Source organism: Marinobacterium nitratireducens (assembly GCF_014645375.1).
In the GTDB taxonomy this organism is placed as follows: Bacteria; Pseudomonadota; Gammaproteobacteria; order Pseudomonadales; family Balneatricaceae; genus Marinobacterium_A; species Marinobacterium_A nitratireducens.
Window position 1 is genome coordinate 426506 of record NZ_BMLT01000001.1, and the last position, 57506, is coordinate 484011.

The following is a 57506-nucleotide window of genomic DNA, read 5'->3' on the forward strand; positions in this document are numbered from 1 at the left end:
GCAGGAACGGACCCACGCCGGTAAAACGGTCGGTGCAGACAAAACCCAAACGGGCGTAAAAGGCCTCCGCCTTGGCGGCGTCCGGCACGAAGTAAACCACGTGCGACAGGCTGCGCGGCAGGGCCGGCATCTCGTCGCTGGCGCCCAGCTCATTGACGGGACGGTTGGGTACTTCGCTACCCGGGGCGTTGATCGCCTCGGCAGGCATGTCCAGTGTGCGGCGGGTCGTCAGCTGGAAGCCAAGCGCGAATCCCATGTCGTCGACGGTGCGCAGTACGCCGTCTTCGCCGCGGATGACGTTGCGGTCCTTCGCAAGTTCCGCCTCGATGGCTTCCAGCGCAGCCTCGTCCGCGACGCCGTAGACCGTCTCGCGGAGCGAGTTGGCGGTATCCATGGCCGGCGGCAGTCCGGGGTGCTCGCGGTGCCGGATCAGCACGCCGGTGCCGTCAAGCGCCTGGAGATAGCCGCCGTTTTCGTCGACATCAACCGGCTTCAGGCCGTAATCCGTCAGGTACTGTACGCACGCCGCGACGTCGTCGACGCCGAAAACCAGGTAATCCGGTCCTATGATATTCATTCGGTTCTCCTGCTATCGCTTCAGGCTACGTGGCCGCCGAGGGTTTCGGCGACCCAGTCGGCAATGTACTGGCCGGCATTGATGGAGTTGTCAAAACTGGAATGCTGCACGCCGCCTTCGCGCTCGGTGAAGACCTTGAGCTCGCGCTTCGGGCTGTTGACCAGTTGTTCATAGGTTCGGTGCGCCCACTTCAGCGGGATCTGGGAGTCCTGTTCCCCGTGGGTGACCAGGAAGGGCACCTTGATGCGCTCGACGACGCCGTCGAGGTGGACGTTTTCGGCAATCTGCATGAATTCGTCGATATCCTTGCCGCCCCATACCCAGCGCACGTGCTCCCAGTAGTGCGGTACCGGGAAGCTGCCTTCGCGCTCCAGCCGGCGTTTCTGCACATCGCGCCAGTCGTGGTTGGCGCCCCAGACAACGCCGCAGGCAAAGCGCGGCTCGAAGGCCACTGCGCGCGGACAGTAGTAACCGCCGAGGGACACGCCCTCGCAGCCGATCCGCTTCGGGTCGACGTCGTTGCGGGTTTCCAGGTAGTCCACGACGACACTGGCCCAGTGTTCAGCGTCGTAGCGTGCCTTGAGATCGTGCAGGCGCAGCGCTTCGCCGGTGCCGGGCTGGTCGATGATCAGCGAGGAGACGCCGCGCCTGGCGAGCCAGGCCGGCAGGCCGACGCGGTATTTCATCTCCTTGGTGGAATCCAGGCCGTTGAGCTGAACCAGAACCGGCGCCGGACCTTCGACACCTGCGGCGCGGACGAACAGGCCTGAAATCACTTTGCCTTCGTAGGGAATCTCGACGCGTTCGCAGTTTTCCCGCGACAGGTCGATACCCCGTGCAAAGACTTCGAGGAAGCGCTGATAAAGTTCCAGACGACCGGGGGCATTATGGCCCTGCAGACGTTCACAGGTGATCAGGTAAGTGGCCGCGCGGTTGTATTTCTCACCGGCGGAGAGCAGGCGTCCGCGTGCTTCGTCTTCGCGGGCCAGTTCGCAGAGCTTGTCGGCCATTTTCGACCAGGTTTCGCGAAAGGCCTGGGTGCCGGCAGCATCGGGCTGCTTGGCCGCTTCCTTGAGCGGTTCGCACATTTCCTGGATTTCGCCAATCCGGGCGCCCATCTCGATGGCCAGGTTGACCGAGAGGTCCCAGACATAGTTGGTGGGGAAGTATCGAAACATCGTATTTATTTTTCCTTGAGCGAATTCAGTGAGTTTGCTGCAGAGATACCGTTCGCGACCAAGCCCGTGGTGTAAGCCGGAAGGGGGCGACGACGGGCTTGCAGAACGGCTCTGCGCCAGCCCCCGATTTGCAGGCTAAAGGCGCCAGGAACCACGGTCGCATGCGGTATGGGATTTAACAAATCGATAGTTAAGATGTTTGCCATCGCGCAGCGCGATGCATGCTGTGGTTTACCGGGCCGGCAAGTGACAGAGAGGGCAGCGCTCGGCGATGACGGGCGGGGTCACAGGATGGGGGCCAGTACCCAGGCGGCTGGCGTGTGGTGAATATCAGGCCGTGGGGTGGAGTTTCATTGGGTCGCCGACCTTGTGCACGAGCTCGGTCAGCTTTGCGCGTAGCCACAGCAGCATCGGATCGCCGTCGAGGCTGCGGTGCCAGGTCATGAATTCCCGCATGGCCGGCAGTTCCACCGGCGCCGGCAACAACCGCAGCGGCAATGCCTTCGCCGCCAAAACGGCCAGTCGGCTGTGCATGGTGGCGATGCGTTCGGTGCCGAGCACGAGCTGCGGCAACGTATTGAAATCATGGGTGACGACCTCGACGCGACGCTGGCAACCGTACTGGCTCATGAACCACTCTTCGATGCTGGCGGTGCGGTTGCGACCGAAGCCGACGGACACGTGCCCCATCTCCAGGTACTGTTCGAGCGTAATGCTGTCGCCTACCGCCGTGTTGCCACTCCAGACGACACAGACGTGATGTTCCTCGAACAGCAGGGCGCTGGGGTGGCCCTTGGGCACATAGCGCTCGGGCGCAATCAGCAGGTCGACTTCACCGCGCATCAGCATCTCGGTGGACTCTTCCCCGGGGCTCAGCAATTCGAAGGTGATGCCGGGGGCTTCCCTGTTTATGGTTCGGATGGCCTCGGCGAACAGTACGCTGATCAGGTAGTCCGACGCCATGATGCGGAAATGACGCTTGCTGGTGGACGGGTCCTGCGTGGGCTTGGCCGTAATCGAGGTCTGAATCTTCAGCAGCACTTCCCGTACCGGCAGCTGCAGTTCCTTGGCCAGGGGAGTCAGCGACATTTTGCGTCCTACCTGGACCAGCAGGTCATCTTCGAAGTATTCGCGCAGCCGCCCGAGCACGCCGCTGGTGGCGGACTGGGTCATGTTCAGCCGGCCGGCGGCACGGGTGATATGCTGCTCTTCGAGCAGGATATCCAGTGCTACCAGGAGGTTGAGATCGAGGTGATTGAAACGCATTTTTTTATCCGTTTTAGTATTTATTTTCGCGATACTATTTATCCGAACTAGCAATTAGTCAAATCCTTCCGTGCGCTTTAGTCTGAAGCTCCATCCGTTCTCCATAAATACAAAATGCGGGAAAATCCCATGAATGACGAGAAACCCGTCCTGATCGTAGGTGGCGGCATCGCCGGTCTCTGTGCCGCAATAGCCCTGTGCCGGCAAGGGTTTGAAGTAGAGCTGGTCGAGATTCGCCCGACATGGAATATCCCGGGGGTGGGAATCATCCAGCAGAGCAACGTGGTGCGCGAAATGGCGCGACTTGGCGTGCTGGATGCCTACCTGCGCGCGGGTTTCGCTTTCGACGATGTCGCGCTTTACGACGAACGGGGTGTCCAGACAGTACGCATGCCGGGACGCCGGCTGGCGGGGCCAGACTATCCGGCGAATATCGGCATTTCCAGGCAGGCGCTGCACCGGGTGCTCTACGAAGCCGCCACCGGTCTTGGCGCACGCATTCGGTTGGGCGCGACGGTTGCCGAGTGCGATGAACGCGACGACGGCGTGAACGTGCATTTTACCGATGGTATACGCGCAAACTATGCACTAGTCATCGGTGCCGACGGGATCTACTCGAAGATTCGCGGTCTGCTGTTCCAGGATCGCTACCAGCCGGTTTACACCGGGCAGGCGGTATGGCGATACAACTTCCCGCGGCGGGCGGAAATCGATCACCTGGCGGTCTTTTCCGGGCCCCGGGGCAACGCCGGGCTGGTTCCGATTTCGGAGGATCTGATGTACCTGTTCCTGACCTCGTGCGAAGGGCCCGGTCCGCATATCGATAAAAGCCGCCTGACGGTGCAGATGAGGGATCACCTGGGCGAGTTTGGCGGCGTCGTCGGCGAACTCGCTGATCAGATAACCGATAACTCGAAGGTGGTGTGCCGGCCGCTGGAAACGGTTTTTGTCGACGAAAACTGGTTCCGTGGGCGGCTGGTGCTGATCGGTGATGCCGCCCATGCCACCACGCCGCATCTCGGACAAGGCGCGGGAATGGCGATCGAGGATGCCATCGTGCTGAGCGAGGAACTTGCCGGCGATGGCAGTCTGAATACACGACTGGAGCGATTCATGGCGCGCCGTTTCGAGCGCTGCCGATTTATCAGCGAAGGTTCCGTTCTTGCCGGCGAGCGGGAAATGGCCGGCGACCGGAGTTTTGATCGCGCGGCCCTGACGACTCGGATGCAGCTTGTGACCGCGCAACCTATCTGAGCGCGGGCAGCTGAACCGGCCGGCGCGACCGCGCGTGATAAACCCCTGATATCACGTCGGCGAATGGCTGGGATCGGCAAAGGTGATTTTCCCCTCGGCCGGCAGCCGCTGTACGCTGGGCTCTGCAGACTGAACCCAGCCAAACTTCCTGGTCGCGCAGACGCGAGCATTTCATGCTCGAGACGCTTCATGTTTTGAGGAGATTCATCTTGACCTACCTCTGCCAGCTCAGCGAGCTTCGCCATGACAGTGCCATCGGGCTGGATCCCTGGTGTGACGGCAGGGATACCCTGATCGCGTTGCGGTACGGCGATGGCGTCCGGGTCTTTCGCAACAACTGTCCCCACTACGACGTGCCGATGCACTATCGCAAGAATGGGTTCATGACCGCGGACGGGCAGCATCTTGTGTGTTTTGCCCACGGTGCGCTGTTCCGGCCGGATTCCGGGGAGTGTGTACTGGGCCCCTGTCTCGGACAGTCGCTAAAGGCGCTGGAGGTGAGTATTGATGACAAGGGTAGTGTCTGGCTGGTGGGTTAAGCTGGCGGGGCGTTGCCAGCACGATCTGAACCAGGCTGAGCATGTATCGACTCATCGCTGGGTTGCGCCGCATCAACCTCGCTGAAAGCGTTAAACAGTGTACCAATGCGGCTCCACTCATCCTACTTTGGGCTCCTGGTGTTCCCGAGAATCAGCGAAGAATCTTTTTTCCAGGGCGTGAGCGATACTGCGGCATCAGCGTAGCCCCAGGCGTTTCAAAAGGCGGTAAAAGTTGCCGCGGTCCAGTCCCAGACTGCGTGCGGCGGCGGCCATGTTGTCGTGCTGCTCGTCGAGGCGTTGCGTGATGAAGGCGCGCTGGAAGTCGTCGACCGCGTCTTTCAGTGTGCGGTCGTCCGCGGCGGCAGCGTTCGGCGGCTCGACGTCCGCGCCGGTCCCTGGTGGGGATACATCGGTATCGAGGCCGAGGTGGCGACGCTGCAGCACCACGGTATCGCGGTCGCTGTCGGAGCGTGCCTTCAACGCGGCCCGGCTCAGCAAATGCTCGAGTTCGCGGACGTTTCCCGGCCAGCCGTAGTTCAGCAGTGCCTGACGGGCGTCCGCCGAGAGCCGCAGCGCGCGGATACCGAGTCGGCGCTGGCTGGTTTCCAGCAGGTACCCGGCCAGCAGCAGGATGTCCTGACCGCGCTCGCGTAGCGGCGGCACCAGCACCGGATACACCGACAGGCGATGGTAGAGGTCGGCGCGAAAGCGCCCGTCGCGCACTTCCTGCTGCAGGTCGCGGTTGGTGGCCGCGACGATGCGAACGTCGCTGTGCAGTACCTGGTCGCTGCCGACGCGTTGTATCTCGCCGCTTTGCAGCGCCCGCAGCAGTTTGGCCTGTATCGCCAGCGGCAACTCGCCGATCTCGTCGAGAAAGAGGGTGCCACCGTCGGCGATTTCGAACTTGCCGGCGCGGTCCTCGACGGCGCCGGAAAATGCGCCCTTGCGGTGTCCGAACAGCTCGCTCTCGGCAATGCTTTCCGGCAGCGCCGCGCAGTTGACCTGTACCATCGGCTGTTCGGCCCGATCCGACAGAGCGTGCACCTGTCGCGCCACCAACTCCTTGCCGACCCCGGTTTCCCCCTGCACCAGTACCGCAAGACTGGAGCGGGCGACGATCGCGATCTCGTCGCGCAGTCGCTGCATCGGCACGCTCTCGCCGATGATTTCGCTGCCCCGGCCTTCCTCCTGCAGGGCGCGCGCCACCCGGTGCTCCCGCTCGGCGCGCGCCTCCAGCCGGTCCATGCGCTCGGCGGCCTTTACCGTCGCCTCGGCCAGGCCGATGAAGGTGCGCAGTTCCACGGCGTCGATGCGGTCGAAGGTCGCCGGTTGCAGCGCATCCAGGGTCAGTACGCCCCAGGGCCGTTCGTCGATATACAGCGAGGCGCCCATGCAGTCGTGCACGTGCAGCTGATGATCCTGGGTTTCCACCAGACCGTCGTAGGGGTCCGGCAGCGGGCTGTCGGCGGCGAAACGTACCGGCTCGCGCGAGCGCAGCAGGCGCTCCAGCCGGGGATGCTCGTCGATGCGAAAACGCCGTCCCATGGTGTCGTCGCTCAGGCCCTCGATCGCCAGCGGCTTAAGGCTGTCGCCATCGCGCTGCAGCAGTGCGGCGGCGTCGCAGGGAAAAATCCGCAGCATCGCCTCCAGCAGCCGGCGGTAGCGCCGCGGTGCCGGCAGGTCCCGCGACAGGTCGGCGACGATGCTGATGAGGCTGTCGCTGAATGTTGTCATTTTGATACCAGTGTTGTGATTAACACAACTGTATCACCGTAGTCATTAAAACAACAGAAAATAATTAGTCCTTTAATTTCAATGGTATGAAGACTTGGTACGGCTGTTGCTCCTAACCGGTTACTGAAACTGAAACAGGGGAACACAACCATGAATGCACGGGGATACCACCGCCGGGGAGGTCAGGATGCCTGAACTCTTTACCAAGGGGATGGCCCGCAACATCTACTACGGCGGAGGCTTCTTCTTCCTGCTGCTGTTGCTGGGATTGACGCTGGATACCCTGCGCGCGCTGCCGCAGCGCGATCACCGCGAGAACATCACCGAATCGGTGGCACGGGGCAAGGCGGTCTGGGAGGAAAACAACTGTATCGGCTGCCACAGCCTGATGGGCGAGGGCGCCTATTTCGCCCCCGAGCTGGGCAACGTTTTCGACCGCTACGGCAACGGCAGCGAAGAGGCCTTCGGTCAGTTCATGCAGGCCTGGATGCAGATGCAGCCGATGCCGACCGAAGGTCGGCGCAAGATGCCGCAGTTTCACCTCAGCCAGGAGCAGGTCGACGATCTGTCGGCGTTCCTGATCTGGACTTCGCGAATCAACGACAACGACTGGCCACCCAACCGGGAAGGCTGAGCAGGAGGCTATCCGGATGAAATTCGAATCCCAGGGGGTCGCCAGACCCTACTTCATCTTCGCACTGCTGCTGTTCGTGGGTCAGATCCTGTTCGGTCTGATCATGGGACTGCAGTACATCGTCGGGGACTTCCTGTTCCCCTATATCCCGTTCAACGTCGCGCGGATGGTGCATACCAATCTGCTGATCGTCTGGCTGCTGTTCGGCTTCATGGGCGCCTCCTACTACCTGGTGCCGGAGGAGTGCGACACCGAACTGCACAGCCCCTGGCTGGCGCGCGCCACCTTCTGGGTGTTCGCCGCGGCCGGGGTGCTCACCATCCTCGGCTACCTGCTGGTGCCCTACGCCGAACTGGCGAAGCTGACGCACAACGAGCTGTTGCCGACCATGGGCCGCGAGTTCCTAGAGCAGCCGACCATCACCAAGATCGGCATCGTCATCGTCTGCCTCGCCTTCATCTACAACATCGGCATGACGGTGCTGAAAGGGCGCAAGACGGTGATCAACATGGTCTTGATCACCGGCCTCGTGGGCCTGGCCGTGTTCTTCCTGTTCTCCTTCTACAACCCGGACAACCTGGTGCTGGACAAGTTCTTCTGGTGGTGGGTCGTGCATCTGTGGGTCGAGGGGGTCTGGGAACTGATTCTCGGTGCCATCCTGGCCTTCGTGCTGATCAAGGTCACCGGCGTCGATCGCGAGGTGATCGAGAAGTGGCTCTACGTCATTATCGCGCTGGCACTGATCTCGGGGCTGATCGGCATGGGCCACCACTACTTCTGGATCGGCCCGGGACCCTACTGGCTGTGGCTCGGCTCCATCTTCTCGGCGCTGGAGCCGGTACCCTTCTTCATGATGGTGCTGTTCGCCTTCCGTGTCGTCGGTCAGCGCCGTCACCAGCACGGCAACCGCGCGGCGACCCTCTGGGCGCTCGGCACCGCGGTGATGGCCTTCCTCGGCGCCGGCGTCTGGGGCTTCATCCATACCCTGGCTCCGGTCAACTACTACACCCACGGCAGCCAGATCACCGCGGCCCACGGCCATCTGGCATTCTTCGGCGCCTACGCCATGATCGTGCTCTGCATCATCTCCTACGCCATGCCGATCATGCGCGGCCGGCCCCAGGGGAATGGCGAGCTGTCGCAGAAGCTGGAGATCTTCGCCTTCTGGACCATGTGCGTCAGCATGATCGGCATCACCCTGGCGCTGACCGTGGCCGGCGCCTGGCAGGTGGCGCTGCAGCGCCTGCCCGAGGTCGGTGCGCTGAGCTTCATGAACACCCAGGCCAAGCTGATTCCGATCTTCTGGGTGCGTGAAGCCTTCGGTGTGGTGTTCGCCCTGGGTCTGGTGGCCTATCTGGCCAGCTTTTTCGTCGGCAGCCGGGTGGAAGCCGAAGCCGGCCACCGGGTCCCGGCCGTCAGCTGAGGTATCGGGCAGGGCGGGGGCCTAGCCTCCGTCCTGACAGCCTGCCAAGGAGGTGTGAAATGGAAGAATATGTCGGCTCGCTCTGGCACCGGCTGGTGACCCGCCAGGCGGGCACCGATCACGGCGACGCCCGGGTGGAACTGGCCGAACTGCTGCCGCGTCTGGCGCCGTTCTACCGGGGCCTCGGCGGCGACGCCGGACGAGCGCTCGAGGGCGCCGAGCCGCGGTCGTTTCGCGCGCCGCGCCGGCTGATCCAGCGCATCGCCGGCAGCCATCGGCGCCATACCGTCGCCTGGCAGGACGAGCGCAGCCTGCGGCTGCCGCCGTCGCTGGCGTTCTACCCGGCGCGGGAACTCAACGAAATGCTGTATTTCTGGCTGGTCGCCCTGGCGGCGTCGCAGCCCGACGTCAAACACTGGTTTCGCGACAATCAGCGCGCCTGTCGTCGACTGCTCGAGACCCGTCCCGGACTGGCAGCCGGATACCGCCGGCTCGTGGATGAGACCCTGGCGCTGCATCCGGGGCTCGAGCGGCTGCAGGGCGAGGCCTGGACGCGGGAGCAGGCGATACGCCGGGCCCTGCTGGAGCCCGGCAGCGTCGACCGGTTGCCCTGCGCGCCCGGGGATCCCTGGCCGGTGGCGCTGTGGCTATATCCAGCGCCGCTACGGGGGCTGTCGTGCGCCGCCGACGACCGGCAGGAGGAGGGCGCCGAAGCGAATCGCACGGCCAACGCCGAGGACAGTGATGACCCGGTACGTCATGGCGCGCGCCGGGTCGACGATCGCAAGGAAACCGACGGCCTGCTGATCTTCCAGCTCGAGAGCCTGTTCAGCCGCGTCGAGCAGGTAGAACTGGATCGCTGCCAGGACGAGGACCTGGAGGATGACGGCGATGCGGCGCGGGATCTCGATATCATCAGCCTGTCGCGTCAGCGACGGGCGGGGGCGGCCAGGGTGCGTTTCGACCTCGACCTGCCGGCGGCGCAGAACGACGACCTGCCGGTGGGCGAGGGTATCCGCCTGCCGGAATGGGACTACCGCCGGCAGGCGCTCAAGCCCGACTTCTGCCTGCTGCAGCCGATGCTGGCCGACGATGCGGTGCCGGCGCCGCTGCCGGAGACCCTGCGCCCGGCGGCACGGCTGCTGCGCCAGCGCTTCGGTGGCTTGCAGACCGAGCGCGACTGGCTCAGACGACAGTTGCAGGGCGAGGAGCTGGACCTCGACGCCTGGCTGGGGCGCCTGACCGAGCCGGAGCGCGACTCCGAACCCGGGGCCTGCTTCCGCCAGCGCCGGGCCGCGCAGCGGGACCTGTCCTGTCTGCTGCTGGCGGACCTGTCGATGTCGACCGACGCGGGTCTCAACGCCGATCAGCGCGTGATCGACGTGATTCGCGACAGCATGACGCTGTTCGCCGAAGCGCTCGACGGCGCCCGTGACCGTTTCGCGCTCTACGGTTTTTCGTCGATCCGCAATCGCCAGGTTCGCTACCAGCTGCTGAAGAATTTCAACGAACCCTACAGCGACCGGGTCCGCGGCCGGCTGCAGCTGATCAAACCCGGCTTCTATACCCGGATGGGGGCCGCGATCCGTCAGTCCACCGCCATTCTGGAACGGGAGTGCAGCACACGCCGGCTGCTGCTGATCCTGTCCGACGGCAAGCCCAACGATATCGACCATTACGAGGGCCGCTACGGCATCGAGGATACGCGTCATGCCATCCAGCAGGCCCGTGCACGCGGCCTGCAGCCGTTCTGCATCACCATCGACGACCGCGGCAGCGACTACCTGCCGTATCTGTTCGGCGAGCGCAGCTACGCCCTGGTCAGCGATATCGACCGCCTGCCCTGGCTGCTGCCGCGGCTGTACCTGAACCTGACCGGCGGCTGCTGAACCCACTGGAGACAACAAGATGACAAACCGCATTCATTACCTGCCGCAGCGCAACGAAGTCGAGATTTTCACCCATGCCGCCGGCAACCGGCTGCCGGTGCTGCTGAAGGGACCAACCGGCTGCGGCAAGACCCGTTTCGTCCAGCATATGGCCGAGCGGCTGGCGCGGCCGCTGATCACCATCGCCTGCCACGACGACCTGACCGCGGCGGACCTGGTCGGTCGCCATCTGATCGGTCCCGATGGCACCTACTGGCAGGACGGCCCCCTGACCCGTGCCGTGCGCGAGGGGGCCATCTGCTACCTGGACGAGGTCGTCGAGGCGCGCAAGGACACCACCGTGGTGCTGCATCCGCTGTCGGACCACCGCCGCGAACTGCCGCTGGAGCGGACCGGCGAACTGCTTCCGGCGCACCCGGACTTCATGCTGGTGATCTCCTACAACCCGGGCTATCAGAACCTGATGAAAGGACTCAAGCCCAGCACCCGCCAGCGTTTCGTGGCGCTGGCGTTCGACTATCCGACACCGGAGCGGGAAGTGGTGATTCTGTGCCAGGAAACGGGTATCGGCAAGGAGACCGCAACCCAGCTGGTGGCGTTGGGCAACGATCTGCGCCGGCTCAAGGACCGCGACCTCGAGGAGGCCGCCTCGACCCGGTTGCTGATCTACTGCGCGCTGATGATCGGCTCCGGCGTTCCGGCCGGCGATGCCTGCCGCGTCTGCCTCGCCGAGGCGCTGAGCGACGACGCCGACACCCTGGCGGCGATCGACCGGCTGATCGGCAGCTACTTCTGATGGCGGCGACAACCGCCGCGGTGGCGCTGCCCCGATCCGCGGCGACACCGGGCAGCCCGGCGGTCTGGGTACTGATCTACGCGGAACTGAGCGAGTTCGCGCTGTTCTTCCTGATCTACCTGGTGGTGCGCGCCCATAACCCGGAGCTGTTCGCCGCGGGCCCCGCCAGGCTCAACAGCCTGGCGGGCACGCTCAATACCCTGGTGATGGTCAGCAGCAGCTACTGTATCGCCCGCGCCATGGCGGCCATACGCCGGGATGACCGGCGTCGCTGCCTGCGCTGGCTGTCGCTGACGCTGCTCTGCGGTGCTTCCTACTGCGCGATCAAGGGCGCGGAGTACCTCTGGAACCAGACCCAGGGCATCCATGCCCGCGGCAACCTTTTCTTCACGCTCTACTACTACCTGACCTTCAACCATCTGCTTCACGTCCTGGTCGGAATGGCGACCATCGCCTGGCTGACGCTGCGCACCGGGCTCGGGAGCTACGACGCGGCGGACCACGAGGGGCTCGAGAACGGCGCCTGCTACTGGCACATGATCGATCTGGCCTGGATTATCCTGTTTCCGCTGCTCTACGTGATCGGGTGAACCATGACGCAACTCAGAACCTGGCACTGGCTGCTGCTGCTGACCCTCGCCAGCGCGCTGATCGGGGAGCAGAGCCGGCCCGGCGCCGGACTGCTGTTGCTGATCTGCGTGTCGGTGATGGTCAAGGGCTGGCTGGTGATCGACAACCTGATGAACCTGCGCCATTGCCGGCGCGCGGTGCGGCTGCCGATGCTGGCGTATTTCGGGGTGCTGCTGCCGGCGATCGCCCTGGCGGTGCTGTTTCCCGAGCAGCTGGCGGCGCTGAGCAGCCTCTGAGCCTGAAGCGGCTGGCAGCAATGGCGCGATGCCATCGACATGGCGGCCGACCTGCAGGTCGATGCACTGATCGCCGCCGATATGGGGGTGCTCGGCTACGCCGCGGACACCCATCCGCAGCTGAACCGGCACCTGTCGGTTCCAAGGACGACTGCGGCTACTGCTGCATCGACTACCCCGACGGCCTGCCGATGCGCTCACAGGAGAGGGACGCGCTGTTCACGATCAACGGTGTCCAGACGCTGTCCCATGCTCACTACAACCTCGAGCACCAGCTCGATGCCATGGCTCGCATCGGGGTCGATATCCTGCGGCTGAGTCCTCAGCGGCACGGGCTGGACGCCGTCATCCGGCGCATCCGCGGGCGCCTCGACGGTGAGGTGCTCGACGACATCGCCCTGGTCGATGCCGACAGCTGCAACGGTTACTGGTACGGCGAACCGGGGATGCGTCTGGTAAAAGCGTGACGCGCGGTGCCGCGCCCGGTTCGCCCACGGAGTGGGCTCCTACAGGTGGCACCGGTATGCTTCTGTAGGAGCTCACTCCGTGAGCGAATCTTTGCCTCTATCCCGCCGTGGCCGGATTGATCCGGTCGGCGACCTCCAGCCCCCACCGGAATGCGCGCGGCAGCTCGCTCCAGTCGAAGCTGCAGCCCCAGGTCACGCACATCAATTCCGACCCGATGTTCTTCCAGCATGTCGAAAGCGCCGTCGGCCAGGGCGCCGGCAAAGGCGTGATTGAGCAGCCGTTGCGCCAGGTGGCGCTGAACGAATAAGGGGACGGGTGGCAACGCCATGCGCAGCAGCGGGCGAGGGTCGGTAAGGCTGGGTTTGGCGAATCTGGTCATGGGCCTTGTCTCGGTCAATAAATGTTGGGGGCCAGGGTACGCCAGAGCTATTTTCAGGCCCCTTGACAAGGATCAAGGGGGAGATGTTGGGTGAGGCTGATAATCCACCATATCTGGTGTTAGTGAATGCATATAAACACAATATATGGTGCACAGGATGGCAGAACAGATGATCGGCGCGGCGCCTTCGCCGAGCCCCGAGCAACTGCGAGAGCGGTACGCCAGCGTCGAGGTGCGCGGCGCCGTCGACGAATACCTCGAGCGCAGCGACTGGCGCGTCCAGGCCAACGCCAACCAGGGCTACTCGCTCGGCGGCCTTATCCTCAATATCTCCGGCAAGCTGATCGCCAACTACTGGCTCAACGAGGTCTACAGTCCCGAGATCGGCCACGCCCACCGCGAGGGCGACATCCATATCCACGACCTGGATATGCTGTCCGGCTACTGCGCCGGCTGGTCGCTGCGCACCCTGCTGTTCGAGGGACTGAACGGGGTGCCGGGTCGGGCCGAGAGCGGGCCGCCGAAACACCTGTCGAGCGCGGTCGGACAGATCGTCAATTTCCTCGGCACGCTGCAGAACGAGTGGGCCGGCGCCCAGGCGTTCAGTTCCTTCGACACCTACCTGGCCCCCTTCGTGCGCAAGGACCGGATGGACTACGACAGCGTCCTCCAATGCATGCAGGAGCTGATCTACAACCTCAACGTGCCGTCGCGCTGGGGCACCCAGACACCCTTCACCAACCTGACCTTCGACTGGCGCTGTCCGGCGGATCTGGCCGGGCAGGTACCGGTGATCGCAGGCGAGGAAATGCCGTTCTGCTATGGTGAGCTGCAGAACGAGATGGACCTGATCAACCGTGCCTATCTCGAGGTGATGATGGCGGGCGACGCCCGCGGCCGGGTCTTCACCTTCCCGATCCCGACCTACAACATCACGCTGGACTTCGACTGGGACAGCGCCAACGCCGACCGGCTGTTCGAGCTGACCGCGAAATACGGCCTTCCGTACTTCCAGAACTTTCTCAATTCCGATCTGGAGCCGCAGATGGTGCGCTCCATGTGCTGCCGGCTTCAGCTGGACCTGCGTCAGTTGCTGATGCGCGGCAACGGTCTTTTCGGCTCGGCCGAGCAGACCGGTTCGATCGGCGTGGTGACCATCAACTGCGCCCGCCTGGGCCATCGTTTCGCCGGCGATCGCGAGGGCCTCTACCGGCATCTCGACCGGTTGCTGGAGCTGGCCCGGGACAGCCTCGAGCTCAAGCGCCGGACCATCGCCGAGCTGATGGATGCCGGGTTATTTCCGTACAGCAAGCGCTATCTCGGCACACTGCGCAATCACTTCTCGACCATCGGCGTCAACGGCCTCAACGAGATGCTGCGCAACTTCAGCGACGACGCTATCGATATCGCGGACCCGCAGGGGCAGGCGGACGTGCTACGCCTGCTGGATCACGTCAACGAACGACTGCGGCAGTTCCAGCAGGAAACCGGCAACCTCTACAACCTCGAGGCGACCCCGGCGGAGGGCACCACCTACCGCTTCGCCCGCGAGGACCGCAAGCGTTTTCCAGGCATCCTGCAGGCCGGCAGCGCCGAGCATCCCTATTACACCAACTCCAGTCAGTTGCCGGTCGACCATACCGAGGATCCGTTCAGGGCGCTACAGCTGCAGGACGAACTGCAGTGCCGCTACACCGGCGGCACCGTTCTGCACCTGTACATGCGCGAGCGAATCACCAGCGTGCGCGCCTGCAAGCAGCTGGTGAAAAGGGCGCTCGGACGCTTCCGGCTGCCGTACCTGACGGTGACGCCGACCTTCTCGATCTGCCCGCGCCACGGCTACCTCGCCGGCGAGCACGAATTCTGCCCGCGCTGCGACGAGGAAATTCTGATGAGAAAACAGTCGTAGGAGCGGCGCCTCGCCGCGAATAACCACCCTGCCAAGTCGTAGGGTGCCCTGAGCGCAGCGAACGGCACCGTCTTCACGGCACGTTTCGCTTTACTCAAGGTGCCCTACGACCTGTCCGACTTACGACATTCGTGAAAGAAATCGCGAAACCAGCACAGCAAAAACCAAGGAGAGACCGATGAAAAACACAACCCAGCTCAAGCCAGAAGAACGTCAGCGCTGCGAGGTCTGGACCCGGGTGATGGGCTATCACCGCCCGGTGGCCCAGTTCAACGCCGGCAAGCAGTCGGAACACCGGGAGCGAACGCATTTCGTTGAACGCGTAACGCGTAACAGGTGGGAGCGGCGCCCCGCCGCGAATGGCCTCGGTGCCAAACCATTTCGCGGCGGGGAAGTGCCCTGAAGTTTGGGTATGCTCCCACGATCTCAATCAGCATTCAGGCAAGATGGAGAGTGCCTGCCACCGTCGGAGGTTTTGGATGAAGCCGGCGCCTGAAATCAATTTGCCGGTCGGTGGCATCACGCCGCTGACCACGATCGACTTTCCCGACCATCTGGCCTGCGTGCTCTATACCCAGGGCTGCCCTCTGCGCTGCGGCTACTGCCAGAACCCGCACCTGATCCCGCACCGGGCGCAACCGGACAGCATGAGCTGGAGCGCATTCGAGTCCTGGCTTGTCGAACGCCGGGGCTTTATCGAGGCCGTGGTATTCAGCGGAGGAGAGCCGACCATCCACGCCGATCTGCGCGAGGCAATGCGGCGGGTATCGACGCTGGGGTACAAGATCGGCCTGCACAGCGCCGGCGTCAACGCGAACCGGCTGGCCGACCTTCTCGGCCTGGTCGACTGGGTCGGCCTCGACGTCAAGGCAGGACCCGACCAGTACCGGCTGATCACCGGCCGGCCCCATCTCGAAGCCCAGAACGCCCGCTGCGTCGACCTGCTGCTCGAGAGCGGCATAGCGTTCGAATGCCGTACCACCGTCAACTGGCACCTGTTCACCCCGGGGCAGGTACTGCGTCTGGGCGAGGCCTTGGCCGGGCGCGGGATACCCCACTACGCCATTCAGCTCAGCCATGGCAACGGCTGCCTCGACCCGGCGCTGGCCGAACCCCGTCGCCCGGAGCCGGAGGTACTTCTGCAATTGCGTCGGGATCTTGAACGGCTTTTCCCGCGCTTGGAATGGCGCGAGGCGGTTTGAAGATAAGGTGACAGGTGACAGGTGACGCGTGACCATTACCCGTAACCCGTAACCCGTAACCCGTAACCCGTAACCCGTAACCCGTAACCCGTAACCCGTAACCCGTAACCCGTAACCCGTAACCCGTAACGCCTCACCCGCCTTATCCAAGCCAGAACAGCAGCATCAGCACCAGCGCCGAGACGAACCACACCAGCGACATCAACTGCCAGAATACCAGCATGCCCCGGTGCGGGATTGGCTCGTCACGCGCAGTCAGCAGCTCGGGGTTGGGGTGGGTCAGGTCGTTGAGAAAGGACTCCAGGCTGTCGTAGCGGCTCTCCAGCTCGGGCGACAGCGCCTTTTCCAGCGCGCGATCGAACCAGACCGGCAGGATGGGGTTGAAGCGGTTCGCCGGAATATAGCTCAGGCGCCGCAGGTCACGCGGCCGCTGACAGCGCTCCAGCGCGTCGCCGTAGGGGAGGTGGCCGGTGAAGATCTCGTAGCAGATCGACGCCATCGAAAAGATATCGCCCCTGATGCCGGTGCAGTGACCCAGGCGCAGCAGCGGGTCGGAGTAATGGACGGTACCGAGAATACGGTCGCGCTCGAGCGGCACGAAGATCTCGTCGATGCCGGCGACGTGTACCGAGCCGAAATCGACGATCTTGACCTGAGCCTCCGGCGTGATCAGGATGTTGCCGGGCTTGAGGTCCTGGTGCAGCGTTTCGCGGCTGTGGAACGCCTTCAGGCCCTCGGCGATCTGCCGCACGATCTCGATCGCCTCCCGGGGCTGCGGATCCGGGTGCTCGGCAATCCAGGTATCCAGGGTCACGCCGTCGACCTTTTCCATCAGGTAGTAGAGGAAGGTCTTGGGTCGGTTCGGCGTCTCGACCCGGACCACGTGCGGGCTGTCGATACGGCTGCCGACCCACTCCTCCATCACGAAACGCTCGATATAGGCCGGGTCGTCGCAGTAGTTCACCGACGGCGTCTTCATCACCAGTGGCCGGCCGCTGTCGAGATCTTTCACTTCGTACAGCTGGCTGCGGCTGCTGGCGTAGAGCTCCGCGATCACCTCGTAGCCGTCTATCTTCAGACCCGGCATCAGCTCCGGCGGAAACGGCAGGGCGGTGAGTTTGTCGGTCAGGTCGTCGAGCGTCTCGTCGCTGAGGCGATCGACCCTCACCAGCTGGCAGCTCAGGTTGTCGTGACTGCCGTTCTGCAGCGCTTCGTTCACCAGGTCGCGGCAGGCTTGCTCCGCGTTGGCCTGCCCGGCCAGCTGCCGCAGCCGGTCGTGAGCGATGAAGTCGTGGATACCGTCGGTGCTGAGCAGGAAGAGGTCGCCCGTTTCGACCGGCAGGGTGCGGTAGTCGATTTCCAGGTGGGTATCCATGCCCAGCGCCCGGGACAGACAGCTGCTGCTCTCGTTCAGCCGGGTCAGGTGATCCTCGGTCAGGCACTCGAGCGATCCGGCACGCAGCCGGTAGATGCGGCTGTCGCCGATATGGAACAGGTGTGCCGTGCGGGATTTGAGGATCAGTACCGACAGGGTGCAGAGGTGGCCGCGACTGGTCGAGAGGTATTCGTGGCTGCGGGCGTAGAGCTGGCGGTTGATCGCGGTCAGCACCTTCTGGGCGGATTTTTTCACCGTCCAGATGTCGGGACTGTCGAAGTAGTCGGCGAGGAATTCCCGCACGGAATACTCGGCGGCTTCGGCGCCGGCCTCGGCGGTGCTGACACCGTCCGCGATCAGGGCGCAGGCGCCCTTGGTGGTCAGCAGATTGCCCACCGGCATGAAGAAGCCCAGGCAGTCTTCGTTGCGGGCCTTGAGACCCGCTTCGCTGACCTGGGCGGTGCTGAGATGAATGTCGCCGTCGAGATGCATGCTTATAGGTGACACGTTACGAGTTACGGGTTACGGGTTACGTGAAGTCCGTGCTCTGGACGCGTCACGCGTAACCCGTAACGTTCATTACTCGACATCGATCAGCTGCACGGTGCCGTCCGGCAGCACTTCCGCCATCTGGCCGCTGGGCTCGTCCATCAACTGCACGAACAGGAAGGCGACGGCGGCGGACGCGGCGATCAGCAGGAAGAAGGTAGAGTAGTCGACGAACGACAGTATGGTCAGGTAGCAGACCCCGCCGACGTTGCCGTAGGCGCCGGCCATGCCGGCAATCTGGCCGGTCATGCGGCGCTGGATCAGCGGCACCACCGCGAACACCGCGCCTTCCCCCGCCTGTACGAAGAACGAACACATCATGGTCGAGGCGACCGCGAGCGGAATCCACCAGCTGCCGTCGATCTGGCTCAGTACGAAATAGCCGACGGCCAGGCCCGCGATCAGGATCGACAGGGCGTTGCGGCGTCCGAAGCGGTCGCTGAAGTGGCCGCCGGTCGGACGCGCCACCAGGTTCATGAAGGCGAAGCCGGACGCCAGCAGGCCGGCGGTCACCGGGGACAGCCCCTCGAAGGTGTCGAGAAAGAACAGCGGCAGCATCGATACCACCGCCAGCTCCGAGCCGAAGGTGACGAAGTAGGCGACGTCCAGCACCGCGACCTGCTTGAACCTGTAGCGCTGGATGGCCGGTACGCCGTGCTTGAGGTTGTCTTCGTTGACATGGTAGATGGTCCGCACCTGGACCAGGAACAGCAGCACCAGCACCAGGTAGATGGCGTTGTTGCCGAGGCTGTCCAGCAGACCGAGGTTGTCCGGGCCGAGTTTCCAGTTCAGTACCGCGAGCGCGCCGTACATCGGCAGATTCATCAGGATGTAGAAGATGAAGTCGCCCTTGCTGGTGACCTCGAGGCCGCCGTGTTTCTTGGGCTTGAAGTAAGTGGATCCCTTCGGCGTGTTGCGGGCGATCTTGCGATAGACCAGGCCATAGCCGATGGCCAGTACGCCGGTCATCCCGAGCGCGTAACGCCATCCGTCCTCGCCGCCGAAGAAGACCGCCAGGGTCGGCAGGGTCATCGCGGCCGCGGCCGAACCGAAGTTGCCCCAGCCGCCGTAGATCCCTTCCGCGACGCCGACCTGTCTGGCCGGAAACCACTCGCCTACCATGCGGATGCCAATCACGAAGCCCGCGCCGATAAAGCCGCTGAGAAAACGCAGCAGCGCCAGCTGCTCGTAGGTCTGGGCGGAGGCGAAGACCAGGCATATCGCGCCGCCGAGCATCAGCAGCAGGCTGTAGACGGCCCTGGGACCATACTTGTCGACCAGGGTGCCGATCACGATGCGCGAGGGAATCGTCAGCGCCACGTTGAGGATGAGCAGCGCCTTGACCTGATCGGTGCTGAGGTCGAATGCCTCCTTGATAAACACCATCAGCGGCGCATGGCTGAACCAGACCATAAAGGTCAGGAAAAAGGCGAACCAGGTGATATGAAGCGTTTTGATTTTTGGGTCGCCGAAGTTGAGCAACCGCAGGCCATCGTCTGACATGAACGTTCTCCCTGAGAAACGACACTAAACTGGCGTCAACGGTACTCAGAGAGGGCGCCTGCGCCTTTGATGCAAATCAACATAAACCGGAGGGACTTTGCCCGGCGGCCCTGTTTGTACCACCAAAGTGGTATAGCGAGAATTAATGCTTAACAGGCTGAAAAGTAGAGGTTTTTCTTCCTCGTCTGATTGGCGGGAGAGGGAGTAATCAGGTTAGCGGGAGCAATGGGGGTAGGATGGGTGGAGCCGCCATCATGGTGCGCTTTCCGGTTGGCACTGACGCGGACGGCGGCGCAATCCATCATATCGATCGCCGTACAGATCGATTGGCCGCGGTAAGCACGGAAAATGGTGTTGGGTTGCGCGGCTGAAAACCCGCGCGGAGGGCTGATGCTGCGTCATTTCACGCCGCTACACCCAACCTACAGTCGCTGTATCGCCCGCGCCGTTAAAGCTTCTGCTGTGTGACCCAGACGGCGACTTCGACCCGCGAGCGCAGGTGCAACTTCTTCAGCAGATGCTTGATATGCACCTTGACGGTGCCCTCGGCGATATTGAGCTTGCGTGCGATCAGCTTGTTGGAGAGGCCATTGGCGATCAGCTTGATGATCTGTCGTTCCCGCGCGGTAAGACTGGCGAGATCGGCGGCTTCGCTGTTGCGTCCGGATTGCAGCGCCTGGGCCAGCACGGCGGTCAGGCGGTCGCTGATCACCATCCGGCCGCTGGCGGCCTGGTTCAGCTTGTTCAGCAGATCCTCGGGCTCGATATCCTTGATCAGGTACCCGTCGGCGCCCTTTTTCAGCGCCGCGACCACGTCCTCCTCGTAGTCCGAGACGGTGAATACCAGAATCCGCGAGGTCACGCCCGCGTCGCGCAGCAGTTCCAGGGTATCGAGGCCACTGATTTCGGGCATGTTGAGGTCCAGTAGGATCAGGTCCGGCTCGAGCTCGGTGGCGAGCGCCACGCCCTGGTGTCCGTCGCTGGCTTCGCCGATGACCCTGAGATTCTCGTCCAGCTCGATCAGCTGCTTGACGCCGGTTCGCAGCAGCGGGTGATCGTCTATCAGCAGGATGCTGGCGGGATTATGTGGCTCGCTCACTGGTGATTCACCTCGTTGCGGTTGTTGCCTGATTTGATCTGGTGGGGACTGAAGGTCAGCTGCACCCGCACGCCGCCGGACTCGCGGTTGCCGATCGTCAGCTCGCCGCCGAGGATGTTGCTGCGGTCGCGCATGATGATCAGTCCGTGGTGCTGACTGCTATCGTAGCCGGCCGGCAGGCCGACGCCGTTATCCTCGATGACGGCTTCGATACGGTTCTGCCGGGCCCTGACGCAGACCGAGACCTGCGAGGCCTGGGCGTGCTTGACGACATTGGCGAGCGCTTCGCGCACCAGCTGCAGCAGGTGGATCTCCTCGTTGGGATTCAGCTGCAGGTGGCCTGTGTCGTAGTGCAGTTCGACCGGCTGTTCGAGGCGTGCGCTGAACTCCTCGACGGTATTCAGCAGCGCCGCTTCCAGACTGGGCTGATCGAGCTTGAGCCGGAAGGTGGTGAGCAGTTCGCGCAGCTGGCGGTAGGCATTGTTGAGACCGTTGCGCAGTTCCTCCACCACCTCGTCGATGCGCTCGGCATCGGCGCCCTTGCGTTGCAGCAGCTGCAGCCGTCCGACCTGCATTTTCAGGTAGGACAGCGACTGCGCCAGGGAGTCGTGCAGCTCGCGGGCGATGACATTGCGTTCCTCGACCAGCGACAGTTTCTGTTCCTGCTCGGCCTTGAGCTCCAGCGACAGCGCCGAGGCCAGGTTCTCGACGATGGTTTCGAGCAGGGCGATGGAGGAGGCGTCAGGCGCACGGTCCGGACGGTATTCGGCGCTGAGGTCGCCGAAGTAGACGCCCTGCTTGCGGATCGGGATGCTCAGGGATTCCCGTGGGCGGTCGTCCAGCGCCGGCACCAGGCAGCTGTCGCAGCTGCTGTCCTGGCAGTCCGGCGGGCGGCGGGTCGCCTGGGTGGTGAGGTGGCGGTAGCGGCGCTGACTCAGCGGTTCGTGCAGCGTCACCGAAATCGGGCTGAAGGGGCTCAGCGACTCGAGCTGCTTGAGGACCGGCATCATGCTGTGACAGATATCGTCGCTGTGATTGAAACGCCGCGTGGTCTCATACAGCAGCTGCAGCTGCTGGTTGGTCTGACGCAGCTGCGAGGTCTTGCGCTCGACCCGTTGTTCGAGATCCGCGTAGATGCGCGACAGCTCATCGGCCATCTGATTGAGGGTGCCGCCGAGGACCCCCAGCTCGTCCTGGCTCTGGAACGAAACCCGGGTGCCGAAGTCGCCGCGGCTGGTGCGGCGCGCCATCTGCACCAGCTGGTGCAGAGGGTTCACCAGGCTGAACTTGATATCGAAGATCGCGATACCGATGACCACCAGGGTAAAAAACAGGCTGATCGCCTGCACCAGGCTCAAAAGCCGTATCTTGGATTCGGTACTGCCCTCGACCAGCTGGACCAGGCGGTCGATCTGCAGCACGAAAGCGTCGGTGGGCAGTTCGGGGGCCCGGTCGGCAAAGCTGGCTGGATCCGCCAGCACCCGTTCCAGCCGCGGGCGCAGCTGCTGCTGCCAGGTCTCGAGCACCTGCCCGAATTGCCTGCGGCGGTCGCTGCGCGGATCCTCGGGCACCACCTGGCTCAGCACCGGACTGCGCAGGCGTTCCTCGAACAGCGCCAGATCCTGCTCCAGCCTGGTCCGCCTCGCGGCGTCCGGCTGGGCGAGGTATTGCTGGGTGTCGGCCTGCAACCGGTACGACAGCATGCGCAGCGATCCCGCGAGGTTGATGCCGGCGGCGTTGCCCTGGGTGGATTCGGCGACCAGCACCGAGCCGATCATGCTGACCAGCGCCATGAGACTGATCGCGAACATGGCGGCACCGAAACGGGCAATGATGGAGTTCTTCAGAATTCGCACGGTCAGGGGCTTCCGGCAGTCGGGATACTCACAAAGAGCTGTTGCGGCAGGGCGTTCGGCGGCCCGGCGACGGTCAGCTCTCGAAATTATCCGCTAAAACATCGGTTTACAAGCGGCGAACGGGGTACCTCGAAGGTGGTATAGGTAAAATTCTGCGATTTTTCAGATAGTTAGCAATTGATCCCGATCAACAAATGCGGCCGTGCTTTTGCCTAGTCTGACGCTGAATCCCTGCGATCAGCGAGACCGGAGCATGGTATCCAGAGCCCCCCAACAACAGACCGCCGCCATCCTGATGGCGACTCTGGCCTTCATGGTCTGTTTCGCGGCCTGGACGCTGATTTCGGTGGTGGGCCTGGAAGTGAAGGCGGAGCTGGCGCTGACCGAAACCCAGTTCGGCCTGCTGGTCGCGACGCCGGTACTGACAGGAGCGCTGATACGGCTGCCGCTGGGCGTGCTGGTCGAGCGTTTCGGCGGTCGCAGCCTGCTGCTGACGCTGATGCTGCTGCTGAGCCTGCCGCTTTACGGGCTGTCACTCGCCAGCACCTTCACGCAGTTTTTGCTGCTGGGGCTCGGCGTCGGCGTTGCCGGCGGGGCCTTTACCCTGGGTATTCATTTTGCCTCGGCCTGGAGTGACCGCGCCCACCAGGGACTGTCGATGGGCCTCGTCGGTGCCGGTAACCTGGGGGCTGCGCTGACCAACCTGGTGGCGCCACTGATCATCCTGGCCTACGGCTGGCGGCTTGCGCCGGTCATCTATGCCGCGGTGCTGGTGCTGCTGTCGCTGCTGTTCTGGGTGCTGACACGCGAGGATCCCGACCAGCCCCGGCGCCGGGCCAGCCGCGGGCGCCCGCTGCTGGGGCAGCAACTGGCGCCGCTCGCCGACGCCCGGGTCTGGCGTTTCGGACTCTACTACTTTTTCGTTTTCGGCGGTTTCGTGGCCTTGACGCTCTGGCTGCCGGACTACTACCACGGCCACTACGGCCTCGATGTCGGCAGCGCCTCCTTCCTGACCCTGCTGTTCACCATTCCCGGCGCCCTGATGCGCATCGTCGGCGGCTGGTGCGCTGACCGTTTCGGTGCCCGCCAGGTGAACTGGGCGGTGTTCTGGGTTTGCCTGGTGTGCCTGTTCTTTCTCTCTTACCCGCCGACCAGCATGACCATTCATGGCATCAACCGGGACGTCACCCTGCAGCTGGACATGCCGCTCTGGCTGTTCACCGCTTTGATTTCAGTGGTCGCGGTGGCGATGGGGTTCGGCAAGGCAGGGGTGTTCCGGAGGATCTACGACTACTACCCGGAACGCGTCGGCGTGGTCGGCGGCACCGTCGGCGCTATCGGTGCGCTGGGTGGGTTCGTACTGCCGGTGCTGTTCGGTATCGCGGCGGACCTGCTCGGCGTGCGCAGCTCCTGTTTCATGCTGCTCTACGGCCTGCTGGCACTGTGCATGATCGCAATGTACCTCGGCATCGCCCATGACAATCGCCAGCGACGGCTGCAGGAGGCCATCGCGAACAATTTTCTCAGGGAGGACGCCGCGCCCGCTGCCAGGCTGCAGCGCGCCACCATGGCGGCCTCTTCAACCGAACTACGCCACCCCGAAAGGGGGGCGGAGCAGTAACGACGGCAGCCGGCCTGCGCCGGTCTGCCCAGTTCATGCCCAGCGACGGGATCTTCGTATCCCCAAGGAGTCAACAATGACAACCACCACCCTGCAGCCCGCCCAGGTCGGGCATGTGTTGCACGACTGGCGTCCGGAGGACGAAAGCTTCTGGCAGGAGCGGGGCCGCCGCATCGCCAATCGCAATCTCTGGATATCGATTCCCTGCCTGCTGCTGGCCTTCGCGGTCTGGATGGTCTGGAGCACTGTCGTGGTCAAGATGGAGGCGATCGGTTTCAACTTCAGCGTGCAGGAGAAGTTCTGGCTGGTGGCGCTGCCCGGTCTTTCGGGCGCGACGCTGCGTATCTTCTATTCGTTCCTGGTGCCGATCTTCGGCGGCCGCCTCTGGACCGCACTCAGTACCGGTTCGCTGCTGTTTCCGGCGATCTGGATAGGGTTTGCGGTGCAGAACCCCGATACCCCCTATCTGTCCTTCGTGCTGATCGCGCTGCTGTGCGGATTCGGCGGCGGCAACTTCGCTTCCAGCATGGCCAACATTTCCTTCTTCTTTCCCAAGTCGAAGCAGGGGCTGGCGCTGGGGCTGAACGCCGGTCTCGGTAACCTCGGCGTTTCGGTGATGCAGTTCACGGTGCCGCTGGTGATCACCGGTGCGGTGTTCGGCGCCTTCGGCGGTGACGGCCAGACCCTCGGCGACGGCACCCGCATCTGGTTGCAGAACGCCGGCCTGATCTGGGCGCCGTTCATCCTGATCTTCACTCTGGCGGCCTGGTTCGGCATGAACGATATCGCCAGCGCCAACGCCTCCTTCCGCGAGCAGGCGGTGATCTTCAAGCGCAAGCACAACTGGCTGATGACCTGGCTCTACATCGCCACCTTCGGCTCCTTCATCGGCTACGCCGCCGGATTCCCGATGCTGATGAAAACCCAGTTCCCCGACGTCGACGTGCTCAAGTATGCCTGGCTCGGGCCTTTCGTCGGCGCCATCGCCCGTCCGATCGGCGGCTGGGTCGCCGACAAGCTCGGCGGCGCCCGCGTGACCCTGTGGAACTTCGTCATCATGATCGGCGCCGTTGTCGGCGTACTGACGTTCCTGCCGAGCGGCGGCGAGGGTGGCAGTTTCACCGGCTTCTTCGCGATGTTCATGCTGCTGTTCGTCACCACCGGCGTTGGCAACGGTTCGACCTTCCGCATGATTCCGGTGATCTTCCGCACCGAACGCGAGCGGGAGGCCAGGGGCAAGGGGGGAGAGGCGCAGGCGAAAGCGATCAAGGACGCCGGCAAGGAATCCGCCGCGGTACTGGGCTTCAGCTCTGCCATCGCCGCCTATGGCGCCTTCTTCATCCCCAAATCCTACGGAACCTCCATCAGCCTGACCGGGGGGCCGGAAGCGGCGCTCTACGTCTTTATCGGCTACTACGTCAGCTGCATCCTGGTGACCTGGTTCTGGTACTCGCGCAAGGGCGCCGAAGTGCCCTGCTGATTCCAGCGGCTGTCAGGATTGACTGCAACGGGGGCCTTCGGGCCCCTTTTTGTTTGGTTCATCGCGCCTTCGCGGGAAAAACGTAAATCGTGGGCGCCGGTTTGGCATTCTGCCTGTAGCCGGCTCATTGATGGGTTGCGCCGCGTCAGTCTCGCTGAAAGCGTTGAACACTGTGCCGATGCGGCTCCACCCATCCTACTTTTCTGAATGAAGTAAAGCGCGCCGATACATTTGGTGCGGTGCGCTTCGCTTACCGGCACCCTACGCCTCACGCCTCACGCCTCACGCCTCACGCTATACGCCGCCCCGAGTACTACCCATAAAGACTCAGGGTTCCGGCACCACAGGGCAAGTCATTAAACGTGTTCGTTAAAAACATATATAAAACAATGAATTAATGTCGTATCGCAGAGGTACCACCAAGGTGGTAGTGATCCCTTTCGGCCCGCCGGGGCAGCCGGCGACCGTTGACCTGGGTCAATCTGGCCAGGCCCGGGCTCCCCTAGAGTGACTCCATCGAACGGGGTTCGGCCCCCGCCGGATTCACTTGAACCCGGAGCCGTCATCAAGAGGGCTCCGTCCTGACCTGAAGGTTCCAGGAGAGATAACCATGAGCCATCTGCTTGATCGACTGAGATTCCTGCGCAAGAAGCAGGGGACCTTTGCCGGGGGACACGGCGAGACCCGCCGCGAGAGCCGCGACTGGGAGGACGGCTATCGCCAGCGCTGGCAGCACGACAAGGTCGTGCGTTCGACCCACGGCGTCAACTGCACCGGCTCCTGCAGCTGGAAGATCTACGTCAAGAACGGCCTGATTACCTGGGAAACCCAGCAGACCGACTACCCGCGTACCCGCCCGGATCTGCCCAACCACGAGCCCCGCGGCTGCCCGCGCGGCGCCAGCTATTCCTGGTACATCTACAGCGCCAACCGGCTGAAGTACCCGACGGTGCGCAAGCGCCTGCTCAAGCTCTGGCGCGAGGCCCGCGCGACCCTCGAGCCTGTCGAGGCGTGGGCGTCGATCGTCGAGAACCCGGAAAAGGCCAAAGCTTACAAGTCCGTGCGCGGCCAGGGCGGCTTCGTGCGCTCGAGCTGGGACGAGGTCAACGAGATCATCGCCGCCAGCAACACCTACACCATCAAGCAGTACGGCCCGGACCGTGTGGTCGGTTTCTCGCCGATCCCGGCGATGTCGATGGTCTCCTACGCCGCCGGTGCCCGCTACCTGTCGCTGATCGGCGGTGCCTGCCTGAGCTTCTACGACTGGTACTGCGACCTGCCGCCGGCCTCGCCGATGACCTGGGGCGAGCAGACCGACGTGCCGGAAGCGGCGGACTGGTACAACGCCAACTACATCATCGCCTGGGGCTCCAACGTGCCCCAGACCCGCACCCCGGACGCGCATTTCTTCACCGAGGTGCGCTACAAGGGCACCAAGACCGTCGCCGTAACCCCGGATTACGCCGAGGTCGCCAAGCTCTGCGACCAGTGGATGAACCCCAAGCAGGGCACCGACGCGGCGCTGGCGATGGCAATGGGTCACGTGGTGCTGAAGGAATTCCACGTCGACAATCCGAGCGAGTACTTCACCGACTACTGCCGCCGCTACAGCGACATGCCCTTCCTGGTGCAGCTCGATCGGCGCGACGACGGCCAGTACGCCGCCGGCCGCTTCCTCCGCGCCTCCGACTTCGACGCCAACCTCGGTCAGGACAACAATCCGGAGTGGAAAACCGTCGCCTTCGACGAGGCTTCCGGTCGCTTCGTGGTGCCGAACGGTTCCATCGGCTTCCGCTGGGGAGAGAAGGGCAAGTGGAACATCGAGGCGAAAGAGGGCGGCGAGGGGCAGGAAACTCAGCTCAAGCTCAGCCTGCTCGACGACCACGACGAAGTGGTCCCGGTCGGTTTCCCCTATTTCGGCGGTGTCGAGAACGAATACTTCCAGGACAACAAGATCGCCGACGTGGTGCATCACAACCTGCCGGCCAAGCGCATCAGGCTCGCCGACGGCAGCGAAAGCCTGGTGGTCACCGTCTACGACCTGATGCTGGCCAACTACGGTATCGACCGGGGCCTCGGCGGTGACTACGTCGCCAGCAGCTACGACGACAACGCCCCCTACACCCCGGCCTGGCAGGAGCGCATCACCGGCGTCGACCGCAAGGTGGTCGAGCGCATCGCCCGCGAGTTCGCCGACACCGCCAACAAGACCCGCGGTCGCTCGATGATCATCGTCGGAGCCGGCATGAACCACTGGTACCACATGGACTCGAACTACCGCGGGCTGATCAACCTGCTGGTGCTGTGCGGTTGCGTCGGCCAGACCGGTGGCGGCTGGGCGCACTACGTCGGTCAGGAGAAGCTGCGTCCGCAGTGCGGCTGGCTGCCGCTGGCGTTCGCCCTCGACTGGCAGCGTCCGCCGCGTCACATGAACGGTACGTCCTTCTTCTACAACCACTCCAGCCAGTGGCGTTACGAGAAGCTGGAGGCCCAGGAGATTCTTTCGCCGCTGGCGGACAAGTCCAAGTGGACCGGCAGCCTGATCGACTACAACGTCCGTGCCGAGCGCATGGGCTGGCTGCCGTCCTGCCCGCAGCTGGGCAGCAACCCGCTGGAAGTGGTGCGCAAGGCCGAGCAGGCCGGCCGCAACCCGGCCGAGTACGTGGTCGAACAGCTGAAGAACGGCACGCTGCGCTTCGCCGCCGAGGACCCGGACAACCCGCAGAACTTCCCGCGCAACATGTTCGTCTGGCGCTCGAACCTGCTCGGCTCCTCCGGCAAGGGTCACGAGTACATGCTCAAGTACCTGCTGGGCACCAACCACAGCGTGCTGGGCGAGGACCTGGGCGCGACCGGCGGCAAGAAGCCGGAAGAGGTCGTCTGGCACGACAAGGCGCCGGAGGGCAAGGTCGATCTGCTGGTGACCCTGGATTTTCGCATGTCCACCACCTGCCTCTATTCCGACATCGTGCTGCCGACCGCGACCTGGTACGAAAAGGACGACCTCAACACCTCCGACATGCACCCCTTCATCCACCCGCTGTCGGCGGCCACGGACCCGGCCTGGGAAGCGCGTTCCGACTGGGACATCTACAAGGGCATCGCGAAGAAGTTCTCCGAGGTCTGTGTCGGTCATCTCGGCGTCGAGAAGGACCTGGTTACGCTGCCGCTGCAGCACGATACCCCGGCCGAACTGGCACAGCCGTTCGGCGTCCAGGACTGGAAAAAGGGCGAGTGCGAACCGGTGCCGGGCAAGACCATGCCGAGCCTTGCGGTGGTCGAGCGCGACTACCCCAACACCTATGCCCGCTTCACCTCGGTCGGCCCGTTGCTGGAGTCGGCCGGCAACGGCGGCAAGGGCATCAGCTGGGATACCAAGACGGAAGTCGAGCTGCTGAAGAAACTGAACTGGACCCATGTCGATGAGGGCGAGAGCAAGGGCCGCGCCCGCATCGAGACCGCCATCGACGCCGCCGAGATGATCCTGGCGCTGGCGCCGGAGACCAACGGCCAGGTGGCGGTCAAGGCCTGGGAGGCACTGGGCGAAGCGACCGGTCTCGACCATACCCATCTGGCCGAACCGAAGGAGGAGGAGAAGATCCGTTTCCGCGACGTCCAGGCGCAGCCGCGCAAGATCATCTCGTCGCCGACCTGGTCGGGCCTCGAGGACGAGCACGTTTCCTACAACGCCGGCTACACCAACGTCCACGAGCTGATCCCCTGGCGCACCCTGACCGGACGTCAGCAGTTCTACCAGGATCACCAGTGGATGCGCGATCTGGGCGAGAGCCTGCTGGTCTATCGGCCGCCGATCAATACCAAGTCGGTGCATCCGATCATGAACCGGAAATCCAACGGCAACCCGGAGATCGCGCTGAACTGGATCACGCCGCACCAGAAGTGGGGCATTCACTCCACCTACAGCGACAACCTGCTGATGCTGACGCTGTCGCGCGGCGGCCCGATCATCTGGATGTCGGAGGGCGACGCCGAAAAGATCGGTGTCGAGGACAACGACTGGGTCGAGATTTTCAACACCAACGGCACCATCGCGGCGCGTGCGGTGGTCTCGCAGCGCGTCAACGAGGGCATGACGATGATGTACCACGCCCAGGAGCGCATCGTGAACGTACCGGGCGCCGAGACCTCGGGCACCCGGGGCGGCATCCACAACTCGGTGACCCGCGTCTGTCCGAAGCCGACCCATATGATCGGCGGCTATGCACAGCAGTCCTACGGGTTCAACTACTACGGCACCGTCGGCTCGAACCGCGACGAGTTCGTGGTGGTGCGCAAGATGAAGAATATCGACTGGCTCGACGGTGAAGGCCACGACTATGTACAGGAGGCCGTGAAATGAAAATCCGTTCGCAAGTAGGCATGGTGCTGAACCTGGACAAGTGCATCGGCTGTCACACCTGTTCGGTCACCTGCAAGAACGTCTGGACCTCCCGCGAGGGGATGGAGTACGCCTGGTTCAACAACGTCGAGACCAAGCCCGGCATCGGCTACCCCAAGGAGTGGGAAAACCAGGACAAGTGGAAGGGCGGCTGGGTACGCAAGGCCAACGGCGACATCGAGCCGCGTATCGGCAACAAGTGGCGGGTGCTGGCGAACATCTTCGCCAACCCCGACCTGCCGGAGATCGACGACTACTACGAGCCGTTCGACTTCGACTACCAGCACCTGCACAACGCCCCCGAGGGCAAGCACCAGCCGGTCGCCCGTCCGCGTTCGCTGCTCACGGGCGATCGCATGAAGAAGATCGAATGGGGCCCGAACTGGGAGGAGATCCTCGGCACCGAGTTCAGGAAACGCTCGAAGGACAAGAACTTCGACAATGTGCAGAAGGAGATCTACGGCCAGTTCGAGAACACCTTCATGATGTACCTGCCGCGGTTGTGCGAGCACTGCCTCAATCCGGCCTGCGTCGCCAGCTGCCCGTCCGGCGCCATCTACAAGCGCGAGGAAGACGGCATCGTGCTGATCGACCAGGACCAGTGCCGCGGCTGGCGCATGTGCGTCTCGGGCTGCCCGTACAAGAAGATCTACTACAACTGGAAAACCGGCAAGTCCGAGAAGTGCATCTTCTGCTACCCGCGCATCGAGTCGGGGATGCCGACCGTTTGCTCCGAAACCTGCGTCGGCCGCATCCGCTACCTCGGCGTGATGCTCTATGACGCCGACCGCATCCAGGAGGTGGCGGCGAGCGGTTCCGAGCAGGACCTGTACGAGAAGCAGCTGGAGATCTTCCTCGATCCGCACGACCCGGCGATCATCGCCCAGGCACGCAAGGACGGCGTCGCCGACAGCGTGATCAAGGCCGCGCAGCAGTCGCCGGTCTACAAGCTGGCGATGGACTGGAAGCTGGCGCTGCCGCTGCACCCGGAATACCGCACCCTGCCGATGGTCTGGTACGTGCCCCCGCTGAGCCCGATCCAGTCCGCCGCCGACGCCGGCCAGATCGGCATGAACGGCGCCATTCCGGATGTCGACAGCCTGCGCATCCCGGTCAAGTACCTCGCCAACCTGCTGACCGCGGGCGACGAGAAGCCGGTGGTGCTGGCGCTCAAGCGGCTGCTGGCGATGCGTGCCTACAAGCGCGACGAGCAGGTCGAGGGCAAGCGCAACCTGGAGGTGCTGCACGACGTCGGCCTGACCGAAGGGCAGGTGCAGGAGATGTACCGGTACCTCGCGATCGCCAACTACGAGGACCGCTTCGTGATTCCGACCAGTCACCGGGAACTGGCCAAAGAAGCCTTTCCGGAGCGCAACGGCTGCGGCTTCAGCTTCGGCAACGGCTGCGCCGGCGGCGAAAGCGAGTTCAACCTGTTCGGCGCCAAGAAGCAGAACGTCACCATGGTGCAGAAGATCAGCGGGGTCAAGCAGGTGGATCCCAAGGAGCTGGAAGATGCCTAAGGTCCGAAACGATGCTGAATGCTGTTGGGTTGCGCTTCGCTCCACCCAACCTACGGTTCGTGCCAACGTAGGTTGGGTGCAGGCCCGCAGGGCCGAAACCCAACATCCGCGCCCGGGAATGCTGGAGGTAAAAAATGCGTAGCCTCAAGGTTATATCACTGCTGCTGGACTACCCGAGCGCCGAGCTGTTCGAGGCGCGCCGCGAGCTGGTGGCGGAGTTGCGGGCCGACAAGGCCCTTGAGCCCGATCATCGCGAGGCGCTGATCGAGTTCGCCGAGCAGCTCTGCACGGGAGATCTGATGGATGCCCAGGAGAACTACGTCGGCCTGTTCGACCGCGGCCGTTCGCTGTCCTTGCTGCTGTTCGAACACGTGCACGGCGAGTCCCGCGATCGCGGCCAGGCGATGGTCGACCTGATGTCGGTGTACGAGAAGAACGGCTTCGTCCTCGATGCCCGCGAGCTGCCGGACTACCTGCCGCTGTTCCTCGAGTACCTGTCGAAGCGGCCGCACGCCGAAGCGGTACAGTGGCTCGGCGAGGTGTGCCATATCCTGAGTCTGCTGGACGCGCGCCTGACCGAGCGCGACAGCGACTACGCGGTGCTGTTCGAGGCCTTGCTCGGCATCGCCGGGGTCAGCGTCGAGCGGCAGGCGCTGCGCGAGCAGGTCGCGAGCGAAGCGCGCGACGACACGCCGGAAGCGCTCGATAAGGTCTGGGAAGAGGAGATGGTGCGCTTTACCGAGGGCAGCGCCCAGGACTGCGGCGACAACGCCGTGCTTAAGCGCCGGGCCGAGATCGATAGGGTGCGTCCGCTGCATATCCAGTCGATGTCACAGAGTCCGGCGGCCTCGGGCGCCAACTGAGTCGGGAGAGATAACATGTCATACATCAACGATCTGCTGTTCGGGGTCTACCCCTACATCGCCGGCGCGACCTTCCTGATCGCCAGCTGGATCCGCTACGACCGGGAGCAGTTCACCTGGCGCGCAAGTTCCAGCCAGATGCTGAGTTCGAAGGGCTTTCGCCGCGCCAGCGTACTGTTCCACGTCGGAGTGCTGTTCATCTTCTTCGGCCATCTGGTTGGGTTGCTGACGCCGCACTGGGTCTACGAGCCCTTCATCTCCAGCGGCAACAAGCAGCTGCTGGCCATCCTTAGCGGCGGCGCCGCCGGCATCGCCTGCTGGGTGGGAGCCTTTCTGCTGCTCAGACGCCGCCTCGGCGATGCGCGGGTGCGGGCCACCAGTACCAAAGCCGATATCTTTATCCTGGTGCTGCTGTTCGTCCAGGTGACCCTGGGCCTGCTGACCATCCCGTTCTCGCTGGGCCACCTCGACGGCAGCGTGATGCTCAAGCTCGCCGCCTGGGCCCAGAGCCTGGCGACCCTGCAGAGCGGTGCCGCCGCCCATATCGCCGATGTCAGCCTGATCTACAAGCTGCACATCCTGGTTGGTCTGACGATGTTCATCGTCTTCCCGTTCACCCGCATGGTGCATATCTGGAGCGTGCCGGTGAAATACTTCGGCCGCAGCTACCAGGTGGTCAGAACCCGGTAAGGACCTGAGGTAGAGGGCATACCCTGTGGGAGCGGCGCCCCCGCCGCGAAATGGTGTGGCAACGAGGCTATTCGCGGCGAGGCGCCGCTCCCACGATCGCCGACACAGTTTACGGAAGGAGAACAACATGCAACTGATCGATACCCGCAGCCTGCCGGCCGAGGCGCCGGAGTTCGACGAGGTGTACGTCAATGGCACGCCTGTCAGCGAAGAGAGCATCGCGCAGGAGATGCAGTACCACCCGGCCGACAGCGCCGAGGCCGCGCGCCGGGAGGCGGTGCAGGCGCTGGTGGTGCGTCAGTTGCTGCTGAACCGGGCCGACGAACTCGGCATCGAGGCTCAGCCGCATGACGGCGAAGCCGTCGAAGAAGCGCGCATTCGTCAATTGCTGCACGAAGAAGTCGACCTGCCGCAGGCCGGCGGTGACGACTGCCGGCGCTACTTCGATGCCAACCCGCAGAAGTTCCGCACCCCGGACTACATCGCCGCCAGCCATATTCTGCTCGGCGCCGATCCCAACGATCCGGAGCAGCGGGCGCAGCGCAAGGCTGAGGCGGAAGCGCTGATCGAGCAGCTGCAGCAGGCGCCCGAGCGCTTCGCCGAGCTGGCAAGGGCCCATTCCGACTGTCCGTCGAAGGAGCTTGGCGGCGAACTCGGCCAGCTCGACAAGGGGCAGACGGTGCCGGAATTCGAACGCCAGGTACTGAGTCTCGCCGAGGGCCTGTGCGCCACTCCGGTCGAGAGCCGCTACGGCTTCCACCTGGTACGCATCGACAAGCGGGTACCGGGACAGCCGCTGGACTACGACATGGTCGAGGACCGAATCAAGGCCTATCTGCGCGAGCAGGTTTACCGCCGCGGCATCAATCAGTACATCTCGCTGCTGGCGGGCCAGGCCGATATCCGGGGTCACGAAATGCAGGCCGCCGATTCACTGCTGCTGCAGTAAGGGCATCTCCAGGAGCATTCGATGCACAGTCACGACGCACAACTCATCGACGGCTTCGGCCGGCGTATCGACTATGTCCGGCTGTCGGTCACCGACCGCTGCGATTTCCGTTGCGTCTATTGCATGGCCGAGGACATGACATTTCTGCCGCGCGCCCGGGTGCTTACGCTGGAGGAGATGGCGCTGGTCGGGCGGGCGTTCAGCGAGCTGGGAGTCAGGCGCATCCGCCTGACCGGCGGCGAGCCGCTGGTGCGGCGCGATATCCTGGAACTGGTGCAAAGTCTCGGCCGTCTCGAGGGCCTCGACGAGCTGACCATGACCACCAACGGCTCGCAGCTTCGCCGTTTCGCCGGGCCGCTGCGGGACGCGGGCCTGAACAGGCTGAATATCAGCCTGGACTCCCTGGATCCGGTGCGCTTCGCCAGTCTGACCCGGCGCGACCGCCTGGCCCAGGTACTCGAGGGTATCGATGCCGCCATTGCGGCCGGCTTCGAGCGTATCAAGCTCAATGCCGTCATCCTGAACGGGCGCAACGACGACGAGATACTGCCTTTGGTCGAGTACGCCAGGAGCAAGGCCATCGATATCAGCTTTATCGAGGAAATGCCGCTGGGCGCGATCTCCGAGCACGACCGCAGCGCCACCTTCTGCTCCAGCGACGAGGTGCTCGCGCGCATCAACGAACGCCACGCGCTGGCGCCGAGCACCGAGACCACCGGCGGTCCCTCGCGCTACTACCGCATGGCCGACAGTGCCATCCGTATCGGCCTGATATCACCCCACAGCCACAATTTCTGCGCCAGCTGCAATCGCGTCCGGGTCACGGCCGAGGGACGCCTGCTGCTGTGCCTGGGAAATGAAAACTCGGTCGACCTGCGCGCCCTGCTGCGGCGCCATCCCGGCGATCTGACGCGGCTCAAGTCCGCCATCGTCGAGGCAATAGGCCGCAAGCCGAAGCATCACTGGTTCGACGATCCCGACCAGCCCCAGGTGCTGCGTTTTATGAACATGACAGGGGGGTGAGATCGGAACGGGATGGTGCGTTTCGCACCGCCTTTATCGGCACGTTTCGCTACGCTCAAGGTGCCCTACGCGATATCGGACTTTGTAGGGTGCCCTGAGCGCAGCGAACGGCACCGTCTTCGTGGCATGTTTCGTCGGTAAATGCTCCTGCAATACCGATCTTCCCGCCATCCATGGCGGTTGCTTCGCTCAAGGTGCCCGACGCGCACCGTACCGCTAGACATCGAATGAAACATTGAAAAAACGCCCAGGAGTTCCGATGAAAAGAGGCGATATAACGACTGCACTGCAACAGGCCCGGAAACAGATGCTTTTCGATGCACTCGACGAAACCGAATTCGAGCGGGCGACGACCCACTGCCGTTTGCTCGAGCTCGACAGCGGCGAGCGGATTTTCACCCAGGGCGACCGGGCCGAGCGCTTCTTTCTGGTCCTGTCCGGGACCGTCAAACTGTTTCGCCTTGCCTTCGACGGCCAGGAAAAGATCGTGCACCTGATGCGCGAAGGCGACAGCCTGGCCGAAGCCGTCATGTTCATGGACGGCAGCCGCTATCCGGTCAACGCCGAGGCGCTGGACGCGGCCCGAGTGCTGTCGTTCAGCAGTGCGGCCTACCGTGAATGCCTCGAAGCCTCGACCCGCGCCTGTTTCGGCGTCATGGCGTCGATGGCGCGCCGGCTGCATCTGCGGCTCGACGAGATCGAGACTCTGACGCTGCAGAGCGCCCGCCATCGCCTGGTACGGTACCTGTCGCAGCTGCTGGAGGAGGAGGACGGCAACAGCGGCCGCATCGTTCTGCCGGTGGCCAAGCGGCTGATCGCGGCCCGGCTGGCGATGCAACCCGAAACCTTCTCGCGCATCATGCACGATCTCAAGGACGAGGGCATCCTCGAAGGCGGCGGCAGCGAGCTGCGAGTGCTCGACGTCGGTGCCCTGAAGGAGGTGATCTGATGACGCGCCGCCGAGAGCTGCCGCTGCTCTATGCCTGTTCGGGGTGTTCGAATGTCGCCCAGCTGGCCAACGACGTCGCGGTAGACCTCGACCATCGCGGGGTGGTCGAGATGTCCTGCATCGCCGGGGTCGGCGCCGGAGTGCCGGCGCTGGTGAAATCGGCGCGATCCGGTCGCCCGATCATCGGCATCGACGGCTGCCAGCTGCACTGCGTCGCCCGCTGTCTGGAGCAGCAGGGCCTGGTGCCCGACCGGCACCTGAAACTCTATGAATTCGGCTATCGCAAACGAAACGGCTGCAAGGCCGATGCCCGCCAGTTCGACGAGACGGTCACCGAGGTGATCCGCCTGGTCGGTGAGCTGGCCGAAGCATGAATGGGCAACAGCAGTCTTGAGGAAACCACTATGGGACATGTACACGACAAGGTACCTTTCCGCGCGCTCGACATCGCCGTGCTGACGGTGTCAGACACCCGCTCGCTGGAAACCGACAGCTCCGGCGATACGCTGCAGCTTCGGCTGCAGGAGGCCGGACACCGGCTCGCCGACCGCGCCCTGGTACCCGACGATATCTATCAATTGCGCGCCCGGGTTTCGCACTGGATCGCCGACCCCGGCGTGCAGGTGGTGCTGGTCACGGGCGGTACCGGCTTCACCGCCCGGGACAACACGCCCGAGGCGCTGGCACCTCTGTTCGACAAGGCGATCGAGGGCTACGGCGAGCTGTTCCGGGCCATTTCGTACCAGGAAATCGGCACTTCGACAATGCAGTCGCGGGCCATCGCCGGAGTCGCCAACCGCACCGTCATCTTCTGCATGCCGGGCTCCCCAAGGGCCTGTGCCACCGCCTGGGATCGCTGCATCGTCGAGCAACTCGACGCACGCCACCGCCCCTGCAATTTTGTCGAAATGGTATTACCGAAGGCGGAAACCGCCTGTGGGAGCCGGTCATGAGCGGCTGCGGCTGTGATGCCGTCGGCGAGGCGCTGATACCGTTTTCGCAGGCGCTGGAGGCGCTGCTGGATGCCGCCGAGCCGGTCACCGGCAGCGAATGGCAGGCGCTTGACCGCGCTGCAGGCCGGGTGCTGGCGGAGGATGTCATGTCGCCGATCGCAGTGCCACCGGCCGACAACAGCGCCATGGACGGATACGCGCTGGCGCTGGCTGATCTGGGCGATGACCTCCGCCTGCCGCTCGGCCAGCGTATCGCTGCCGGCCAGGCGCCGGAACGGCTGCTCCCGGGCACCGCGGCGCGGATCTTCACCGGCGCGCCGATCCCGTACGGCGCGAACTGCGTGGTGATGCAGGAAGAGGTGCGCAGCGACGGCGAGACCATACAAGTGCTCCAGCGCCCGCAGCCCGGCGACCACATTCGCCGTGCTGGCCAGGATATCGAGCCCGGCCAGCGGCTGCTCGCCGCGGGCACGCGGCTCGGCGCCGCCGAACTCGGCGTGCTGGCGTCGGTCGGCATGCTCGGCGTCAAGGTACGCCGGCGGCTAAGGGTAGCGGTGCTCAATACCGGCGACGAACTGGTGATGCCGGGACGGCCCTGTGCCCCCGGACAGATCTACAACTCCAACCATTTCACGCTGCTGGGGCTGTTGCAGGGCCTCGATATCGAGGTCTGGAGTCCCGGTATCGTCGTTGACAGTCCGGAGGCCACCCGCGCCGCACTGAAAGACGCCGCCGGCTGGGGCGACCTGGTGCTCAGCAGCGGCGGTGTTTCTGTCGGCGACGAGGACCACGTCAAGGGCGCCGTCGAGTCGCTGGGCGAGCTGAGTCTGTGGCGCGTCGCCATCAAGCCCGGCAAGCCGCTGGCATTCGGGCGCGTCGGCACAACGCCCTTTATCGGACTGCCGGGCAACCCCGGCGCCGTGCTGGTGACTTTCCTGATGCTGGCGCGCCCCTACCTGCTGCGGATGCAGGGCAGGACCTCCGGGCTGCTGCCGCGTCGCTATCCGGTACTGGCCGGCTTCAGCCGGGACAGGCCTATCGGACGTGAAGAATACCTGCGGGTGCGACTCGACGAAAGGGAGGGCATTCTGCTGGCGGAGCCGGTTCACAATCAGAGTTCCGGCGTGCTCAGCTCGGCGCTCGCGGCCGAAGGATTGCTGGTCGTGCCGCCGCGAACGCGCGTGGAGAGGGGGATGAAGCTCGACTACATCCCCTTCGCGGAACTGGGGCTGCGGTAGGGCCCCATCAGCGCCGCGGCCGAAGCCGTGTTCAGTCTCCGTCGGCGTAGCGGATCCAAAATGCGCAACGGCGTTGGACACAAGTGAGGGTACTGCAGGCCTGTCGCCGCGACATCAGAACCAGGCGCTGACGCCGAGCACCCAGGCAGTGCTTTCGGTATCCTCACCCTCGTCGCGGGCGAAGTCGGCGGTATCACCGAACTTCTTCTCCCAGTTCACGCCGACATAGGGGGCGAACTTGCGATGCAGCTCGTAGCGCAGGCGCAGCCCCAGTTCAGCTGTACTCAAGCCCGATCCGACGCCGATTTCCTCGTCGTCGCTGAAGGCGACGTTGAGTTCCGCGGCTGGCTGGAGCACCAGACGCTGGGTCAGCAGCAGGTCGTATTCGGCCTCGAGCGAGGCCGAGGCGTCGCCTTCGTCGCTCAGGTACAGATTGGCGTCGACTTCGAACCAGTAGGGCGCGAGCCCCTGCAGACCGGCGACCGCATAGGTGCGGGACGGTTCGGGCCGGTCGTCATAGCGAATGCCGAACTGGGCATCGAAGAACTCCGACACCAGGCGCTGGTACAGCAGCTGGTATTCGGCGCTCTCGGTCGGCCCGCCCTCGGGGCGTTCGCCATCGATCTTCAATGCCATGCCCTGGTAATCGGTGCGGACATTGAGCTGGGCTTCCCAGACCCTCAGGTCCTCGCCATCATCCCGCCGGTTTTCGAGGCGATCCAGCACGAATTTGGTCCGCACCGCATCGTCCTGCATGTCGGCCGCGACCGGCATCGACGCCGTGAGACCGAGCATGGCAAGGAGCAGCCCCTGGCGGGCGCTTGTGTAGATTGATCTGCTCATCGGGTCTGTTTCCTTACATCTGTGCGGCCTGAGCGGCAGGCGGTTCCACGACGATCTTGCGGAACATCCCCGACGCCATGTGGTACATCAGGTGGCAGTGGAAGGCCCATTCGCCGATTGCGTCGACCGGCACATCCACGGTCAGCGTGGTGTTGGGGGCGACATTGACCACATGTTTCAACGGGTTGAAGCGGCCGTTGCCCTTGTCGAGCTGCATCCACATGCCGTGCAGGTGCATCGGGTGCATCATCATGGTGTCGTTGACGAATTTGATGCGTACGCGTTCACCGTAGGTCAGTCGAACGGGCTCGGCGTCGGAGAACTTGATGCCGTTGATCGACCAGAAGTAGCGCTCCATATTGCCGGTCAAACGCAGCTCGATCTCACGATCCGGCGCGCGGTAGTCGGCGTAGGGGGTCATTGCCTTGAGATCGCCGTAGACCAGGAACTTGCCACCGTTGGCGGCCGTCGGCGTCAGCCCGCTACCCGGCGCGTAGTCGCCGCCGGTATCCGTCATGGCCGCCATCGAAGAGTGCCCCATGGCGGCGTGATCCATCGCCTGTGGCTGTGCCGGAGCATGGCCCATGGCAGCGTGATCCATCGCCTGAGGCTGCGGCTGTGTGTGACCCATGGCTGCATGATCCATGGCCTGAGGCTGCGGCTGTGTGTGACCCATGGCTGCATGATCCATGGCCTGAGGCTGCGGCTGTGTGTGGCCCATGGCTGCATGATCCATGGCCTGAGGCTGTGGCTGTGTGTGACCCATGGCTGCATGATCCATGGCCTGAGGCTGCGGCTGAGAGTGGCCCATGGCTGCATGATCTACCGTCTGAGACTGAGATGGCGCCATCGCAGCGTGATTCATGGCACTGTGATCCATCGAACCATGATCCATACCGCCCATGCTGGCCATGCTCATATCGGACATGGTCAGTAGCGGGCGTTCGCGCAGCTCGGGCAGCGCCAGCTTCATGCCTTCGCGCGGCGCCAGGGTGCCGCGGGCGAAGCCGGAGCGGTCGATGCTTTCGGCAAGGATCGAGAAGGCGCGGTCTTCCTTCGGCTGCACGATGACGTCGTAGGTTTCCGCCACGGCGATGCGGAACTCGTCGACGCCGACCGGCTGCACGTTGTTGCCGTCAGCCTGGATCACGGTCATTTTAAGGCCGGGTATGCGGACATCGAAGTAGGTCATCGCCGAGGCATTGATGAAACGCAGCCGGACCCGCTCGCCCGGCTGGAACAGCCCGGTCCAGTTGTCATCGGTGGACTTGCCGTTGACCAGGAAGCTGTAACCGGAGACGTCGGCGATATCGGTCGGCATCATGCGCATGCTGCCCCAGTCGAGACGGTCGCGCAGGGTTGCCGCGAAACCATCCTGGCTCGCATCCTTGAAGAAGCCGCCGAGGGTCTGCTGACTGTAGTTGTAATAGTCGCTCTGCCCCTTGAGGTTGGAGAAGATCTGATCGCCGGTCTCGGCCGACCAGTCCGACAGCATCACCACATATTCCCGGTCGTAGCGGTAGGGTTCCCGTTTGGCCGGTTCGATTACGATTGAGCCGTAGACGCCTTCCTGTTCCTGGAAGCCGGAATGGCTGTGGTACCAGTAGGTCCCGGCCTGCACGATCGGAAAGCGGTAGGTGAAGGTTTCGCCGGGCTTGATGCCGGGGAAACTGATACCCGGCACACCGTCCTGGGTGTAGGGCAGCAGCAGACCGTGCCAGTGAATCGAGGAATCGACGTCGAGATTGTTGGTGACGTTGATGGTGACATCTTCGCCTTCCCTGAACCGCAAGGTCGGCCCCGGGACGCCGCCGTTCAGGGTCATCGCGTTCTTGGCCTTGCCGTCGATTTCGAGCGGCTGCTCGTCGATCACCAGGTTATAGGTGCCCGCCAGGGCACCCAGTGACCAGAGACTTGCCAGAACCGGTGCGGCCTTTTTAATACAACTCAGTAGCATGTCAGTGTCCAGAAGAGCGTTTTAATCCAGTCCGGGTCAGTCCAGCCTGATCTCGCCAGCCATACCGGCGGCGTAATGACCCGGAACGTTGCAGGCGAACTCCAGCTGCGCATCACCCGAGAAGGTCCAGACCATCTCGCTGGTTTCGCCAGGCGCGACCAGAACGCTGTTCGGTTCCTGGTGACCCAGCCCCTCCATGCCTGGCATCGAGCTGTGATCCATGTTCGCCATTTCGTGATTGATCCCGGTCGGCGTCAGCATGCCGTGGTCCATCATCAACTGCATCCTGGACTGGTGCTTTTCGTGCATGGCCGCTGTGCCGATATTGAACTCGTGCAGCAGTGCGCCTTCGTTTTTGACCACGAAACGAACGGTTTCTCCGGCCTTGACGGCGATCGACTCAGGTTCGAAGTACATATCGTTCAGGGTCACTTCAACCGTGCGTGACGCCTCTGCAGCCGTCCCGGGCTGGCCGATGGTGCTGCCACCATGGTGGGCATGGCCGTGACCTTCGGCGGCAATCGCCAGTGGTGAGGAAGCGGCCAGCGCAAGCGCCAGCGCGATGGACCTGTTGAATCTCATGGCAATGTCTCCTTCTATTTAGATCCAGTTTACGCGCCGCGCGCTGACATCAGGCTGACGCCAGGATTACATTTATGTCAGCTTCGAGGCCGAAGCTGGCGGGTCGAAGGCGCTTCGATGCAGAATGGAGGCGTTTGCCAACACACTGTCAATTGCGATGAAGATACTACTGGCTGAAGACGAACCCAAAATCGGCACCTATTTGCAGAAAGGACTCACCGAAGCCGGCTTTCTGGTGGACCTGACCGATAATGGCGTCGATACGCTGCAACAGGTCATGACCGATCACTACAGCCTGCTCATTCTCGACGTGATGATGCCGGGGCCTGACGGCTGGGAGGTTTTGCGAACGCTGCGCTCGCGTGGCTCCAGCCTGCCAGTGATTTTTCTTACCGCGCGCGACGGCGTCGAGGACCGGGTCAAGGGACTGGAACTCGGGGCGGACGACTATCTGATCAAACCCTTCGCCTTCTCCGAGCTGCTGGCCCGGGTGCGCTCGGTACTGCGTCGCCACAGTACCGCGCCGGCGCAGACCCGGCTGCAGATAGCCGATCTCGACGTCGATATCATCAAACGCCGGGTGGTACGGAATGGCAGGCGAATCGAGCTTACGGCCAAGGAGTATGCGTTGCTGGAGCTGCTGCTGCGACGGCGCGGCGAAGTGCTGTCGAAGTCGCTCATCGCCTCCCAGGTCTGGGACATGAACTTCGACAGCGATACCAACGTGATCGAAGTCGCGATCCGGCGTCTGCGCAGCAAGGTCGACGACGGCTTCTCGCCAAAGCTGATCCAGACGGTACGCGGCATGGGCTACGTGCTCGAGGTGCCCCAAGGCTGATGAACCGCCTTTCGCTGACCTCGCGTCTGAGTCTGCTGTTTGCCGTGGCGGTGCTGTCGGTGCTGCTGGTGACCGGCATCGCGTTCAAGCAACTCAGCCTCATGCATTTTCGGGCTCTCGACCGTCAGGAGCTGGAGAACAAATTGCAGGGCGCTGCCAGATTGCTGAGTGACGTAACAAGCCGGCGGCAGTTCGAACACAGGGCGGCGGAGTTCGATGTGCTGTTCGGCGATCATGAGCGGCTGCTGGTAACGATCCGAGGGCCGGACGACGCGCTATGGCTGAATTTCGGTGACACCGGCGGTTTTCCGATGCCCGCTGCTGCCGATGAGACGGACAGGCTTTCCGATTGGGAGTGGCAAGGGCATCTATACCATGGCCTGAGCCAACAGCTGCCCCTGGCCGGCGACAGCGGTCATCTGGTAATAGAGCTGTGGCTCGACGGTACGCCGCACCAGCAGTACCTGACAACGGCGCAACGCTGGTTCTGGATCGCGTTCGGTCTCTGTGCGCTGGGCAGCTGGGGGTTGGGCTGGCTGGTCGCGCGCCACGGTCTGGGGCCGGTGCGGGCGGTCACTGAACTGATGGCGTCGATATCGTCCCGCTCGCTGAAGGAGCGGCTTGATCTGGGCGATGTGCCGCAAGAGCTGCAGGGGCTCGCCAGCACCTTCAATTCGATGCTGGCCCGCCTCGAAGACGATTTCCTGCGGCTGTCGAATTTCTCGTCCGATCTTGCCCATGAACTGCGTACGCCGATCAGCAGCCTGATCACCCATACCGAGGTGGTACTCGCGCGGTCACGCGACGCAGGGGAATATCGCGAGGCGCTCTATTCCAATCTGGAAGAGTTGCAGCGCATGACAAAGCTCGTCGAGGAGATGCTGTTCATCGCCAAGTCGGACAATGCCCTGATAGAGCCGGAGTCGGTCGCCATCGACCTGCATGCCCTGGTTTTACAGCTGTTCGATTACTACGAACTGCTGGCGGACGATAAAAATGTAAGCCTGGCCTGCTCCGGGCAGGGGCGAATTCATGGCGACCCGTCAATGCTGCGGCGGGCGTTGTCAAATCTGCTATCCAATGCCATCCGGCACAGCTATCCGGGTAAAGCGGTGCGGGTCGACATCGGCGCCAGTGACGGTGGCGTTAAGGTCACCGTCAGCAACGTCGGCGACAGTATTCCCGAAGACCAGATCGAACGAATTTTCGACCGCTTCTACCGTCTGGACCCGGCGCGTCGTGGCGGACTGAGCCCCCATGCCGGCCTCGGGCTGGCGATCAGCCGGGCCATCGTCGAGATGCATGGCGGTACCCTGGCCTGCGAGTCCGATGCCGTTTCCACCCGCTTCATCATGCGCCTGCCGCAATGAAAAATTAATCAGGACCAAACTTGACCTGTGAGCCACTCATAGGTTCTAAGCTATGGGTAAGTGATTAAAGAGATTGCAGTCATGACCGTTAATCAGCTTGCCAAGAAGCTTAAGGTCGCGCCGGATACGGTGCGTTATTACACCCGGATCGGCCTGTTGGCGCCCCGCAAGTCGGCCGAAAATGGCTATCGACAGTACAGTGCGCGCGATGAGGAGCGCCTGCGTTTTGCGCTGCGGGCGAGACTCCTCGGTTTCACCCTGCGCGATATCCAGCAGATTCTCGACCATGCCGACAGCGGCGACTCGCCCTGTCCGCTGGTACGCAGTCTGATCGTGCGGCGGGTCGATGAGATGCGCGAGCAGCTGCGCGAAGCCCAGGCGTTGTTCGAGCGCATGGAAAGCGCGCTCGAACAGTGGGACCGGATGCCCGACAAGGCGCCGTGCGGCGACATGATCTGCCACCTGATCGAATCCTGGAGCCCCGCCGACGAAAAAGCGGCCGAGCTGCTCCGGCCGATGCATGGCAGAGGATTGGAACATCATAAAGTGGGGACCCAGTCATGAACCATCCATCGCATTGCCATGAGCCCGGCCAGGGGGCCGATGTCGAACAAAAGGAAAGGGGCGGGGACATACGTCTGGCCGTAACAGGCGCCTCCTGCGGCGGCTGCGTCGGCAAGATCGAGAAAGCGCTGAAGGCGGTGGAGGGCGTGGAGACCGCGACCTTCAATCTGGCGGACCGGGAAGCGAAAGTCCGCGGTCAGGTCGAGCCCGCTACGCTGGTCGAGGCGATCGAAGCGGCCGGCTTCGGCGCTTCCGAAATCACGGATGAAACCCGGACCGGCGCCGATACAGAGCCGGCTGCGTCCTGCGCTAATGCACCGGCGGGCAACAGGACGGAGCCCGCGGCGCAAGCCCACAATTCAATCCACCTGGCCGTGACCGGCGCCTCCTGTGCCAGTTGCGTCAGCAAGATCGAGAAGGCGTTGCGGGCAGTTGAAGGGGTCGAGGCCGCGACCTTTAACCTCGCCGACCATGAAGCAGTGGTGCGCGGTCAGGTCGATGCCGGCGCGCTGATCAACTCGGTCGAAGCTGCCGGCTACGGCGCATCGGAGATTACCGACGAGGAACAGGCCAGAGACGAAAAAGAGAAGGCCGAGGAAGCCTACTACCGCAAGCTGATGCGGGAGATGACCATCGCCCTGGCGCTGGGCGTACCGTTGATGGCCTATGGCCTGCTCGGCGGCGAGATGAACGTGGTCACCACCGGCGAGCGGCTGGTCTGGCTGCTGGTCGGGCTGGTCACCCTGGGCGTGATGATCTTTGCCGGCAGTCACTTCTACGTCGGCGCCTGGAAGTCGTTCAGGGCGCACAGCGCCAATATGGATACGCTGATTGCCCTGGGTACCGGCACCGCCTGGCTCTATTCGATGGTGGTCGTGATTGCGCCTGGCATCGTGCCGGAACTGGCGCGCCATGTGTATTTCGAGGCCACGGCGATGATCATCGGCCTGATCAACCTGGGGCTGGCGCTCGAGATCAGGGCGCGAGGTCGCACCTCCCAGGCGATCAAGCGTCTGCTGGGGCTCAGGGCCAAGACGGCACGCGTGGTTCGGGACGGTCGGGAGCAGGACATACCGATCGATTCGGTGCAGATCGACGATATCATCCGGGTCCGTCCCGGTGAAAAAGTCGCGGTCGACGGCGTCGTCACCGAGGGCCATACCAGCATCGACGAGTCGATGCTGACCGGCGAGCCGATGCCGGTCGAGAAGGGCGCCGGCGACGAGGTGGTCGGCGGCACGCTCAACAAGTCCGGCTCGATTCTCTACCGCGCCACCCGGGTCGGCAAGGAGACGGCGCTGGCGCAGATTATCGCAATGGTGAAGCAGGCACAGAATTCCCGTCCGCCGATCGGCCGCCTGGCCGATACCATAGCGTCGGTGTTCGTGCCGGTGGTGATGATCATCTCGGTGCTGGCGGCACTAAGCTGGTACAACTTCGGCCCGGTGCCCCAGGTGGCCTACATGCTGGTCACGGCGACCACGGTACTGATCATCGCCTGCCCCTGTGCCCTGGGTCTGGCCACGCCGATGTCGGTGATGGTCGGCGTCGGCAAGGCGGCCGAAGCGGGCGTTCTGATCCGCAACGGCCAGGCGCTGCAACAGGCCAGCAAGCTGAACGTCATGGTGCTCGACAAAACCGGTACCATTACCGCCGGGCACCCGGAAGTGACCGAGGTGATAGCCCGCAACGGCTTCGATGAACGTGAACTGATGCAGCTGGCCGCGAGCCTCGAGGCCGGCTCCGAGCATCCGCTGGCCCAGGCCATCGTCGAGTCCGCCGAGGGGCGCGATCTGCCCCTGGATTCGCCGGAGGGCTTCAACGCGATCGCCGGTCACGGTGTCGAAGGTTCCGTGAAGGGCCGCGAGCTGCTGTTCGGCAACCACAAGCTGATGAAGGACCGCGGGATCGATCTGGGCGATCTGCAGGCAAGGGCGCAGGAGCTGGCAGCGCAGGCGCGCACGCCGATGTATCTGGCCGTGGATGGCCAGGCGGCCGGGATCATAGCGGTGGCGGACCCGATCAAGGAGGATTCGGTCGCGGCGATTCGCCGGCTGCAGAAACTCGGGCTCGAGGTGGTGATGATCACCGGCGACAACGAAGCCACGGCGAAGGCGGTGGCCGGTAAGGTCGGCATCGAGCACTACTTCGCCGAGGTTCTGCCGGACGACAAGCAGAACAAGGTGGCCGAGCTGCAACAGCAGGGCAAGCTGGTCGGCATGACCGGCGACGGCATCAACGATGCGCCGGCGCTGGCCCAGGCCGACGTCGGCTTCGCCATCGGCACCGGGACCGATGTGGCGATCGAGAGTGCCGACGTGACGCTGATGCGGGGCTCTCTGCACGGTATCGCCGACGCGATCGCGATCTCGAAGGCGACGCTGCGCAATATCAAGCAGAACCTGTTCGGCGCCTTCGTCTACAACACGCTCGGCATCCCCTTCGCAGCCGGTGTGCTCTATCCCTTCGCCGGCATTCTGCTCAATCCGGTTATCGCCGGTGCGGCCATGGCCTTCTCGTCGGTGACCGTGGTGACCAACGCCAATCGCCTGCGCCTGTTCAAACCCCGGGAGGAATCCGCATGAGTATTCTTGTCAATATCGTCGGGCTGGGGTTGATTGCCCTGATTGTCTGGTGGTTCTGGCTGTATCGGCCAACGGCGGCCGCGCAGTCGAACAGTGGTGCAGTGTCCATCACCGTCGATGACGGCGTGTACAGCCCCAGCCGCGTCAGCGTCAAGTCGAACCAGCCGGTGGTACTGCGCTTTATGCGCAAGGACCCGAGTCCCTGCGCCGCCATGGTGATCTTCGACGACCTGAATATCAGCGAGGAGCTGCCGGTCGGCAAGCCCAAGGAAATCAGTCTGAAGGTCGAAAAGCCCGGGACCTATGCCTTTACCTGTCAGATGAAGATGTACCGCGGCGAACTGGTCGTCGAAGGTTAGTGTGGTAGGTGAACGCTTCCCCGTTGCAGGACCGGCGCTACCGGCATCTCTTTTCGGCGCAGGTCATTTCGCTTTTCGGCACGGGTCTTACGACCGTGGCGCTGGCGTTGCTGGCGCATCAGATCGCCGGTGGCCGGGCTGGCGAAGTGCTTGGCATCGCCCTGGCGCTGAAGATGGTCGCGTACGTCTTCGTGGCACCGCTGATCGGCAGTTACGCCCGGCAGTTGCCGCGTCGTACGCTGCTGGTGTCGCTGGACCTGCTGCGCGCCGCCGCGGTGCTGACGCTGCCGTTCATCACTACAGTCTGGCAGATCTACTGCCTGGTGTTTTTGCTCAATCTGTTCTCGGCCGGCTTCACCCCGGTGTTCCAGGCCACCATTCCCGACATCATCAGGGATCGACAGCAGTACGACCGTGCTCTCTCGCTGTCGCGGCTGGCCTATGACCTGGAAAACCTGCTGAGCCCGACGATCGCGGCCATGCTGATCGCGGTGATAAGCTTCGACGCCCTGTTCGTGTTTAACGCCATCGCTTTCGTCGCGTCTGCGGTCCTGGTGGTATCGGTGGTGCTGCCCGGCCCATCGCCGGACCAGGAGAGCACCTTCTGGCACCGGGCGAAAAAGGGCATGACGATTTACCTCAGGACGCCGAGGCTTCAGGGACTGCTGGCGCTCTGCCTGGCGGTTGCTGCGGTTGGCTCGATGCAGATCGTCAACACCGTGGTCTACGTCAGGACCTACCTTGGTCTCGACGACACCTGGGTCGCCATTGCACTGGCGGCAGCCGGAGGCGGTTCGATGAGCGCGGCCCTGCTGATCCCCAGGGCGCTGCAAAAGGTTTCCGAACGCCCGTTGATGCTGGTTGGTGGCGCTGTCATGGCAGCAGGCGTGATGCTCGGAACCCTTCAGCCTGATATCGCGGGGCTGATGGTACTCTGGTTCCTGATCGGGTTTGGCAGCTCCCTGGTGCAGACGCCCGTGGGGCGGTTGCTGATCCGATCCTGTCACGAACCGGATCGACCGGCGGTGTTCGCGGCGCAGTTTTCGCTGTCCCATGCCTGCTGGCTGCTAGCCTATCCGCTTGCCGGCTGGATCGGCGCGAACGTCGGGCAAATACCCGCTTTTGGCGTCATGGGCGCCATCGCCCTGGTCTCGGTGCTGGCGGCGCTGGCGCTTTGGCCGGCTCGGGAGCCCGACACCCTCGAGCATGCCCATGAGGCGCTGGATCACCGCCATCTGCATTATCACGACGAACATCATCAGCATGAACACGAAGGCTGGGAAGGGCCGGAACCCCACAGCCATCCCCACCGCCATGCGCCAGTCAAACACCGGCATCGCCTGGTGATCGACGAGCACCATCCGCACTGGCCGGTACGTGAGCGGTAGTCCCCGGCAATAGGGCTTTACTCGGATGAGAAGAAAATCAGGCAAAGAAACCGGATGGGTGGAGCCGCAATGGCACGGGATTGTCTGTTCGTAGACGGTTTAAAGCGGCGTAACCCAACAAGCTTTCTTCCGCCAAGTGTCCACACAAACGTTCTGCCAACCGAAGCCAATCGATCTGTAATGCGATCGATATGATGGGGCCGCGATGTCCGAACGTTGCGGAGGCGGTGCGCCTGTGCCGATGCATCGCTTGCCCCATCCTACAGGTCCTGGTCGCTGCAAGTAGCCGCTTCAGGGCTGATAAAGCTCGGCATAGTAACCGGCCGTCGTCAGGTGAACCGTCACGGGCTCGCTGCCGTTGTTCTGCCAGTACCAGCCGTGAGTACCCTCGAACGGTGCTTCGAACGAGCCGCTGGCCGTGGTCTCGTTGCGGCCCAGCCAGAAACTGGTGAACTCATCCCCGCCATTCGGCGGCTCGCCGTGCATATCGAAACTGACGGCGCCGCCCTCGACTTCCCAGTGGAATACGAAGTTCTCGCCCGCCTGCATGACGGCCTTGATTTCGGCGCCTTGTCTCGGCATCAGCGTCAAGGACATCTCGTCCGAACGATAACCGGTCTCGCTTTTCCACACCGGCCCGATCGCTGCGCCGAGCAGGTCGACTGAAGCTGCCTCCGTGCTGCCCTCGGGTTCGGCCGCATTGGCGGCGCCCAGCACCATCAATCCCATGGACTCGCCGAGTCCGGTGGGGTCGATACCGTATTCTGCCGGCAGTATGGCGGTGACCAGCAGTGCGCCGGCGGTTACCGCTGCGAGCGCCGTTGCCTTGACAAGACTCTTGCCGGAGGGAAGCCCGTCGCGGCTCAGGTCGGAAATATCACGCATCCTGGATTCCTCAGGTCAGGTAGCCGGTAAGCTGGTAGCCGATCAGCATGAAACCCGCTGACATCAGCACCAGGTTGGCGGCGAAGGCATGCCGGGGAAAGCCCTCGGTACGGCGCCAGGCGTTCATCGCGATGAGGATCGCGCCGAGCGCCAGCAACTGGCCGATCTCCACCCCGACGTTGAACGCCAGGATATTGGCGACCAGGCCGTCTTCGGACAGCGTAAAATCCTGCAGCTTGGTGGCGAGACCGAAGCCGTGGAAGAAACCGAAGATCAGCACGGCCGCCCTGGTGTCGGGCTGAAAGCCGAACCAGCGCCGGAAGGCGCCCAGGTTGTCCAGCGCCTTGTAGACAACGGACAAGCCGATGATGGCGTCGACAATGTAGGGATTAAGGTGGGTACCGCTCAGCACCCCGTACAACAGGGTCAGGCTGTGTCCGACGGCGAACAGCGTGACGTAGACGCCAACTTCCCTCATGCGATAGAGGAAAAAGATCACACCGAGCAGAAACAGCAGGTGATCGTATCCGGTCACCATATGCTTGGCGCCGAGGTAGATGAAGGGCAGCAACTGGGTGCCGCTGGCCTGCTCGATGAACAGGGCATCGCCTTCGGCAACCCCGTGGGCCAGGGCCCCGGAGGCACCCACCATTGCGAGCATCAGACTGGCCAGGCAAAGCGGTTCCCGGCGCGCGCTGCGGGTCGCGTACGAAGTTTTCGGAAACATTCGCCATCTCCGTTTCGAATGGTTTCCAATTATCCGGATTGCTGGGCACACTAAAATTGAACTTCGGTTCCACTACTTTGGAACCATACCGAAACCTGACTCAAGGCGTATCGTGACCGCTGACGTCGCGAAATCACGGCGATAAACCAAATCTGGTCGATGGTTGCATTGAAAACTCCCGGCCGGCTCCCTAGAATCGTGAGTTGATCCACTTTTCGGACTGCCATGAAAGCGCTGCATCGAACATTGCTGGGGTTGCTGCTGATGCTGGTCATCGCCGTTCAGCCTATGGTCGCGGCGAATGCCGCGGAGCAGTCGGACCAGGCCATCTGGCAGCACTGGCAGTATCACCTCGAACATGACAGTCATGATCATGACGACGCGGCGGACGCCTCCGGTCATCATCCTGACCTCGAGGATCAGCTGCATGCCGATGCCTGCCACGCCGGTCACAGTCTGTTGCTGGTCGAGTTTGATCTTGTCGGCGGTGAAGACCCGCCATCTTTAGCCATTGTCGGCTTCCTTCCTGCGCACGAAGCGCCGGACCTCTCGGTCGATACTCCCCCTCCGATAGCCTGACCGTCAATACTTCGGAACGACGGAATTTTTCGCGGTGATCAGCTGTTGGTCCCGCAACGGAATATTTGTGCAAGATTCGAGGATGTATCGATATGAAACCCGCATTTGTCCTGGGTACTGCTGTAGTTCTGTCCGCCGCTGTCACATCCGGGGTGGTTCTGGCCCACGGTGACGCCACCGGTGTCGTCAAGGAACGCATGGATTTGATGAAGGACATGAAGGGGGCGATGAAATCGCTGTCGGAAATGTTCAGTGGCGAGGCCACATACGACGCTGCCAAAGTGCGCGAGGCCGCGGCCGTTCTGGAGGCCGCCTCCGGCGAGGCGATGACCAGGCTCTTCCCCGAAGGCAGTCTGCATATGCCTAGCGAGGCGAAGGCCGAGATCTGGCAGGAGTGGGCGCGTTTCCAGGGAATGGCCGACGATCTGGGACACTACAGCCGGGCGCTGGCCGAGTCCGCCGACAACCGAGGCGGCGCCGGCAGCCAGGGAAGCGGCACGATGATGGGAACCCATTCGATGATGGGCGGCGACGCTATGATGGGGGGGCATTCGATGATGGGTGGCAGCGGCATGATGGGTGGCGCGCCTTCGGCCGAACATCTGGCGCAGATGCCGTCCGAGATGGTGTTCAAGATGGTCACCGACACCTGCTCCTCCTGCCATACCCGTTATCGTGTCGAGAAGGATGAGCACTGATGAAGCGACTGACCCTTGCGCTGGCCGGCTTTGCCGGCCTCGCCGGGCTGGCGGTCGTGGGCAGCGGGGCATTTTCCACTCCGCCGGTCGTTCCGGGGCTGGAAAACCTTAGCGGCGATGTCGCCCGCGGTGCCTACCTGGCGCGTGCGTCGGGTTGCATCGCCTGCCACACCGATGTCGATGGCGGCGGTCAGCCCCTGGCTGGCGGGGCCCCGCTGGAGACACCGTTCGGCACCTTTCACGCGCCCAATCTGACCACCGACCCGGAGCATGGCATTGGCGCCTGGACGCTGCAGGATTTCGCCAGGGCCCTGCGCCACGGTATCGCGCCGGACGGCTCGCCCTATTATCCGGCTTTCCCGTACACCTTCTATACCGAGTTCAGCGATCAGGACATCGCCGATCTGTGGGCGGCGTTTCGCACGGTGCCGGCGGTCCCGCTGCCATCGAAAGAGCAGGCGCTCGCGTTCCCGTACAGTATTCGCGAGGGACTCAGGCTCTGGCAGACGCTGTATTTCGAGCCCGAACGTTTCGAGCCGGACCCGGACCGCGACGATCTGCACAACCGGGGGGCCTACCTGGTCGAGGCGGCGGGACACTGCGCTGCCTGCCATACGCCGCGCAATCTGCTCGGTGCACTGGACGAGGAGGCCCCGCTGGCCGGGGCCGACGGCCTTCCCGGCGGGGGCTCGGCCCCGGCGATCCATGGCGAGGCATTGAAGGCCAACGGCTGGAGTGTCGATAAGCTGGCCTACGCGCTGCGCTCGGGGATCACCCCGGACGGCGACGTACTGGGCGGCTCGATGGGCGAGGTGATCCGGGACGGTACCGGCTACCTTTCCAATGAGGATCTCAAAGCCATCGCCACCTACCTGATGGCAGTGCCCGACTGATCCGGTCGCGGATCGGTCAGAGCGTCGCGATATCCATCACGGAAATCGGGCCGGAAAAAGTTAAGTTATCTCTAACCTAAAGGTAATTAAATTTGAATTTAACTTAACATTCAAAGGGTTCAGACTGGCCCTATCAACTCCTGACGAACAAGGGTATCGCCATGTCTGAACCGGATACTTGCAACACCGCGGGCCTGAGCCCCGAGCAGCTCGATGCCTACTGGATGCCGTACACCGCCAACCGGCAGTTCAAGCGCGACCCGCGCATGATCGTCGGCGCCGAAGGCTGCTACTACAAATCGGCTGACGGTCGCCGTATCTTCGACGGACTGTCCGGTCTATGGACCTGTGGCGCCGGCCACAACCGTCCCGAGATTGCCGAGGCCGTCGCCCGGCAGCTGCGCGAACTCGATTATGCACCGGCATTCCAGCACGGCCATCCCAAGGCGTTCGAGCTGGCGCACCGGATCACCCAGCTGGCGCCAGCCGGTCTCGACCACGTCTTCTTTACCGGTTCCGGTTCCGAGAGCGCCGATACCTCGCTGAAGATCGCCCGCGCCTACTGGCGCAAAAAGGGGCAGCCGAGCAAGACCAAGCTGATCGGTCGCGCCAAGGGTTACCACGGCGTCAACTTCGGCGGCATCAGCCTTGGCGGCATCGGCGCCAACCGGGCGCTGTTCGGCCAGGGTGTCGACGCCGACCATCTGCCCCATACGCTGCTGAAGGAAAACGCCTTCACCCGCGGCATGCCGGAAACCGGTGCCGACAAGGCCGAGGATCTGCTGGAACTGATCGCGCTGCACGATGCCAGCAATATCGCCGCCGTCATCGTCGAGCCGCTGGCGGGCTCCGCCGGCGTGATTCCGCCGCCGGTCGGTTACCTCAAGCGCCTGCGCGAGATCTGCGATGCACACAATATCCTGCTGATCTTCGACGAGGTCATCACCGGTTTCGGTCGCATGGGCTCGATGACCGGAGCCGAGGAATTCGGCGTGGTGCCGGACATCATGAACGTCGCCAAGCAGCTGACCAACGGCGCGGTGCCGATGGGCGCGGTGATCTGTCAGCGCGAGATCTACCAGACCTTCATGGAGCAGGGTGGTCCCGAATACATGCTCGAACTGCCCCATGGCTATACCTATTCAGGGCATCCGGTGGCCTGCGCCGCGGCGCTGGCGTCGCTCGATATACTCGCGAAGGACAACCTGATCGACAGGGTACGGGAGATGGCACCGATCTTCGAGAACGGCCTCCACAGTCTCAAGGGCACGCGCTATATCAGCGATATTCGCAACTACGGTCTCGCTGGTGCGCTGCAGATCGAACCCTACCCGGGCGAGCCCGCGCGCCGTCCCGCCGAAATCGCCATGAAGTGCTGGGAGAAGGGCTTCTACGTTCGCTACGGCGGCGACACCATCCAGCTGGGACTGCCGTTTATCGTCGAACGCGAGCAGATCGACAGCCTGATCAACGCCCTTGGCGATGCCATCGGCGAACTGGATTGAACCATTTCTTGCCGAACCGACCCACAGGGGCGGTTCGGACGACAGTTTTGACAGTAAAGAGGTAGAGACATGACCACCATCGGCCACCTGATCAACGGCATCGTGCAGAACGACGCCGCGCGCACCCAGAACGTCTACAACCCGTCCACCGGCGAAGTGTCGAAGCAGGTTGCGCTGGCCGGCAAGGCGACCGTCGAGGAGGCGATCGCCGCAGCCCAGGCTGCGTTCCCGGCCTGGCGCAACACGCCGCCGCAAAAGCGGGCGCGCATCATGTTCCGTTTCAAGGAGCTGCTGGAGCAGAATGCCGACGAGATCTGCCGCCTGATCGGTGAAGAACACGGCAAGATTTCCCACGACGCCCTGGGCGAGCTGCAGCGCGGCATCGAAAACGTCGAGTACGCCTGCGGTGTACCGGAGCTGCTCAAGGGCGAGTACAGCAAGAACGTCGGTCCCGCTATCGATTCCTGGAGCGAGTTCCAACCGCTGGGTGTGGTCGCCGGCATCACGCCGTTCAACTTCCCGGCGATGGTGCCGCTGTGGATGTACCCGATCGCCATCGCCTGCGGCAACACCTTCGTGCTGAAGCCCTCCGAGCGCGACCCGAGCTCGACGCTGTTCATCGCCGAGCTGGCGCTGGAAGCGGGTCTGCCGGCGGGCGTCCTGAACGTCGTCAACGGGGACAAGGAAGCCGTCGACACCCTGCTCGACGATTCCCGCGTCCAGGCGGTCAGCTTCGTCGGCTCCACGCCGATTGCCGAGTACATTTACAGCCGCGCCAGTGCCAACGGCAAGCGCTGTCAGGCCCTGGGTGGCGCCAAGAACCACGCCATCGTGATGCCGGACGCCGATATGGACAATGCCGTCAGCGCCCTGACCGGTGCCGCCTTCGGCTCGTCCGGCGAGCGCTGCATGGCCTTGTCGGTTGCCGTTGCCGTCGGCGACGAAGCCGCTGATGCCCTGATCGGCAAGATGAAGGCGCAGATGCAGGAATTGAAAGTTGGCGCCTTCAGCGACGCGGGCAACGATTTCGGTCCGGTGATCACCAAAGCGCACCAAGAAAAGGTGATCGGTTACATCAACAGCGCCGAGGAAGACGGCGCCGACATCGTCGTCGATGGCCGCAACCCGCAGGTACCCGGTTACGAAAACGGCTTCTTCGTCGGCGGCACCCTGATCGACCGTGTCACGCCGGACATGCTCTGCTACCGCGATGAAATCTTCGGGCCGGTGCTGCTGGTAGTGCGGGTCGACAGCATGCAGGAAGCGATGAATCTGATCGATGCGCACGAGTACGGTAACGGTACCTGCATCTTCACCCGCGATGGCGAAGCGGCGCGCTACTTCAGTGACAACATCCAGGTCGGCATGGTCGGCATCAACGTGCCGCTGCCGGTTCCGGTCGCCTATCACAGCTTCGGCGGCTGGAAACGTTCGCTGTTCGGCGACCTCTTTGCCTACGGCCCGGATGGCGTGCGTTTCTACACCCGCCGCAAGACCGTTACCCAGCGCTGGCCCTCCGCCGGCGTGCGCGAAGGCGTGCAGTTCTCCTTCCCGTCCTGACCGGGGAAGGTCCGATAAACGGGGGCTGATGCCCCCGTTTTTTCGGCCTTCGCGCTTTAGCGGAAAGGTGATGTAACTCGCAGCTACCAAAGATGGGTTACGCCGCCGTCAGAACCCTCTGCCAATCGACAGGAACGCGTAGATGGCGGCTTCACCCATCCTACGGTTTTTTACCATGTTTCGGTCTTGGCAGTTTATTCCCGCCAAACGGAATCAGGCTGTCCTGCGCCGCTTGCAGACTTCTTAAAGGTAAGTTATTGGTTAAGTTTCCTTCGCGATTTTTATAAAAGCCTGAACAATGAAGCCAAAACAAGTGCTCAGCCAGGTCAGTGATTTCGACCTGCGCCTGCTGCGCATCTTCAGGACGGTGGCCGAGTGCGGCAGTTTCTCCGCCGCAGAAAGCGCACTCGGGATCACGCGATCGGCCGTCAGTCAGCATATGAGCGATCTCGAGAAACGCGTCGGCATGCGTCTGTGCCAGCGCGGAAGAGGGGGCTTTTCCCTGACCGACGAGGGACGACGGGTACTCGATGCCGGCGAGGTGCTGCTCGCGGCGGTCGAGGACTACCGTAGCGAGGTCAACCGCATCAACCGCCAGCTGCGCGGCGAGCTCAATATCGGCATCGTCAACAACCTGGTTACCCAGCCACAGATGCTCATCACCCGAGCGCTGAAAGAGCTGCAGTCCAGGGGCGATGGCGTGCGGATCAATATCAGTATGAGTACGCCCGGCGAAATCGAACGGGGGCTTTTCGACGGTCGCCTGCATGTCGGCGCGATTCCCTTCAACACACCGCTGTCGGGTCTGGATTACAGCCAGCTCTATGAAGAGCGCTCCTATCTCTACTGCAGCCACGAGCATCCGTTTTTTCAGGATCCCGAAGAGCCGGACCACCGCAAGCTGAGCACGGCCGATGCCGTCGTGCCGAGCTATCGCATGACCGCCGAAGCCATCGAGCTGCACCAGCAGCTGAACTGTACCGCCACCGCCTCCGACCGCGAGGGAATCGCCTTTCTGATACTGACTGGCGGCTACATCGGCTACCTGCCGGATCACTACGCCGCCAACTGGGTCGGCAAGGGGCAGATGAAGCCGCTGTGCCGGGAACGGCTGCATTTCGATACCGGGCTGAGCATCGTCACGCGCAAGGGGCGACGCTCGAACCTGATTCTGGAAACCTTTCTCGAGTCCCTTCAGGGGGCCGATCCGGCTCCTCTGCAGCCAGGCGGCTGAGGTCGCTTGGTGCAACCCCACGAATACTGTACCGTATAGAGCAGAATGAAATTACAGGAGTCAGACTGCAACGATGCCCGACAGCACAGCCGGCAAGCCGCGTCGCAAGGGGAAACGCGCCGCTATCATCGCCGCGGCGGTCAAGGAGTTTCAGGAACGGGGATTCCTCGAAACGAGCATGGACCGCATCGCGGAAACCGCACAGGTGTCCAAACGCACCGTGTACAACCATTTTCCCTCCAAGGAAGAGCTGTTTCAGTCAATCGTCACTGAGCTGCTGGATCGCTGCGGCCATCTGGAGGTGCCGGAACCCAATGCCGACTCTCCGATAAAAGACCAGTTGATGGCGGTGGGGCGCTGCTACGCCGAGCTGATGACGAGCGATGATTTCATCAAACTGTCCCGGGTGGTGCTGTCGCGCTTTATCCAGTCTCCCGGCCTTGTCGGCAGCGCCATCACCGGGCAGGAGCCGCAGCAACCGATTCTGGAATGGTTCGAGGCGGCGCAGCAGCGCGGACTGCTGCCGCATTTCGACAATGTTCAGGCTACCAAGGAGTTCACCGGCCTGATCAATGCCACCGAGTTCTGGCCAAAGCTGATCTCGAACGAGCAACTGCCGGGCGACGAGGCGCGTGAACGCTATCTCGACTCGATCGCATCGATGTTTCTCAACCACTACGCGCCCTGAGCGTGTAGTGAGACCCATATTCCGGGGCGCCTCGGCAGGCGGAACGCTGTCCGGCCGCGTGCCGCCCCGA

General features: G+C 63.4%; 51 protein-coding genes and 1 pseudogene (1 of these 52 cut by a window edge). 39 read left to right on the forward strand and 13 right to left on the reverse strand.

The annotated features are described in order from the left end of the window. From IEX85_RS01895 to IEX85_RS01905, 3 genes are all read right to left on the reverse strand, one after another. Positions 1-577, reverse strand: partial view of a VOC family protein gene (locus tag IEX85_RS01895; protein ID WP_188857701.1) — the 5' portion only. 362 nt of this gene lie to the left of the window's left edge; only the first 577 of its 939 coding nucleotides appear in the window; it begins with the start codon at positions 575-577; the stop codon falls past the left edge of the window. 20 nt (positions 578-597) lie between these two features. Next, positions 598-1755, reverse strand: a complete 1158-nt coding sequence (locus IEX85_RS01900) for an alpha/beta hydrolase family protein (protein ID WP_188857703.1) — start codon at positions 1753-1755, stop codon at positions 598-600. Positions 1756-2085: 330 nt separating this feature from the next. Further along, positions 2086-3021, reverse strand: a complete 936-nt coding sequence (locus IEX85_RS01905; protein WP_188857705.1) for a LysR family transcriptional regulator — start codon at positions 3019-3021, stop codon at positions 2086-2088. Between the two features lie 129 nt (positions 3022-3150). On the opposite strand from IEX85_RS01905, the gene IEX85_RS01910 reads away from it, so the two are divergent. Then, positions 3151-4275, forward strand: a complete 1125-nt coding sequence (locus IEX85_RS01910; RefSeq protein WP_188857706.1) for an FAD-dependent oxidoreductase — start codon at positions 3151-3153, stop codon at positions 4273-4275. A 209-nt stretch (positions 4276-4484) separates the two neighbouring features. Then, positions 4485-4814 (forward strand): Rieske (2Fe-2S) protein, encoded by a 330-nt coding sequence (locus IEX85_RS01915; RefSeq protein ID WP_229721747.1) that lies wholly within the window; start codon positions 4485-4487, stop codon positions 4812-4814. 195 nt (positions 4815-5009) lie between these two features. Here IEX85_RS01915 and norR read toward each other — a convergent pair whose 3' ends face one another. Beyond that, a complete protein-coding gene (norR, locus tag IEX85_RS01920; protein ID WP_188857710.1) occupies positions 5010-6548 on the reverse strand; it encodes a nitric oxide reductase transcriptional regulator NorR in 1539 nt (512 codons plus the stop codon). A gap of 187 nt (positions 6549-6735) precedes the next feature. Here norR and IEX85_RS01925 point away from each other — a divergent pair, with 187 nt between their 5' ends. The 12 genes and pseudogenes from IEX85_RS01925 (at position 6736) to IEX85_RS01980 (ending at position 16114) form a co-directional block, all read left to right on the forward strand. After that, entirely contained in the window at positions 6736-7182 is a 447-nt protein-coding gene (locus tag IEX85_RS01925) for a c-type cytochrome (protein ID WP_188857711.1), read from the forward strand. Between the two features lie 16 nt (positions 7183-7198). After that, positions 7199-8605 carry a cbb3-type cytochrome c oxidase subunit I gene (locus IEX85_RS01930; RefSeq protein WP_188857713.1) on the forward strand — a complete coding sequence of 469 codons (1407 nt, stop codon included), beginning with the start codon at positions 7199-7201 and terminating at the stop codon, positions 8603-8605. 59 nt (positions 8606-8664) lie between these two features. Beyond that, positions 8665-10494: a nitric oxide reductase activation protein NorD gene (locus tag IEX85_RS01935; RefSeq protein WP_188857714.1), complete on the forward strand. Its 1830-nt coding sequence runs from the start codon at positions 8665-8667 to the stop codon at positions 10492-10494. A gap of 19 nt (positions 10495-10513) precedes the next feature. Continuing rightward, complete coding sequence (locus tag IEX85_RS01940; RefSeq protein ID WP_188857716.1) at positions 10514-11290, forward strand: CbbQ/NirQ/NorQ/GpvN family protein; 777 nt, start codon at positions 10514-10516, stop codon at positions 11288-11290. Next, positions 11290-11880: a cytochrome c oxidase subunit 3 family protein gene (locus IEX85_RS01945; protein ID WP_229721748.1), complete on the forward strand. Its 591-nt coding sequence runs from the start codon at positions 11290-11292 to the stop codon at positions 11878-11880. The genes IEX85_RS01940 and IEX85_RS01945 overlap by 1 nt, the downstream gene beginning before the upstream one ends. 3 nt (positions 11881-11883) lie before the next feature. Further along, positions 11884-12156 (forward strand): hypothetical protein, encoded by a 273-nt coding sequence (locus IEX85_RS01950; RefSeq protein WP_188857718.1) that lies wholly within the window; start codon positions 11884-11886, stop codon positions 12154-12156. Between the two features lie 30 nt (positions 12157-12186). After that, positions 12187-12306, forward strand: a pseudogene (locus IEX85_RS24270) (U32 family peptidase); the annotation flags it as partial. Positions 12307-12347: 41 nt separating this feature from the next. Next, positions 12348-12623, forward strand: coding sequence for a hypothetical protein (locus tag IEX85_RS01960; RefSeq protein ID WP_229721770.1), 276 nt, complete (start codon positions 12348-12350; stop codon positions 12621-12623). 107 nt (positions 12624-12730) lie between these two features. Then, a complete protein-coding gene (locus tag IEX85_RS01965; protein WP_188857724.1) occupies positions 12731-12931 on the forward strand; it encodes a hypothetical protein in 201 nt (66 codons plus the stop codon). Positions 12932-13160: 229 nt separating this feature from the next. Then, complete coding sequence (locus tag IEX85_RS01970) at positions 13161-14912, forward strand: ribonucleoside triphosphate reductase (protein WP_229721749.1); 1752 nt, start codon at positions 13161-13163, stop codon at positions 14910-14912. 178 nt (positions 14913-15090) lie between these two features. Beyond that, positions 15091-15315 carry an anaerobic ribonucleoside-triphosphate reductase gene (nrdD, locus tag IEX85_RS24275; protein WP_188857726.1) on the forward strand — a complete coding sequence of 75 codons (225 nt, stop codon included), beginning with the start codon at positions 15091-15093 and terminating at the stop codon, positions 15313-15315. A 76-nt stretch (positions 15316-15391) separates the two neighbouring features. Next, complete coding sequence (locus IEX85_RS01980; protein WP_188857728.1) at positions 15392-16114, forward strand: anaerobic ribonucleoside-triphosphate reductase activating protein; 723 nt, start codon at positions 15392-15394, stop codon at positions 16112-16114. A 142-nt stretch (positions 16115-16256) separates the two neighbouring features. Here IEX85_RS01980 and IEX85_RS01985 read toward each other — a convergent pair whose 3' ends face one another. From IEX85_RS01985 to IEX85_RS02000, 4 genes are all read right to left on the reverse strand, one after another. After that, complete coding sequence (locus tag IEX85_RS01985) at positions 16257-17996, reverse strand: bifunctional protein-serine/threonine kinase/phosphatase (RefSeq protein ID WP_229721750.1); 1740 nt, start codon at positions 17994-17996, stop codon at positions 16257-16259. 72 nt (positions 17997-18068) lie between these two features. Then, the gene (locus tag IEX85_RS01990) at positions 18069-19541 is read right to left on the reverse strand and encodes a NarK family nitrate/nitrite MFS transporter (protein ID WP_188857730.1); all 1473 of its coding nucleotides are present in this window, start codon (positions 19539-19541) and stop codon (positions 18069-18071) included. Between the two features lie 448 nt (positions 19542-19989). Then, positions 19990-20640: a two-component system response regulator NarL gene (gene narL / locus IEX85_RS01995; protein ID WP_188857732.1), complete on the reverse strand. Its 651-nt coding sequence runs from the start codon at positions 20638-20640 to the stop codon at positions 19990-19992. Then, on the reverse strand, positions 20637-22496 hold the full coding sequence (locus IEX85_RS02000) for a type IV pili methyl-accepting chemotaxis transducer N-terminal domain-containing protein (RefSeq protein WP_188857733.1): 1860 nt from the start codon (positions 22494-22496) through the stop codon (positions 20637-20639). Before IEX85_RS02000 ends, narL begins: the two co-directional genes overlap by 4 nt. A 253-nt stretch (positions 22497-22749) precedes the next feature. Between IEX85_RS02000 and IEX85_RS02005 the strand changes: the two genes are divergently transcribed. From IEX85_RS02005 to IEX85_RS02060, 12 genes are all read left to right on the forward strand, one after another. After that, positions 22750-24117 (forward strand): nitrate/nitrite transporter, encoded by a 1368-nt coding sequence (locus IEX85_RS02005; protein WP_229721751.1) that lies wholly within the window; start codon positions 22750-22752, stop codon positions 24115-24117. A gap of 76 nt (positions 24118-24193) precedes the next feature. Beyond that, positions 24194-25597 carry a NarK family nitrate/nitrite MFS transporter gene (locus IEX85_RS02010; RefSeq protein ID WP_188857735.1) on the forward strand — a complete coding sequence of 468 codons (1404 nt, stop codon included), beginning with the start codon at positions 24194-24196 and terminating at the stop codon, positions 25595-25597. 610 nt (positions 25598-26207) lie between these two features. Beyond that, positions 26208-29957 (forward strand): nitrate reductase subunit alpha, encoded by a 3750-nt coding sequence (locus IEX85_RS02015; RefSeq protein WP_188857737.1) that lies wholly within the window; start codon positions 26208-26210, stop codon positions 29955-29957. Then, a complete protein-coding gene (gene narH / locus IEX85_RS02020; RefSeq protein ID WP_188857739.1) occupies positions 29954-31516 on the forward strand; it encodes a nitrate reductase subunit beta in 1563 nt (520 codons plus the stop codon). The genes IEX85_RS02015 and narH overlap by 4 nt, the downstream gene beginning before the upstream one ends. A 134-nt stretch (positions 31517-31650) precedes the next feature. Then, positions 31651-32379, forward strand: a complete 729-nt coding sequence (narJ, locus tag IEX85_RS02025) for a nitrate reductase molybdenum cofactor assembly chaperone (protein ID WP_188857741.1) — start codon at positions 31651-31653, stop codon at positions 32377-32379. 15 nt (positions 32380-32394) lie between these two features. Next, positions 32395-33069: a respiratory nitrate reductase subunit gamma gene (gene narI / locus IEX85_RS02030; RefSeq protein WP_188857742.1), complete on the forward strand. Its 675-nt coding sequence runs from the start codon at positions 32395-32397 to the stop codon at positions 33067-33069. A 127-nt stretch (positions 33070-33196) separates the two neighbouring features. Next, the gene (locus tag IEX85_RS02035; RefSeq protein WP_188857744.1) at positions 33197-34018 is read left to right on the forward strand and encodes a peptidylprolyl isomerase; all 822 of its coding nucleotides are present in this window, start codon (positions 33197-33199) and stop codon (positions 34016-34018) included. A 21-nt stretch (positions 34019-34039) separates the two neighbouring features. Continuing rightward, on the forward strand, positions 34040-35041 hold the full coding sequence (gene moaA / locus IEX85_RS02040; RefSeq protein ID WP_188857746.1) for a GTP 3',8-cyclase MoaA: 1002 nt from the start codon (positions 34040-34042) through the stop codon (positions 35039-35041). 259 nt (positions 35042-35300) lie between these two features. Then, the gene (locus IEX85_RS02045) at positions 35301-35990 is read left to right on the forward strand and encodes a Crp/Fnr family transcriptional regulator (protein ID WP_188857747.1); all 690 of its coding nucleotides are present in this window, start codon (positions 35301-35303) and stop codon (positions 35988-35990) included. Next, a complete protein-coding gene (locus IEX85_RS02050) occupies positions 35990-36364 on the forward strand; it encodes a putative zinc-binding protein (RefSeq protein WP_188857749.1) in 375 nt (124 codons plus the stop codon). The genes IEX85_RS02045 and IEX85_RS02050 overlap by 1 nt, the downstream gene beginning before the upstream one ends. Before the next feature lie 30 nt (positions 36365-36394). After that, positions 36395-36943 (forward strand): molybdenum cofactor biosynthesis protein B, encoded by a 549-nt coding sequence (gene moaB / locus IEX85_RS02055; RefSeq protein WP_188857750.1) that lies wholly within the window; start codon positions 36395-36397, stop codon positions 36941-36943. Further along, positions 36940-38181, forward strand: coding sequence for a molybdopterin molybdotransferase MoeA (locus IEX85_RS02060; RefSeq protein ID WP_188857752.1), 1242 nt, complete (start codon positions 36940-36942; stop codon positions 38179-38181). The genes moaB and IEX85_RS02060 overlap by 4 nt, the downstream gene beginning before the upstream one ends. Positions 38182-38295: 114 nt before the next feature. On the opposite strand, the gene IEX85_RS02065 is transcribed toward IEX85_RS02060, so the two are convergent. Genes IEX85_RS02065 through IEX85_RS02075 form a run of 3 tightly spaced genes read right to left on the reverse strand, consistent with a single transcriptional unit; the run spans position 38296 to position 41563 of the window. Continuing rightward, on the reverse strand, positions 38296-39024 hold the full coding sequence (locus IEX85_RS02065; RefSeq protein WP_188857754.1) for a copper resistance protein B: 729 nt from the start codon (positions 39022-39024) through the stop codon (positions 38296-38298). Between the two features lie 13 nt (positions 39025-39037). After that, positions 39038-40981, reverse strand: a complete 1944-nt coding sequence (locus tag IEX85_RS02070) for a copper resistance system multicopper oxidase (protein ID WP_188857756.1) — start codon at positions 40979-40981, stop codon at positions 39038-39040. A gap of 36 nt (positions 40982-41017) precedes the next feature. Continuing rightward, positions 41018-41563, reverse strand: coding sequence for a cupredoxin domain-containing protein (locus IEX85_RS02075; protein WP_188857757.1), 546 nt, complete (start codon positions 41561-41563; stop codon positions 41018-41020). 157 nt (positions 41564-41720) lie between these two features. Here IEX85_RS02075 and IEX85_RS02080 point away from each other — a divergent pair, with 157 nt between their 5' ends. The 6 genes from IEX85_RS02080 (at position 41721) to IEX85_RS02105 (ending at position 48667) form a co-directional block, all read left to right on the forward strand. Further along, complete coding sequence (locus IEX85_RS02080; RefSeq protein ID WP_188857759.1) at positions 41721-42401, forward strand: heavy metal response regulator transcription factor; 681 nt, start codon at positions 41721-41723, stop codon at positions 42399-42401. Continuing rightward, a complete protein-coding gene (locus IEX85_RS02085; RefSeq protein WP_188857761.1) occupies positions 42401-43771 on the forward strand; it encodes a heavy metal sensor histidine kinase in 1371 nt (456 codons plus the stop codon). The genes IEX85_RS02080 and IEX85_RS02085 overlap by 1 nt, the downstream gene beginning before the upstream one ends. An 81-nt stretch (positions 43772-43852) precedes the next feature. Beyond that, a complete protein-coding gene (locus IEX85_RS02090) occupies positions 43853-44335 on the forward strand; it encodes a MerR family transcriptional regulator (RefSeq protein ID WP_188857763.1) in 483 nt (160 codons plus the stop codon). Then, a complete protein-coding gene (locus IEX85_RS02095) occupies positions 44332-46920 on the forward strand; it encodes a heavy metal translocating P-type ATPase (protein ID WP_188857764.1) in 2589 nt (862 codons plus the stop codon). Before IEX85_RS02090 ends, IEX85_RS02095 begins: the two co-directional genes overlap by 4 nt. After that, positions 46917-47279, forward strand: coding sequence for a cupredoxin domain-containing protein (locus IEX85_RS02100; RefSeq protein ID WP_188857766.1), 363 nt, complete (start codon positions 46917-46919; stop codon positions 47277-47279). The genes IEX85_RS02095 and IEX85_RS02100 overlap by 4 nt, the downstream gene beginning before the upstream one ends. A gap of 8 nt (positions 47280-47287) precedes the next feature. Further along, positions 47288-48667: an MFS transporter gene (locus tag IEX85_RS02105; RefSeq protein WP_188857767.1), complete on the forward strand. Its 1380-nt coding sequence runs from the start codon at positions 47288-47290 to the stop codon at positions 48665-48667. A 291-nt stretch (positions 48668-48958) separates the two neighbouring features. Here the strand turns inward: IEX85_RS02105 and IEX85_RS02110 are convergent, their stop codons facing one another. Together IEX85_RS02110 and IEX85_RS02115 are read right to left on the reverse strand one after the other, a co-directional pair. Continuing rightward, entirely contained in the window at positions 48959-49552 is a 594-nt protein-coding gene (locus tag IEX85_RS02110; protein WP_188857770.1) for a hypothetical protein, read from the reverse strand. Between the two features lie 10 nt (positions 49553-49562). Further along, positions 49563-50213, reverse strand: a complete 651-nt coding sequence (locus IEX85_RS02115; protein ID WP_229721769.1) for a HupE/UreJ family protein — start codon at positions 50211-50213, stop codon at positions 49563-49565. A 291-nt stretch (positions 50214-50504) separates the two neighbouring features. Here IEX85_RS02115 and IEX85_RS02120 point away from each other — a divergent pair, with 291 nt between their 5' ends. The 7 genes from IEX85_RS02120 (at position 50505) to IEX85_RS02150 (ending at position 57436) form a co-directional block, all read left to right on the forward strand. After that, a complete protein-coding gene (locus IEX85_RS02120) occupies positions 50505-50858 on the forward strand; it encodes a hypothetical protein (protein WP_188857773.1) in 354 nt (117 codons plus the stop codon). A 92-nt stretch (positions 50859-50950) separates the two neighbouring features. Beyond that, positions 50951-51556, forward strand: a complete 606-nt coding sequence (locus IEX85_RS02125) for a c-type cytochrome (protein WP_188857775.1) — start codon at positions 50951-50953, stop codon at positions 51554-51556. Beyond that, positions 51556-52449, forward strand: coding sequence for a c-type cytochrome (locus IEX85_RS02130; RefSeq protein ID WP_188857776.1), 894 nt, complete (start codon positions 51556-51558; stop codon positions 52447-52449). The genes IEX85_RS02125 and IEX85_RS02130 overlap by 1 nt, the downstream gene beginning before the upstream one ends. Before the next feature lie 161 nt (positions 52450-52610). Next, the gene (gene aptA, locus IEX85_RS02135; RefSeq protein WP_188857778.1) at positions 52611-53954 is read left to right on the forward strand and encodes an omega-aminotransferase AptA; all 1344 of its coding nucleotides are present in this window, start codon (positions 52611-52613) and stop codon (positions 53952-53954) included. Positions 53955-54023: 69 nt separating this feature from the next. Beyond that, a complete protein-coding gene (locus tag IEX85_RS02140) occupies positions 54024-55514 on the forward strand; it encodes a CoA-acylating methylmalonate-semialdehyde dehydrogenase (protein WP_188857780.1) in 1491 nt (496 codons plus the stop codon). 298 nt (positions 55515-55812) lie between these two features. After that, entirely contained in the window at positions 55813-56748 is a 936-nt protein-coding gene (locus IEX85_RS02145) for a LysR family transcriptional regulator (protein ID WP_188857782.1), read from the forward strand. 73 nt (positions 56749-56821) lie between these two features. After that, on the forward strand, positions 56822-57436 hold the full coding sequence (locus IEX85_RS02150; protein ID WP_188857784.1) for a TetR/AcrR family transcriptional regulator: 615 nt from the start codon (positions 56822-56824) through the stop codon (positions 57434-57436). The last annotated feature ends 70 nt before the right edge of the window (positions 57437-57506 follow it).

Excerpts from the sequence above, each read along its gene's own strand:
- norR (WP_188857710.1), bottom strand. The coding sequence starts at position 6,548 with ATGACAACATTCAGCGACAGCCTCATCAGCATCGTCGCCGACCTGTCG.
- IEX85_RS01990 (WP_188857730.1), bottom strand. The coding sequence starts at position 19,541 with ATGTCAGACGATGGCCTGCGGTTGCTCAACTTCGGCGACCCAAAAATC.
- IEX85_RS02045 (WP_188857747.1), top strand. The coding sequence starts at position 35,301 with ATGAAAAGAGGCGATATAACGACTGCACTGCAACAGGCCCGGAAACAG.
- IEX85_RS02010 (WP_188857735.1), top strand. The coding sequence starts at position 24,194 with ATGACAACCACCACCCTGCAGCCCGCCCAGGTCGGGCATGTGTTGCAC.
- IEX85_RS02005 (WP_229721751.1), top strand. The coding sequence starts at position 22,750 with ATGGTATCCAGAGCCCCCCAACAACAGACCGCCGCCATCCTGATGGCG.
- narH (WP_188857739.1), top strand. The coding sequence starts at position 29,954 with ATGAAAATCCGTTCGCAAGTAGGCATGGTGCTGAACCTGGACAAGTGC.
- IEX85_RS01935 (WP_188857714.1), top strand. The coding sequence starts at position 8,665 with ATGGAAGAATATGTCGGCTCGCTCTGGCACCGGCTGGTGACCCGCCAG.
- IEX85_RS01945 (WP_229721748.1), top strand. The coding sequence starts at position 11,290 with ATGGCGGCGACAACCGCCGCGGTGGCGCTGCCCCGATCCGCGGCGACA.
- IEX85_RS02100 (WP_188857766.1), top strand. The coding sequence starts at position 46,917 with ATGAGTATTCTTGTCAATATCGTCGGGCTGGGGTTGATTGCCCTGATT.
- IEX85_RS01900 (WP_188857703.1), bottom strand. The coding sequence starts at position 1,755 with ATGTTTCGATACTTCCCCACCAACTATGTCTGGGACCTCTCGGTCAAC.
- nrdD (WP_188857726.1), top strand. The coding sequence starts at position 15,091 with ATGAAAAACACAACCCAGCTCAAGCCAGAAGAACGTCAGCGCTGCGAG.
- moaB (WP_188857750.1), top strand. The coding sequence starts at position 36,395 with ATGGGACATGTACACGACAAGGTACCTTTCCGCGCGCTCGACATCGCC.
- IEX85_RS02075 (WP_188857757.1), bottom strand. The coding sequence starts at position 41,563 with ATGAGATTCAACAGGTCCATCGCGCTGGCGCTTGCGCTGGCCGCTTCC.
- IEX85_RS01980 (WP_188857728.1), top strand. The coding sequence starts at position 15,392 with ATGAAGCCGGCGCCTGAAATCAATTTGCCGGTCGGTGGCATCACGCCG.
- IEX85_RS02070 (WP_188857756.1), bottom strand. The coding sequence starts at position 40,981 with ATGCTACTGAGTTGTATTAAAAAGGCCGCACCGGTTCTGGCAAGTCTC.
- IEX85_RS01950 (WP_188857718.1), top strand. The coding sequence starts at position 11,884 with ATGACGCAACTCAGAACCTGGCACTGGCTGCTGCTGCTGACCCTCGCC.
- IEX85_RS02120 (WP_188857773.1), top strand. The coding sequence starts at position 50,505 with ATGAAAGCGCTGCATCGAACATTGCTGGGGTTGCTGCTGATGCTGGTC.
- IEX85_RS02110 (WP_188857770.1), bottom strand. The coding sequence starts at position 49,552 with ATGCGTGATATTTCCGACCTGAGCCGCGACGGGCTTCCCTCCGGCAAG.
- IEX85_RS01925 (WP_188857711.1), top strand. The coding sequence starts at position 6,736 with ATGCCTGAACTCTTTACCAAGGGGATGGCCCGCAACATCTACTACGGC.
- IEX85_RS02050 (WP_188857749.1), top strand. The coding sequence starts at position 35,990 with ATGACGCGCCGCCGAGAGCTGCCGCTGCTCTATGCCTGTTCGGGGTGT.
- IEX85_RS02130 (WP_188857776.1), top strand. The coding sequence starts at position 51,556 with ATGAAGCGACTGACCCTTGCGCTGGCCGGCTTTGCCGGCCTCGCCGGG.
- IEX85_RS02035 (WP_188857744.1), top strand. The coding sequence starts at position 33,197 with ATGCAACTGATCGATACCCGCAGCCTGCCGGCCGAGGCGCCGGAGTTC.
- IEX85_RS02125 (WP_188857775.1), top strand. The coding sequence starts at position 50,951 with ATGAAACCCGCATTTGTCCTGGGTACTGCTGTAGTTCTGTCCGCCGCT.
- IEX85_RS02145 (WP_188857782.1), top strand. The coding sequence starts at position 55,813 with ATGAAGCCAAAACAAGTGCTCAGCCAGGTCAGTGATTTCGACCTGCGC.
- IEX85_RS02065 (WP_188857754.1), bottom strand. The coding sequence starts at position 39,024 with ATGAGCAGATCAATCTACACAAGCGCCCGCCAGGGGCTGCTCCTTGCC.
- IEX85_RS02150 (WP_188857784.1), top strand. The coding sequence starts at position 56,822 with ATGCCCGACAGCACAGCCGGCAAGCCGCGTCGCAAGGGGAAACGCGCC.
- IEX85_RS01930 (WP_188857713.1), top strand. The coding sequence starts at position 7,199 with ATGAAATTCGAATCCCAGGGGGTCGCCAGACCCTACTTCATCTTCGCA.
- IEX85_RS01910 (WP_188857706.1), top strand. The coding sequence starts at position 3,151 with ATGAATGACGAGAAACCCGTCCTGATCGTAGGTGGCGGCATCGCCGGT.
- narJ (WP_188857741.1), top strand. The coding sequence starts at position 31,651 with ATGCGTAGCCTCAAGGTTATATCACTGCTGCTGGACTACCCGAGCGCC.
- IEX85_RS02085 (WP_188857761.1), top strand. The coding sequence starts at position 42,401 with ATGAACCGCCTTTCGCTGACCTCGCGTCTGAGTCTGCTGTTTGCCGTG.
- IEX85_RS02115 (WP_229721769.1), bottom strand. The coding sequence starts at position 50,213 with ATGCTCGCAATGGTGGGTGCCTCCGGGGCCCTGGCCCACGGGGTTGCC.
- IEX85_RS02060 (WP_188857752.1), top strand. The coding sequence starts at position 36,940 with ATGAGCGGCTGCGGCTGTGATGCCGTCGGCGAGGCGCTGATACCGTTT.
- IEX85_RS02140 (WP_188857780.1), top strand. The coding sequence starts at position 54,024 with ATGACCACCATCGGCCACCTGATCAACGGCATCGTGCAGAACGACGCC.
- narI (WP_188857742.1), top strand. The coding sequence starts at position 32,395 with ATGTCATACATCAACGATCTGCTGTTCGGGGTCTACCCCTACATCGCC.
- moaA (WP_188857746.1), top strand. The coding sequence starts at position 34,040 with ATGCACAGTCACGACGCACAACTCATCGACGGCTTCGGCCGGCGTATC.
- IEX85_RS02015 (WP_188857737.1), top strand. The coding sequence starts at position 26,208 with ATGAGCCATCTGCTTGATCGACTGAGATTCCTGCGCAAGAAGCAGGGG.
- IEX85_RS01970 (WP_229721749.1), top strand. The coding sequence starts at position 13,161 with ATGGCAGAACAGATGATCGGCGCGGCGCCTTCGCCGAGCCCCGAGCAA.
- IEX85_RS02090 (WP_188857763.1), top strand. The coding sequence starts at position 43,853 with ATGACCGTTAATCAGCTTGCCAAGAAGCTTAAGGTCGCGCCGGATACG.
- IEX85_RS02095 (WP_188857764.1), top strand. The coding sequence starts at position 44,332 with ATGAACCATCCATCGCATTGCCATGAGCCCGGCCAGGGGGCCGATGTC.
- IEX85_RS01960 (WP_229721770.1), top strand. The coding sequence starts at position 12,348 with ATGCGCTCACAGGAGAGGGACGCGCTGTTCACGATCAACGGTGTCCAG.
- aptA (WP_188857778.1), top strand. The coding sequence starts at position 52,611 with ATGTCTGAACCGGATACTTGCAACACCGCGGGCCTGAGCCCCGAGCAG.
- IEX85_RS01905 (WP_188857705.1), bottom strand. The coding sequence starts at position 3,021 with ATGCGTTTCAATCACCTCGATCTCAACCTCCTGGTAGCACTGGATATC.
- IEX85_RS01940 (WP_188857716.1), top strand. The coding sequence starts at position 10,514 with ATGACAAACCGCATTCATTACCTGCCGCAGCGCAACGAAGTCGAGATT.
- IEX85_RS02080 (WP_188857759.1), top strand. The coding sequence starts at position 41,721 with ATGAAGATACTACTGGCTGAAGACGAACCCAAAATCGGCACCTATTTG.